General features: G+C 71.1%; 45 protein-coding genes and 1 pseudogene (1 of these 46 running past the window's edge). 34 read left to right on the plus strand and 12 right to left on the minus strand.

What is annotated here, in order from left to right; translation table 11 throughout:
• Positions 1-49: 49 nt before the first annotated feature.
• The 5 genes from PKF00_RS34280 to eccCa form a co-directional block, all read right to left on the minus strand.
• Entirely contained in the window at positions 50-2206 is a 2157-nt protein-coding gene (locus PKF00_RS34280) for an MMPL family transporter (RefSeq protein ID WP_271221866.1), read from the minus strand.
• Positions 2207-2382: 176 nt separating this feature from the next.
• Positions 2383-2937, minus strand: a complete 555-nt coding sequence (locus PKF00_RS34285) for a TetR/AcrR family transcriptional regulator (protein ID WP_271221867.1) — start codon at positions 2935-2937, stop codon at positions 2383-2385.
• Between the two features lie 452 nt (positions 2938-3389).
• Positions 3390-4838, minus strand: coding sequence for an ankyrin repeat domain-containing protein (locus PKF00_RS34290; protein ID WP_271221868.1), 1449 nt, complete (start codon positions 4836-4838; stop codon positions 3390-3392).
• Positions 4839-5218: 380 nt separating this feature from the next.
• Positions 5219-6196 (minus strand): intradiol ring-cleavage dioxygenase, encoded by a 978-nt coding sequence (locus PKF00_RS34295; protein WP_271221869.1) that lies wholly within the window; start codon positions 6194-6196, stop codon positions 5219-5221.
• A gap of 434 nt (positions 6197-6630) precedes the next feature.
• Complete coding sequence (eccCa, locus tag PKF00_RS34300) at positions 6631-10629, minus strand: type VII secretion protein EccCa (RefSeq protein ID WP_271221870.1); 3999 nt, start codon at positions 10627-10629, stop codon at positions 6631-6633.
• A gap of 168 nt (positions 10630-10797) precedes the next feature.
• Here eccCa and eccD point away from each other — a divergent pair, with 168 nt between their 5' ends.
• The 13 genes and pseudogenes from eccD (at position 10798) to PKF00_RS34365 (ending at position 20850) form a co-directional block, all read left to right on the plus strand.
• A complete protein-coding gene (gene eccD, locus PKF00_RS34305; protein ID WP_271221871.1) occupies positions 10798-12249 on the plus strand; it encodes a type VII secretion integral membrane protein EccD in 1452 nt (483 codons plus the stop codon).
• A 141-nt stretch (positions 12250-12390) separates the two neighbouring features.
• Complete coding sequence (locus tag PKF00_RS34310; RefSeq protein ID WP_271221872.1) at positions 12391-12759, plus strand: YbaB/EbfC family nucleoid-associated protein; 369 nt, start codon at positions 12391-12393, stop codon at positions 12757-12759.
• Positions 12760-13103: 344 nt separating this feature from the next.
• On the plus strand, positions 13104-13430 hold the full coding sequence (locus tag PKF00_RS34315) for a WXG100 family type VII secretion target (RefSeq protein ID WP_271221873.1): 327 nt from the start codon (positions 13104-13106) through the stop codon (positions 13428-13430).
• A 34-nt stretch (positions 13431-13464) separates the two neighbouring features.
• Positions 13465-13764 carry a WXG100 family type VII secretion target gene (locus tag PKF00_RS34320; protein ID WP_271221874.1) on the plus strand — a complete coding sequence of 100 codons (300 nt, stop codon included), beginning with the start codon at positions 13465-13467 and terminating at the stop codon, positions 13762-13764.
• Positions 13765-13878: 114 nt separating this feature from the next.
• On the plus strand, positions 13879-14286 hold the full coding sequence (locus PKF00_RS34325) for a hypothetical protein (protein WP_271221875.1): 408 nt from the start codon (positions 13879-13881) through the stop codon (positions 14284-14286).
• Between the two features lie 12 nt (positions 14287-14298).
• Positions 14299-15588 (plus strand): hypothetical protein, encoded by a 1290-nt coding sequence (locus tag PKF00_RS34330; protein WP_271221876.1) that lies wholly within the window; start codon positions 14299-14301, stop codon positions 15586-15588.
• Positions 15589-15615: 27 nt separating this feature from the next.
• The gene (locus tag PKF00_RS34335; protein ID WP_271221877.1) at positions 15616-16098 is read left to right on the plus strand and encodes a hypothetical protein; all 483 of its coding nucleotides are present in this window, start codon (positions 15616-15618) and stop codon (positions 16096-16098) included.
• A gap of 14 nt (positions 16099-16112) precedes the next feature.
• Entirely contained in the window at positions 16113-17399 is a 1287-nt protein-coding gene (locus tag PKF00_RS34340) for a hypothetical protein (protein ID WP_271221878.1), read from the plus strand.
• 65 nt (positions 17400-17464) lie between these two features.
• The gene (locus PKF00_RS34345; protein WP_271221879.1) at positions 17465-18535 is read left to right on the plus strand and encodes a hypothetical protein; all 1071 of its coding nucleotides are present in this window, start codon (positions 17465-17467) and stop codon (positions 18533-18535) included.
• A gap of 81 nt (positions 18536-18616) precedes the next feature.
• Positions 18617-19390 (plus strand): hypothetical protein, encoded by a 774-nt coding sequence (locus tag PKF00_RS34350; protein ID WP_271221880.1) that lies wholly within the window; start codon positions 18617-18619, stop codon positions 19388-19390.
• A gap of 414 nt (positions 19391-19804) precedes the next feature.
• A pseudogene (locus PKF00_RS34355) lies at positions 19805-20029 on the plus strand (transposase); the annotation flags it as partial.
• Between the two features lie 10 nt (positions 20030-20039).
• Positions 20040-20645, plus strand: a complete 606-nt coding sequence (locus PKF00_RS34360; protein WP_271221881.1) for a 3'-5' exonuclease — start codon at positions 20040-20042, stop codon at positions 20643-20645.
• Complete coding sequence (locus tag PKF00_RS34365) at positions 20623-20850, plus strand: hypothetical protein (RefSeq protein ID WP_271221882.1); 228 nt, start codon at positions 20623-20625, stop codon at positions 20848-20850. The genes PKF00_RS34360 and PKF00_RS34365 overlap by 23 nt, the downstream gene beginning before the upstream one ends.
• A gap of 102 nt (positions 20851-20952) precedes the next feature.
• Here the strand turns inward: PKF00_RS34365 and eccB are convergent, their stop codons facing one another.
• On the minus strand, positions 20953-22395 hold the full coding sequence (eccB, locus tag PKF00_RS34370; RefSeq protein ID WP_271221883.1) for a type VII secretion protein EccB: 1443 nt from the start codon (positions 22393-22395) through the stop codon (positions 20953-20955).
• 205 nt (positions 22396-22600) lie between these two features.
• Here eccB and PKF00_RS34375 point away from each other — a divergent pair, with 205 nt between their 5' ends.
• Genes PKF00_RS34375 through PKF00_RS34385 form a run of 3 tightly spaced genes read left to right on the plus strand, consistent with a single transcriptional unit; the run spans position 22601 to position 24151 of the window.
• A complete protein-coding gene (locus PKF00_RS34375) occupies positions 22601-22903 on the plus strand; it encodes a hypothetical protein (RefSeq protein WP_271221884.1) in 303 nt (100 codons plus the stop codon).
• A 16-nt stretch (positions 22904-22919) separates the two neighbouring features.
• Positions 22920-23732, plus strand: a complete 813-nt coding sequence (locus PKF00_RS34380; RefSeq protein WP_271221885.1) for a hypothetical protein — start codon at positions 22920-22922, stop codon at positions 23730-23732.
• Complete coding sequence (locus tag PKF00_RS34385) at positions 23732-24151, plus strand: YbaB/EbfC family nucleoid-associated protein (RefSeq protein WP_271221886.1); 420 nt, start codon at positions 23732-23734, stop codon at positions 24149-24151. Before PKF00_RS34380 ends, PKF00_RS34385 begins: the two co-directional genes overlap by 1 nt.
• Positions 24152-24256: 105 nt before the next feature.
• On the opposite strand, the gene PKF00_RS34390 is transcribed toward PKF00_RS34385, so the two are convergent.
• Together PKF00_RS34390 and PKF00_RS34395 are read right to left on the minus strand one after the other, a co-directional pair.
• On the minus strand, positions 24257-25045 hold the full coding sequence (locus PKF00_RS34390) for a hypothetical protein (RefSeq protein ID WP_271221887.1): 789 nt from the start codon (positions 25043-25045) through the stop codon (positions 24257-24259).
• A complete protein-coding gene (locus PKF00_RS34395) occupies positions 25042-25341 on the minus strand; it encodes a hypothetical protein (RefSeq protein WP_271221888.1) in 300 nt (99 codons plus the stop codon). Before PKF00_RS34395 ends, PKF00_RS34390 begins: the two co-directional genes overlap by 4 nt.
• 158 nt (positions 25342-25499) lie before the next feature.
• On the opposite strand from PKF00_RS34395, the gene PKF00_RS34400 reads away from it, so the two are divergent.
• On the plus strand, positions 25500-25901 hold the full coding sequence (locus PKF00_RS34400; protein WP_271221889.1) for a YbaB/EbfC family nucleoid-associated protein: 402 nt from the start codon (positions 25500-25502) through the stop codon (positions 25899-25901).
• A 221-nt stretch (positions 25902-26122) separates the two neighbouring features.
• Entirely contained in the window at positions 26123-26917 is a 795-nt protein-coding gene (locus tag PKF00_RS34405; protein WP_271221966.1) for an NmrA family NAD(P)-binding protein, read from the plus strand.
• A 199-nt stretch (positions 26918-27116) separates the two neighbouring features.
• Here PKF00_RS34405 and PKF00_RS34410 read toward each other — a convergent pair whose 3' ends face one another.
• Both PKF00_RS34410 and PKF00_RS34415 read right to left on the minus strand, forming a co-directional pair.
• Complete coding sequence (locus tag PKF00_RS34410) at positions 27117-29360, minus strand: protein kinase domain-containing protein (RefSeq protein ID WP_271221890.1); 2244 nt, start codon at positions 29358-29360, stop codon at positions 27117-27119.
• 102 nt (positions 29361-29462) lie between these two features.
• Entirely contained in the window at positions 29463-30719 is a 1257-nt protein-coding gene (locus PKF00_RS34415; RefSeq protein ID WP_271221891.1) for a S8 family serine peptidase, read from the minus strand.
• Between the two features lie 193 nt (positions 30720-30912).
• Here PKF00_RS34415 and PKF00_RS34420 point away from each other — a divergent pair, with 193 nt between their 5' ends.
• The 15 genes from PKF00_RS34420 (at position 30913) to ilvC (ending at position 53333) form a co-directional block, all read left to right on the plus strand.
• Positions 30913-31917 (plus strand): methionine synthase, encoded by a 1005-nt coding sequence (locus PKF00_RS34420; protein WP_271221892.1) that lies wholly within the window; start codon positions 30913-30915, stop codon positions 31915-31917.
• Between the two features lie 245 nt (positions 31918-32162).
• Positions 32163-34346 (plus strand): NAD-dependent DNA ligase LigA, encoded by a 2184-nt coding sequence (gene ligA, locus PKF00_RS34425; RefSeq protein WP_271221893.1) that lies wholly within the window; start codon positions 32163-32165, stop codon positions 34344-34346.
• A gap of 347 nt (positions 34347-34693) precedes the next feature.
• Positions 34694-36775 (plus strand): putative bifunctional diguanylate cyclase/phosphodiesterase, encoded by a 2082-nt coding sequence (locus tag PKF00_RS34430; RefSeq protein WP_271221894.1) that lies wholly within the window; start codon positions 34694-34696, stop codon positions 36773-36775.
• A gap of 597 nt (positions 36776-37372) precedes the next feature.
• The gene (gene gatC, locus PKF00_RS34435) at positions 37373-37672 is read left to right on the plus strand and encodes an Asp-tRNA(Asn)/Glu-tRNA(Gln) amidotransferase subunit GatC (RefSeq protein ID WP_271221895.1); all 300 of its coding nucleotides are present in this window, start codon (positions 37373-37375) and stop codon (positions 37670-37672) included.
• A complete protein-coding gene (gatA, locus tag PKF00_RS34440) occupies positions 37669-39159 on the plus strand; it encodes an Asp-tRNA(Asn)/Glu-tRNA(Gln) amidotransferase subunit GatA (protein WP_271221896.1) in 1491 nt (496 codons plus the stop codon). The genes gatC and gatA overlap by 4 nt, the downstream gene beginning before the upstream one ends.
• Before the next feature lie 49 nt (positions 39160-39208).
• Positions 39209-40297, plus strand: a complete 1089-nt coding sequence (locus PKF00_RS34445) for an AAA family ATPase (protein WP_271221897.1) — start codon at positions 39209-39211, stop codon at positions 40295-40297.
• The gene (locus tag PKF00_RS34450) at positions 40294-40860 is read left to right on the plus strand and encodes a hypothetical protein (RefSeq protein WP_271221898.1); all 567 of its coding nucleotides are present in this window, start codon (positions 40294-40296) and stop codon (positions 40858-40860) included. The genes PKF00_RS34445 and PKF00_RS34450 overlap by 4 nt, the downstream gene beginning before the upstream one ends.
• Positions 40861-41019: 159 nt before the next feature.
• Positions 41020-42525, plus strand: coding sequence for an Asp-tRNA(Asn)/Glu-tRNA(Gln) amidotransferase subunit GatB (gene gatB / locus PKF00_RS34455; protein ID WP_271221899.1), 1506 nt, complete (start codon positions 41020-41022; stop codon positions 42523-42525).
• Between the two features lie 268 nt (positions 42526-42793).
• Positions 42794-43192 (plus strand): SH3 domain-containing protein, encoded by a 399-nt coding sequence (locus PKF00_RS34460; RefSeq protein ID WP_271221900.1) that lies wholly within the window; start codon positions 42794-42796, stop codon positions 43190-43192.
• Between the two features lie 611 nt (positions 43193-43803).
• Entirely contained in the window at positions 43804-45555 is a 1752-nt protein-coding gene (locus PKF00_RS34465; RefSeq protein ID WP_271221901.1) for a VanW family protein, read from the plus strand.
• A 205-nt stretch (positions 45556-45760) separates the two neighbouring features.
• Entirely contained in the window at positions 45761-46669 is a 909-nt protein-coding gene (locus PKF00_RS34470) for a 2-hydroxyacid dehydrogenase (RefSeq protein ID WP_271221902.1), read from the plus strand.
• 265 nt (positions 46670-46934) lie between these two features.
• Entirely contained in the window at positions 46935-49613 is a 2679-nt protein-coding gene (locus PKF00_RS34475) for a putative bifunctional diguanylate cyclase/phosphodiesterase (protein ID WP_271221903.1), read from the plus strand.
• Positions 49614-49935: 322 nt separating this feature from the next.
• Entirely contained in the window at positions 49936-51699 is a 1764-nt protein-coding gene (locus PKF00_RS34480; protein WP_271221904.1) for an acetolactate synthase large subunit, read from the plus strand.
• 64 nt (positions 51700-51763) lie between these two features.
• Positions 51764-52288, plus strand: a complete 525-nt coding sequence (ilvN, locus tag PKF00_RS34485) for an acetolactate synthase small subunit (protein WP_271221905.1) — start codon at positions 51764-51766, stop codon at positions 52286-52288.
• Positions 52289-52352: 64 nt separating this feature from the next.
• Entirely contained in the window at positions 52353-53333 is a 981-nt protein-coding gene (gene ilvC, locus PKF00_RS34490) for a ketol-acid reductoisomerase (RefSeq protein ID WP_271221967.1), read from the plus strand.
• Positions 53334-53447: 114 nt separating this feature from the next.
• On the opposite strand, the gene PKF00_RS34495 is transcribed toward ilvC, so the two are convergent.
• The gene (locus tag PKF00_RS34495; protein ID WP_271221906.1) at positions 53448-54338 is read right to left on the minus strand and encodes a CAP domain-containing protein; all 891 of its coding nucleotides are present in this window, start codon (positions 54336-54338) and stop codon (positions 53448-53450) included.
• Between the two features lie 309 nt (positions 54339-54647).
• A complete protein-coding gene (dacB, locus tag PKF00_RS34500) occupies positions 54648-56204 on the minus strand; it encodes a D-alanyl-D-alanine carboxypeptidase/D-alanyl-D-alanine endopeptidase (protein WP_271221907.1) in 1557 nt (518 codons plus the stop codon).
• Positions 56205-56324: 120 nt separating this feature from the next.
• Between dacB and PKF00_RS34505 the strand changes: the two genes are divergently transcribed.
• A protein-coding gene (locus tag PKF00_RS34505; RefSeq protein ID WP_271221908.1) for an MFS transporter crosses the window boundary here: on the plus strand, positions 56325-57671 show its 5' portion. 21 nt of this gene lie beyond the right edge of the window; 1347 of the gene's 1368 nt are visible here — the first part of the coding sequence; it begins with the start codon at positions 56325-56327; its stop codon lies beyond the right edge, outside the window.

A 57671-nucleotide genomic window follows, 5' to 3' on the forward strand; every position in this document is an offset into this window, starting at 1 on the left:
GCCGTGGCGCGGGCGGCGTGCCCGCGCCACGGCGACGTCCCGGCCGGGGTCAGACCCTGACCGTCTCCGGGGAGTCCTCGTGCCGCCCCGCGGCCGGTTCGCCGTCGAGGCTCGCGCCTTCGACGTCGAGGTTGGGCAGGGCACGGTCGAGAGGACGGGGCAGCCACCAGGCGGCGCGGCCGAGCAGGGACATCACCGCGGGCACCAGCGTCATGCGGACGACGAAGGCGTCGACGAGCACGCCGACGGCCAGGGCGAAGCCCATGGACTTGATGATCGGGTCGTGCATGAACACGAAGCCGCCGAAGACGGCGGTCATGATCAGCGCGGCGGCGGTGACGACGCGGGCGTTGTGGCCCATGCCGTTCACGGTGGCCTGCTGGGCGGTGTCGCCGTGGACGAAGTCCTCACGCATGCGCGAGACCAGGAAGACCTCGTAGTCCATGGCCAGGCCGAACAGGATGCCGATGAGAAGGATCGGCAGGAAGCTGACCAGCGGCCCGGGCGTGTCGATGCCGAGCAGGTCGGCCAGGTGGCCCTGCTGGAAGATGGCCACGGTGATGCCGAACGTGGCGCCGATCGTGAGCAGGAAGCCCAGCGCAGCCTTCACCGGCACCAGCAGCGACCGGAACACCAGCAGGAGCAGCAGGATCGACAGCCCGACGACGAGCAGCAGGTACACGGGCATCGCGTCGGCGAGCTTGGCGGAGACGTCGATGCCGATCGCGGTCACACCCGACAGTGAGATGTCGGCGCCCTGGATGTCGCGCACCTTCTCACGGATGGCGTGCACGACGTTCTCGGTGGCGACGTCGGTGGGGCCGGTCCTGGGGATGATGGTCAGCAGCGCGGTGGTGCCCTGGGCGTTGGCCTGCGGCGGGCTGACGGCCAGCACCATGCTCTGGATGACGCCCATGGCCTGCTTGGCGGCGGCCGCGGTCGCCTGGGCGTCGTCGCCGGTGACGACGGCGATCAGCCGGCCGTTGAAACCGGGCCCGAACCCCTCGCTGATCAGGTCGTAGGCCTCACGGGCCGCCGAGCCGGTCGCGGCGGTGCCCGCGTCGGGCAGCGCCAGGCGCATGTCCTGGGCGGGCAGGGTCAGCGCGCCCAGCCCGAGGACGCCGGCCACCAGCACCGGGACGCGCAGGCGGGTGACGATCCTGCCCCAGCGGAAGCCGAATCCCTCACGCTGCTCCTGGGGAGCCTGCCCGGTGCGCTGCTTGCGGGGCAGCACGCGCGGACCGGCGAAGCCGAGGATGGCGGGCAGCAGGGTGAGCGCGACGAGCACGGCGACGGCCACCGTGGCGGCCGCGGCCAGGCCCATGACGCTCAGGAACGGGATGCCGACCACGGACAGGCCGGCCAGGGCGATCACGACGGTCGCGCCGGCGAAGACGACGGCCGAGCCAGCGGTGCCGGTCGCCCGACCGGCGGCCTCCTCGGCCTCCATGCCCTCGCTCAGGAACTGGCGGTAGCGGGAGGTGATGAACAGCGAGTAGTCGATCCCGACGGCCAGGCCCAGCATCAGCGCCAGGATGGGCGCGGTGCTGGTGAGCTCCATCACGCCGGAGAGGGCGAACAGCCCGGCCATTCCGGCCCCGACGCCGATCAGCGCGTTCAGCAGGGTCATGCCCGCCGCGACCAGGGAGCCGAAGGTGACGACGAGGACCACGGCGGCGATCAGGACGCCGAGCGCCTCGGTGGAGCCGATCTCCACCTGGGCCTTCATGACCTCGCCGCCGTGCTCGACCCGCAGGCCCTGCGCGGAGGCGCCGACCCGCTCGTAGGCCGAGCGCTGGGCGTCGGTGACCTCGTCGACGGGCGAGGCGAACTGGACCTGGACCAGCGCGTAGCGGCCGTCGCGGGAGACGGATCCGACCTGGAAGGGGTCCATGGCGGCGAGCACGCCGGGCACTGCGCCCGCCTCGCGCACGATCGGCGCGAGGGCGGCCGGGTCGAGCTTGCCCCCCTCGGGCGCGGCGACGACGATGGTGCCGGTGGTGCCGCCGGCCTGCGGGAACTGCCGCCGCAGGGAGTCCAGCGCCTGCTGGGACTCGGTGCCGGGCATGCTGAAGGTGTCGCTGGTGGAGCCGGCGAAGGCGGCAGCCGCCCCGCCGAGCAGGGCGAGCAGGAGCAGCCAGACGGCGAGCACGCGCCCGCGTCTGCGGAAGGAGAACCGGCCGAGCCGGTACAGCACAGAGGCCATGGGAAATGGGGGTCCGTTCAGCGGAGTGCGAGGTGGTTCGGGAATCGGCGGCCAGGGCGGCAGTCCGGAAGGGATGACTCGCGGCCTGGGCCGGAGGCGGTTCAGGGGTTCACGGGCCGGGTTCGGGAGGGGCAGGGGTTCACGAGCCGGGTCGGGATGGTCCAGGTTCGGGTGGTTCAGGGGTGATCGGGGGCACGGCCCAGGGTCCGCAACGCGCTGCGGATCATCTCGGCGCGCAGCACCTCGTCCGGCAGGTCGAGGTCGCCGAGGCCGGTGATGGGGACGGCGCCCAGGACCATGTAGGCGGCCACCGTGTCCGCGGGCTCGGTCGAGCCGCCGGCCAGCGCCGACAGCAGCCGCTCGACGACGGCGGGAACGGCGCCCAGCGCCGGATGGCTGGTCATCGCCAGGAGGTCCTCGAACAGGATCTTCAGCTCGCGCCGGAAGCGCATGGCCAGATCCACGTAACCGGTGACGGCCGTCCGCGCGGCCTGCTCGCCGTCCAGGCCGGTGAGCCGGGCGTCCAGCGCGGCCAGCCCCTCGCCGGCCGGGGTCAGCAGCTCGGTGAGGATCGCGTCCTTACTGGTGAAGTGGTACAGCAGCGCCGCCTTCGAGCACCCGGCCACCTGGGCGATGTCGTGCAGTGAGGTGCCCTTGTAACCGGTGACGGCGAACAGCCGCAGCGCCGACTGCAGGATGTGCTCGCGCAACGCGGAGGGAGGACGTGCCATGCCCCAATAATAACTGTCCGATCGGTCAGACCTGACCGATCGGACAGCAAAGAGGCATTTCTCCTGAGTTGGGGAGAGTGTACGGATGAGCACCACGCCGTCCCGCGAACGGCTGTGGGTGATCGCGTTCGTGACGACCTCGCCGGTCAGCGGCCTGACCGTGTCCAGGGCGTCGGCGTGGACGCCTGGCATGTCCGTGCCGAGCCGTACGGTCACCCATGCGCGGGCGGCGCCGGCCGATGAGGGGACGCCGTCCAGCAGGCGGGTGCCCAGCCGGCGGAGACCGCGCCGGCGGGGCGTCATGAGCAGCGACACGAGCACCTCCGCCTCGACCCCGCCCCTGAGGCCTTCGGCCGCCCGCGTCACCTCTTGTGAGAGGCGTGCTCCACGACGGGCTCACGGCCCTCGCGCGCCGTGCCGTGCCGCTCTGAAAGCCGGTCGGCAGGGGCCGGTCACCGCTCTGGATCCAGGCTTCGCAGGTACGCCGCCACGCGGTGCTTGCCGCCGTACTCGGCCCAGCCGAGCGGGGTCGAGTCGTGCTCGGTGTCCTTGATCGTTGGGTCGGCGCCGAGCTCGATCAGTGTCCTGGCGGTCTCGACGTCGTCGTTCCAGGCCGCCGCGTGCAGCGGGGTCGATCGGTGCAGGTGGTTCACGCCGAAGCCGAGACCGGCGAGCAGCCGCACCGCCGCGGGTTTGCGCTGCTCGGCCGCGATGCCGATCAACCCGGGGGATCGGGTGAGCGCTCGCGCCAGCGGTTCCGGGCCGAATCCGGCCACCGCGTCGGCGTCGGCGCGCATGCAGGCGGCGGTGAACGCCTCCGGCTCCTCCAGCACCGCCCGGGCGCCCGCCGCGGCGAGGATCTCCGCGACCTCGGTGTGCCCGTTCAGCAGGGCGAGCTCGTAGGGGGTGCGTCCGCCGTACGCCGGATGCCCGCCCAGGCCGTTGACCTCCGCGCCGTGTGCCAGGAGCAGCCGGGCCCGCCGCGGACCGCCCCGCAGCGCCGCGGTGGCCAGTTCGTCGCGCAGCATCTGCCGCGGGGACTGCAGCGTCGGCCCCAGCCGGGCATGCCACGGCCCGCCCTCGCCGCGGCCCAGGCCGAACTCCAGCAGCAGCCGGAGGTGGGCGGTGTCGTCGGAGCAGGAGCCGCCGAGCCCGAGGTTGTACAGGGTCTGGCCGTCGTTGGGGTCAGCTCCGGCCTCCAGCAGCAGCCTGGCCAGCGCCAGGCCCTGCGGATGCGGCGGCTGGTGGTTCTCCCCGCCGCCGAACGCGCCGGTGAGTAGGGTGAACGGCGAGGTCAGCCCGTCCCACAGGTATCCGGCGTTCGGATCGGCGCCGTGCTCGATGAGGAGCCGGGCCGCCGCCACATACCTGCCGGGAGCGGTGAGCCGCGCGTAGGCCAGGTACAGCAGTGGCTCCCACTCGAAGGGGCCGCCCTGAGCCTGGGCCAGCCCCGGATTTCCGGCCAGCGCGTCGGCGAGCGCGTCGGCCGAGCCGGTGGCCGCCATGGTGAAGACGTTCGCGGTGGACAGCCGTGGATGCCGGGCCAGCAGCAGGTCGGCCTCCCCGGGCCGGCCCGGGTGGTCCGTGCCGTAGGTGAGGCAGGCGAGCCGCAGGAACTCCTCCGGCAGCTCTTCGCTCGGCGCGACCCGGTGCGGCGACCGGGAGTACCGCTCGACGGTGCCGATGTGTTCTTTCAGCCTGGGCCAGCTCGCGAAGCCGTACATGCGGGCGGTGACGAGTTGCGCGTCGGACAGCTTGAGCGTCTCCGGCGGCCGGGGATGGAACTCGGTGACGAGCCCGAGCGCCTCGGGAACTTCTGCCCTCGCGTATCGAAGGAGTGCCTTGGCCTGCTTGCGGAGCCGTTCGATGCCGGGGTTGTCGGGCAGGCGGTGAACGGGCATGAGAGCCTCCTTTCCGTCTGGCCTGGTGTCCGCATGATCAGGCTGGAAAAGAGGTGGGGCCGGGTCGTTCGACGAGCGTCAGGTGGGCTTGACCCTTCCCGCGGACCGGTGGCGCCCTGAGCGCGCGTCACCCAGCCTACGCCGGCGACTGCGCGTCCGCCGAGGTTCCGGACCGCATCTGAAGATCCGACCTCGGAACAGGTCCTGGCCGCGCGGGCTGCCACCGCGGGGTCGAGGGGGTGGCCGATGCCAGGGGAGGCCTGTACGGCCAGCACGCCGCTGGTGGGATGCGGCGTGCTGGGGGAGGGACCTCCGGGTCGGGAAGCCGGCGTGGGGGACAGGCTTCTCTATGGAGTGGAGGCCGGGGGCTTACGTCTGCGTCAGGGAGCCGGCGAGGGGGACGGGCTTCCCGAGGGGAACGGCGGGAACGGGCCTCCCGGCCAGTCCTGGCCGTCGTGGACGGCGTCGGGGTCGACCCCGAGGGTGATCGAGGCCTGGATCCCGTGGGCCAGACGCCTCGGGTCGTACCTCAGGTCGAGCATGCCGTCGGCCGGGGTGTCGCCGGTGTAGAGCATGTCCTGGGCGTTGGTGGTGCGGGGCCTGGTGTTGGTGGAGTACGGCTTCGTCCGGGCGACGGCCTCGATGGCCTTCTCGGGGAAGTAGAGCTGGCCGGTGTGGCAGTCGTTGCCGCCGACGTAGGCGCCGCGCTTGAAGACGCCGTTGACGTGGACCTTGGTGTGGATGTGGATCGCGCGGCCGATGTACCAGCCGGGGAAGACGGTCCTGAAGGTGACCCAGCCGTGCCGGTCGGTCATCTGGAAGCCGCGGAAGTAGGTGGTGCTGCTGTCGGGCTCGGCGTGCATGCCGCCGCCGCCGGGTCCGCCGGTGGGGAAGGCCGTCGGGAAGCCGGTCGGGGCGCCGGTCGGCGGGGCGGTGGGGAAGGCGGTCGGGAAGCCGCCACCGTCGCCGGACGACTGCTTCTCGTAGCTGGAGTAGATGCCCAGGGCGTCGCAGTGCCAGATGTCGACGGCCACGTTGCGCAGCGGGCGGCAGTTCTCCGAGTCGACGACCCGGATGCGGAGCAGCACCGGGACGCCGGGCTTACGCTCCGTGATGTCCGAGCGGTACTTGTCGTAGTCGAGGTAGTAGGGGCCCTCGATGGTCTCCTTGGTGAGCCTCAGGCAGGCGTTGCCGGTCCCGGAGGGGGCGGGCGTGGGCGTCGGGGTGCCGCCGGTCGCCGTGCTGGCGGACGCCGAGGTCGCCAGGTAGCCGGTGCCTAAACCGGCGGCGGCGATGCCGACGCCACCTGCGATGAGGAGCTGCCGGCGGTTCGGCTTCGGTGTGGTGGTTTCTTCCATGCGGAGGAACATTAAGGGGGGTATGTGAAAGAAACCTAAGAAAAAGGAGGGGCCTCCGATACGCCGTAATGGAACTGTGACTCGTAATGGGAAAAGTGGCCACCGAGGGGCACTAAACGGATCAAGGGCTTAAATAAGGATGTTTCCGACATGCAGAGTCAACGCGTGTAAGTATGTGAGTTTGTGAAACAGGAGGTGAACGAAGAAAGACGCAGGTCCGGAGCATGGACGACCCGGGCCGGTCGCCGGAGCCCACCCGGGTCGCGCCCCGCCCATCGGTGCCGGTCGGCTCGCTGTCGCCGCTCGCCGTACCGGCGCCGTGGGTGGAGTGAGTGGGTGGGGGGCGGAGGTCGTTCGTCGGGGTGCGTGCCGGTCGGCGCTCGGTGTCGCCGCTCGCCGTACCGGCGCCGTGGGGGTGTGCGGCGGTCGTGGGGTCAGGGGGTCTCCGGAGGGGTGGGGGGCGGCAGGAAGGCGGTCTGGCCCAGGCGGGCGCCGTGCCTTCTGTCGACGAAGTAGCCCCGGCCCGGCGGGAGCGGGTGCGCGCGGACGTTGCCGAACAGGAAGCCCTCGTCCTTGTTGCCGGACAGGATCACGGCGGGGCTGGCCATGTCCTTCAGACGCTGGACGATCGGGTCGAACATCGCCCTGCCGATGCCGCCCATCGCGCGGGACATCACCAGGTGCAGTCCGATGTCCCGGGCCTGGGGGAGCAACTCGGCCAGGGGGAGCAGCGGGTTGGTCGAGGTCGCGACGAGGTCGTAGTCGTCGACGACGATGTACAGGTCGCAGCCCTGCCACCAGCTTCTCGCCCGCAACTGCTCGGGGGTGAGGTCCGCGGGAGGCAGCCGCTTGAGCAGTGCGTTGCGCGCGTCGTTGATCAGCTCGACGGCGGCGGCGCTGGAGGCGGCGTAGCCGATGCGGTGCTCGGTGGCGGCGGAGTCCAGCAGCGACCTGCGGTAGTCGATCACGATCATCATGGCCTGCTGAGGCGTCTGCCGGGCGACCAGGCCCTCGGTGACCAGGCGCAGCAGGTTGGACTTCCCGCTCTCGGTGTCGCCGACCACGATGAAGTGCGGGTCGGCCTCGAAGTCGAGCAGGACGGGTGACAGGGCGGCCTCGTCGATGCCGATCGGGATGCGGGTGTGTCCGGTCTGCTCGGGGCCGGGCAGCGTGTGGGCGGCGAGCACCGCGGGCAGCAGCCGTACGGCGGGAGCGGGCGGCCCCTGCCAGGCGTCCCTGATCGCGTGGACCAGGGCGCGCACGCCCGCGGCCAGGTCGTCGGCCTTCCTGACGCCGTCGATCCTGGGCAGCGCGGACAGAAAGTGCAGGCCCTCCTTGGTGAGCCCGCGCCCGGGGACGCCCTCGGGCACGGCCAGCGACGACTTGCGGTTGATCTCGGACTCGTAGGCGTCGCCGAGCTTGAGCTCGACCCGGGTGCCGAACAGGTCCCGGATGCCGGGACGGAACTCCGACCACTTGTTGGTCGCGGCCACGACGTGGATGCCGTATCCGAGGCCGCGGGCGGCCAGGTCGGTGATGACGGGTTCGAGCGACTCGAACTCCTGCCTGATCGTCAGCCAGCCGTCGACGACCAGGAAGACGTCGCCGTAGCCGTCTCCCTTGCCCCCTCCCTCCGCGAGCCGCTGGCGGTACACGGTGATCGAGTCGATGCCCTGCTCGGCGAAGTCGCGTTCCCGCCGCTGGAGCAGCGCGGCGATCTCGGCGACCGTGCGGCGCACCCGGTCGCCGTCGAGGCGGCTGGCCACCCCGCCCACGTGGGGCAGCGCCTCCAGCGAGGCGAGCGAGCCGCCGCCGAAGTCCAGGCAGTAGAACTGGACCTCGCGCGGGGTGTGGGTGAGAGCCATGCCGGTGACCAGGGTGCGCAGCACCGTGCTCTTGCCGCTCTGCGTCCCGCCCGCGACGCCGACGTGGCCCGCGGCTCCCGAGAGGTCCAGCCAGAACGGGTCGCTGCGCTGCTCGAACGGCTTGTCGATGACGCCGACGATGGCGTGCAGCCTGCCCCGCCCGGACCAGCCGGTCGTGCTCAGGCCGAGCTCCGGGGTGATCGACAGCGGCGGGAGCAGGTGGGCCAGGGTCGGGGGGTCTCCCAGCGGCGGCAGCCAGATCCGGTGGGCGGCGGGTCCCTGCCCGGCCAGCCTGCCGACCACCAGGTCGAGCAGGCTCACCGATCCCCGGTCGATGGGAATCTCGCCCGTCGTCAGCTCCTTCTGGGGCTCCTCGACGACGGGGACCGGAGCGAAACCGGGACCGTACTCCACGATCTGGCCTGCGCCCGCCCTGCCGCCCCGCGCCGCCGAGCCGAGGGGGTCGACCTGGTGGGCGCCGGAGACGTAGGCGGCCTTGAACCTGGTCATCCCGGTGGTGTCGAACTTCAGGTAGCCGTTGCCCGGCGCGGAGGGCAGCTCGTAGGCGTCGGCGACGCCGAGCACGACCCGGCTCTCCATCGCGGAGAAGGTGCGCAGGCCGATCCGGTAGGACAGGTGGGTGTCCAGGCCGCGCAGCCGTCCCTCCTCCAGACGCTGGGAGGCCAGCAGCAGGTGCACGCCCAGGGAGCGGCCGAGCCGTCCGACCATCACGAACAGCTCGATGAACTCGGGCTTGGCCGTGAGCAGCTCGCTGAACTCGTCGATGACGACGAACAGCGTGGGCATCGGCGTCAGGGCGGCTCCCTGCTCGCGGGCGCGCTCGTAGTCGCGCAGGGAGGCGTAGTTGCCCGCGGCGCGCAGCAGCTCCTGGCGGCGGATCATCTCGCCGTGCAGCGCGTCGTACATGCGGTCGACGAGGGGGAGCTCGTCCTCGAGGTTGGTGATGACCGCCGAGACGTGGGAGAGGGTGTCGAGGCCGAGGAAGGTCGCGCCGCCCTTGAAGTCGACGAGGACGAAGTTCAGGATCTCCGAGGAGTGGGTGATCGCCAGGCCGAGCACGAGCGTCCGCAGCAGTTCGCTCTTGCCCGATCCGGTCGCGCCGATGACCAGGCCGTGCGGCCCCATGCCGCCCTGCGCCGACTCCTTGATGTCCAGCTCGACCAGCCGCCCGTCGACGCCCAGGCCGATCGGCACCCGCAGCCGGTTGCGCCCCGCCCTGGGCCGCCACGTCACCGCGGGGTCCAGGAGGGCCGGGTCGCCGACCCCCAGCAGGTCGGTCAGCGAGGTGTTGACCGCCAGCATGTCCTGCGCCTCCCCGCTCTTGGCGGTCGAGGCGCGCAGCGGGGCGAGCTGCCTCGCCAGCCCCTCGGTCCGCAGGAAGTCCAGCTGGTCGGGGTCTCCGAGGCGGGTCGAGCTCTGCTTGCCCGCGTGGTCTATCTTGATCATGAAGAAGCCGTCGGCGCGGACGTCGAGGCGCAGGGTGTTCTTCTCCTCGATCGGCCCGGCCGAGCCGGACAGGTCGATCACGGTGACGCCCTGGATGGCGTCCATGCCGAGCTGGGAGTCGTGCGGCACGTGCCCGCCGTCGAGGATCAGCACGTGGTACGGCAGCGCGTCGGCGGACGCGCCCGGCCTGAAGCGGGCCCTGTCCTTCAGCGTCCCGCCGAGCAGTCGGTCGAGCTCGGCCAGGTTCTCGGCCATGAGCCGTACCGGGCCCGCGGCGTCGGTCTCCTCCGGGTGCAGCGCGTGGGGCAGCCATTTGACCCACTCCCACTGGGCCATCCACTCCTCGCCCGCGCACACCATGATCCGCATGTCGTCGGGGGAGTGGAAGACGGTCATCTGGGCGAGCATCGCCCGCACCATCTCCCGTACGGCCACCGGGTCGCCGGTCAGGTTGATCCGCGCGAAGGAGTGCAGGGCGACGGCGACCGGCAGCTCGGACACCGTCGAGTGGGCTCTGACGAACCTGCGCAGCGCGCCCGAGGACAGGGCGTCGAGGTCCTCGACCGGCTTGGAGTCCGGGGGGATCAGCTGGATGGCGAGCTTCTGCACGCCGGTGCCGAGCCGTACGGTGCCGAAGTCGTCGTCGCGGGCCCGCCGCTCCCACAGGCGCGGGCCGAGGGCGACCCACCACAGGGAGTCGGGGGCCGGGCTGCTCCACTCGAGGGCCTCGCGCTGTTGCGCGGCGGCCCGCCGCACCTTCCTGCGGACCTGGGCGAGGTAGCGGAAGTAGTCCCTGCGCAGACCGTTCAACCGTTGTTTCCGCTCCCCGGCCTGGCGGCCGAGCTGGCCCGCCGTCATGCCCATCATGGAGATCGCGAACAGGCCGCTCGCCACGTACATGATCGGGCTCGAGTTGCCGCCCGCGGTGAACATCAGGCCCATCGCGGCGGCCCCGGCGACCATCGGCAGGTAGGTGAGCATGCCGGTCAGCCCCTGCGGCTGGATCTCGGGAATCTCCGGAGGAGACTCGAGCAGAATCTCTCCCCGGGGAGGCTTGGGCGGGGGACGGCGCTCGGGGCGCCGTACGACGACGATGCTCACCCTGGAAGTGCCTTCCTGGTTAGTTCGTGCATCTTTGTGCCGGTTCTATGCCGGAAACGGTTAGCTGCGGTTGTCGCGCATGATCCCTACTCTCCCCGCTACCGTATCCGGCATATCGGTGATTTCTGTGATGCTTCGTGATGCTTGTGGTGTTAGGGAGAACGACTGATGAGGTCGCTGGCTCAACCGCCCGCTCAGGGGTCCGTCGTCGCCCAGGGGCTCCCTGCCCAGACCGCAGCACCGCTGCCTCCGCTGTGCCACGTCACGATCGTCGCACCCCGCAGGAAGGCCGACCTCGCGCTGCCCGCGGACATCCCGCTGCCCCATATCCTGCCCAACCTGCTGCGCGCGATGGGCGAGGTGGGAGGCGAGTCGGCGGCCGCGCCGGGCTGGGTGCTCCAGCGACCCGGCGGCGTCCCGCTCGACATCGGCCAGAGCCTGGGCGCTCTCGAGGTGCTCGACGGAGAGGTGCTCTACCTGCGGCCCCGTGAGGCCGTGCTGCCCCCGGCCATGTTCGACGACGTGGCCGACGTCGTCGCCACCGGCTTCAAGGATGGGCCCGCCAAGTGGGGCGCGGGGCACACCCGCGTGGTCGGGGTCTCCGCCGCGACCGGCCTCCTCGTCACGGGGGCGGTGATCCTGCTGCTCGCCGGGCCGCCGTGGCGGGTCGCCGCCGTGTTCGCCGGGGTGTTCGCCGTCCTGCTGACCGTCGCGGGCGGCGTGCTGTCCAGGGCGGTCGGCGACTCGTCGGCGGGCGCGCTGATCGGCTACGCGGCGCTGCCGTACGGCTTCCTCGCGGGACTCCTCGCGCCCGCGGGCGCCACGGGTCTGGGCGGTCTCGGCTCGGCGCACATGCTCGCCGCGTTCGCGACCACGGGACTGGTCGCCACCGTCTGCGCGCTGGCGGTCGCCGACGGCCTGCCCGCCTTCCTCGGCGTCGCCATCGCCTCCGCGTCCGGCGCGGTCGGCGCGGCCGCCGTGCTGCTCACCTCGGCCTCCCCCGCCGGGGTCGCCGCGGTCGTCGTCGCGGTCCTGCTGGCGTGCGGCCCGCTGTTCCCGATGCTGGCCTTCAGGTTCGCGGGCCTGCCGATGCCCACGATGCCCACGAACTCGGAGGAGCTGCGGGGCGACAACCAGCGGATCGACGGCCCGTCCATCCTGGAGCGCACCCGCCTCGCGCAGCGTTACGCGACCGGGTTCGTCGCGGGGGTCGGCCTGGTCGCGCTGGCGGCCCAGCTCTACCTCGCGTTCGACGCCGGCTGGGTCGCCACGGCCACCGCGCTGACGCTGTCGCTGACGCTCGCCCTGCGGGCCCGCGTCTTCCAGGGGACGGGCCAGCGGCTCTGGCTGCTGGTCTCCGCCCTCGTCGGGCTCGCCGTGCTGGCGATCTCGCGGACGCTGACCGCGGGCGGGGGCGGGGCGGCGCTCACGGTGGCGATGGGCCTGCTGTGCGTCGCGGTGGTCCCGGCGGGCATGGGCCTGTGGCTGCCGTCCGGCAGGCCGTCGCCGTTCTGGGGCCGGGCCGCCGACATCGTCGAGGTCATGCTGATCGTCGCGCTCTTCCCCCTCGCCCTCGGCGTGCTCGACGTCTACTCCTGGGTCAGAGGCCTGGCCGGTTAGCCCCGTCCGACGCCGACAGGCGCCCAAGCCCGCGACGCCGCCAGGCGTCGCAACAAACAGGGAGCGGTCATGGATTTCGGAGACTTCGCCAACATAGACATTGAAAAGCTGCTCAGCGGAAACAGTTCACAATTCATGAAAATGGAGGAGCTGCAGAAGGACCTCTCCACGCTGGTCGGGCGCGCCCAGGACGAGGACGGCCTGGTCGCCGTCGAGTACGCCGCGGAGGGGTTGCGCGAGCTCGACCTGCACCCCAAGGCGATGCGGCTGAGCTCGGGCGAGCTGGCGGAGAGGATCAAGCTGGTCGTCCACCAGGCGGCCGAGGATCTGCGGGAGCAGGTCGAGGCGGCCATGGGCAGGGCCTTCGGGGAGGAGAACAACCCGATGAAGCTGCTCGGCGACCCCGAGGCGGTCCTGGGGCGGGTCAGGGAGGCGGAGGTCACCTACAACCGCACGTTCGAGGACGTGATGGGCGAGCTCGACCGCATCCGCCGCCGCCTCGAACTGTGACCCCGCGGGAACGACGCGTGAGGGGCGCGCGGGAGGTGCGGCCGCCCCACCGTTTTCGGCCGGGTGTCACGCCGGCTTCCGTGCGTGACGATGAAGTCGGCCGGCCCTCCTGGCCTGCCTATTTATGCGCTAGATGCCAAATGTTTACTTTTCCGTAATATGAATACGTGTTATCTATGTGGCGCTTGATCGCTAGCATGCCGTCTGATGATGTTCGTCGGGGTAGTCCTTTCTGTCCGCCCATGTGGCTTCTCTGTTCGCCCATGTGGCACCGCGGCCGTACGGCCCGCACGGGGGTGCGACACCGCCACGGACAGGCAGTCCCTATGTCACGGAGGTGACCGGTGGCGGAGTTTTTCGGTGCGAGTCCCGCACAGATCAAGAAGGCGTCCGAGCTCGTCGTGGACACCGCGCAGTACGTCGAAGGCCTGCGCAAGAGCGTCGAGTCGAAGACCGTCGAGCTGACGGCCTCAGGCTGGCTGGGGGCCGCGTCCGCCAAGTTCCTGGCCGCGATGCGCAAGTGGGACGAGCAGATGATGATCGTCCGGGGCGACCTGGAGACGATCGCCCGCAACCTGGGTGACAGCTCCATCACCTACGACGCGGCCGACCAGGACGTGCAGGCCGGAATGGGGCGCGTCGACGCGCTCATCAACACCGGCGTGAAGTGACGTAACCCATCCCGCTGCAAGGACGGAGAACAAGGTGTCCGACTACACGAAGGTCAACTTCGTCGAGATGGAGAACGTCGAGCTCGGCCTTCTCCAGGTCGTCACGGCCATGGACAAGGCCACCGACGACCTCATCGTCAAGCTCCAGCAGGTGCTGGGCGAGCACTGGGCGGGCGACGCGGCGAACTTCTTCGAGGAGCACAGGAAGATCTGGGACGCCGCCGAACAGGAGATGGGACGCCAGCTCGGCGAGGCCGCCAAGGCCCTGGGCGTCGCCAACGAGAACTACAAGGCGGCGGAGGCCCGTAACAAGGCCATCTGGAGCAACCACTGACGTGGTCCACGCGTGACCAGGCGTCCCTCGGTCACCGCCGCGCGCGGTGGCCGAGCCGTTCGACCCGGGAGAGACCGAAGGACGCGTGGCTCGCAGTTCCCCCGGAGGAGAGACATGAGCGCGCCTGAGTGGCCGAGTCTGGACGACGTGGCGCACGTCACCGAGTTCGACACCTACCAGATGAGGAAGATCGCCAGTGAGCTCGAGGAGTGGGTCGCGGGCCTCACGGCTCCGGCGTTCTCCGAGGGGTACACGACGGGATCGCTGAAGAGCGTCGACACCAGCGGCAACCTGACCGAGGACCAGATCGGGACCTGGCCGACCGCGCACGGGTTCACCCGGACCGTCGGCGCGGCCTCGGGCGCGGCCGCCTCCCTGGACGGCAGGACCGCGGTCCTCGGGCGCGTCTACGGGGAGGTCGTCGCCCAGTACCTCGAGGTCATCAAGGCGATCAGGGCGAGCGCCGACGAGTACGACAAGGCCAACCACGCCAGCGGCGGCGGGGACGGCTCGGGCGGGTAAGGGGGCGTCGCAGTGGACAGCAAGGAACGGACCGTGTGGGTCCGCTCGGCCACGGTACCCGCCAACGGCGAGGTCACCGCCTCCTACGCCGAGATCGCCGCATGGCTCAAGGACACCTCGCCCGCCCAGATCGGGGACGCGGGCTTCGGCTTCAGCCACGGCGCGTCCATGCTCGAACTCATCGCGAGCAGCATGCTGACCAACGCCTCGAAGCTCGCGCACGTCTGGGGCGGGCCCGCCGCGGTGGACACCCAGCGGGCCCTGCGGATGCTGCACACCACGGGCACGGAGCTGGCCGCCGAGATGCGGAAGGTCTCCCAGGTCCTGCGGACGTACGGCGAGGTCCACCTCCCCGAGGCCCTGAAGAAGCTCGACAAGCTGGAGGCGTCGCGGCCCAAGGCGGGGGAGCCGGCGACGACGGCCTCGACCTCCCCGGACAGCGACGGCACGACGGAGGCCAGAGCGCTCCTGCGCACCCTGAACGGGCAGATCGTCGCCCTCTACCACCAAGTGCCGGAGAAGTTCACCTACACTCTGCCGGTCTCCGGGACCTCGGGGGAGAACCCGGGAGGCTACACCCCGACGGACTACTCCCCGGTCGGACAGTCCACGGGCGGCTCGCAGTGGAGCGGGCACTCCCGGCCCGGCGCCGCGGGGACCGGCTCCGGCGGCTCATCAGGCGGGTCAGGCGGCCCCGGCGGGTCGGACGGCCCCGGTGGGTCGGGCGGTCAGGGCGGTGGACAGGACGGTTCGGGGTCCGACGGCTCCGGTCCCGGCGGTTCCAACGGCGGTCAGGGCGGCCAGGGCGCGGACGGTTCGGGGACCGGCGGCACGGACGCCAAGGGGCAGACCTCCGCGAACGGGACAGGCCCCGGGCAGGGACCCGGCGGCGAGACCACGGTCCCCGCGGTGATCGGCGGGGACGGGACCACCCTCCAGGACGGCCTCCCCAAGGACGACTCCCGGACCACAGAGGTCGCGACCTTCACCCCGAGGAACCCGGTCGTGCCGCCCACGATCCAGCAGAACGCGGTCGTGCCCCTCGGCCCGACCACCACCACGCTCACGCCGCACACCCCGTCCGTGCTGGGCGGCCCCGGGTTCGGCGCGGGCGTCGCGTCGACGCCCGCGACCCTGGGCGGACGGAACGCGACCGGCGGCTCGCCGATGATGCCGTTCCTCCCGGGAGGCGGCGCCGGGGCCGGGGGAGAGAGCGAGGGCCAGGAGAGGTCCACCTGGCTCTCCGAGGATCACGACGTCTGGAACTCCCGCGGAGACGTCATCCCCCCGGTCATCACCTGACCCACCAAGATCTTCGGAAGGTACGGCATGGCGATCGAACTCGACCCTGACTGGCCCGGTCTGACCGTCAAGAACGACAGCAGCGGCAAGGGCGGCCCCGAGGTGAACCACACCGCGATCAGGGAGATCGCCCAGCAGCTCGAGGGCGCGCTCAGGAAACTGACGACCGCCACGAAGCCGCCGCCCACCGCGATGGCCTACGCGAAGGGGACGACCCCGCCGCCGCTGCCGGGGCCGCCCCCGGGAGCCGGGTCGCTGCCGGACCTCCAGCTCCAGTGCGCGATCGGCGACGCCCAGCTCGGCCAGTGGACCACCGCGCAGCAGTTCGCCATGGCGATCGGCACCGCCTACTCCGTCCTCATCGGGGAGCGGGGCCACAAGGGCAGCGGCCTGTACGCGCAGACGACCGAGCAGTACGGGGCCGTCATCCAGTCGCTCCACGAGATCGTCAAGGCGTACGACGGCGCCGACCAGGCGAACCAGGGCGCCAACCCCACGTCGAACGCCTGAGGAGAGAGACCACCATGGCGGACACGGGCTCGACCCCGCTCAAGTACTCCAACGGCGCCCCGCAGGAGATGCCGCTCCCGATCACCCTCTTCGACAGCGTCATGGACAAGGTCAGGGACTGGGTCGACAACACCAGCCCGGGCGCGGTGAAACGGGCGGGCGACTACTACGTCGCCGCGCACGACCTGCTCCAGGACGCCGCGGTGACCCTCAAGCAGAAAGCCGTCGAACTGGCCGCGCAGTACCAGGGCCCCGAGAGCGTGGCCGCGCAGAAGGAACTGCAGCGACTGCACGCCAGCATCCGCGAGCTCGCGGGCAAGATGAACGAGGTGGGCGTCCCGCTGCGGAAGTACGCCGAGACGCTCACCTGGGCCCAGCAGAACATCGTCACCAAACGAGGCGAGGACTCGCGCTCCGACCACGACACCGACTGGGCGGACAACATCCCGTTCTACGGCATGTACCGCGTCGAACGCAGGGCCAGGGACCGGTTCAACGAGATCAACGAGAAGATCGTCCAGCACTACCAGGAGCTTCCCTCGGAGGTGCAGCACTCGCTGCCGACCCCGATGCAGATCGAGATTCCCGACTACCGGAACGTGGACCTCCCCTCAGGGCCCGGCGGCCTGCCCGGTGGGACCGGCGGCGACGCTTTCACCCCCACGCGCCTGGACGTCAACGGCCCCGGAGCGAACGACCTGGGACTGAACGGCCTCGACCCGGACGGCTTCGACCCGAACGGCGCCGGACCGGGCGTCATCGGCGGCCTCCCGTCCGATCCGACGGGAACCGGCCAGAACGGCTCAGGCCAGGGCGGCTGGAACCCGAACGGCTCCGGAGCGAACGGCCTGCCCGGCGGCCTCGGCCCGAACAGCGTCGACGGCTCCCTGCCAGGCCTCGACGCCACCGCGCTGTCCGGCCCCGGCTCCGGCGAGACCGTCCTCGCGGGTCTGAACGACCACGGGCTGACCGGCCCGCAGAACGGCCTGGGCAACGGTCCCTCGTTCGGCAACACCCTGAACGGAAACCCGCTGAACGGCTCCGGCGTCGGGCCGCCGAACGGCACGGGCCAGGGCGGCCTCGGGCCGGTCTCCGGCGTCTTCGGCCCCGGCGGCGGCCCGGGCAAGGGGCTCGGCGCGGGCCAGGTCAGAGCGGGCGGCTCCCCGATGATGCCGTTCGTGCCGCCGGGCGGCGGGGCAGGCGCGAAGGAGAACCAGGACCGCGAGAACAGCACCTGGCTCATGGAGGACGACGAGGTCTGGGGCAACGGCGGCGACACGATCCCCCCGGTGATCGCCTGAACTCTCCCGTTCCCCGCGGATCATCGGTTGCGAATCGGTTTGCGAACCGGTTGTGAGGAGTGAGGATGGCCGAAACGCCCTTCAACGGGCTCACGCTCGGGGGGACCGGGCCCGCCAGGGTCGTCTCCTTCACGAAGGACAAGCTGGAACAGCTCGGCACCGACTTCGGCGGCCGCGCCAACGACGTCGACGCCCTCGTGCGCCACACGGGCTCGATCGGCATCGACCCGCCCGCCTTCGGCGTGCTCGGGATCGGGCTGAACTCGGCCCACGACCAGGCCCGTGACAACGCCGTGAACGCCCTCAAGGCGGGCAAGGCGGTGATCGAGTCGTGGAACAAGGCGCTCAAGGACGCGGACGCGAACTACCAGGCCGCGGAGGGGAAGAGCACGGACGACGGCGGTGGCGGCAACCCGTGGGACGGCGGCGGCCTGGGCGGTGGTCTGGGCGGCGGTGGTCTGGGCGGTGGCGGTCTGGGTGGCGGAGGCCTCGACCTGCCCAAGCCGGACGACCTGAACGGCTCCGACCTCTCAGGGGGGGACGACCTCGATCTCGACGGGACCGGGCCGAAGTACCCCGACCCGAACGACCTCGACGGGACCGGGCCGAAGTACCCCGACCCGAACGACCTCGACTCCGACGGGACCGGGCCGAAATTCCCCGACCCCAACGCGCTCGACCCCGGCGGGACCGGTTCGAACCTGACCGACCCGAAGTTGCCGGACCCGAACGCGCTCGACCCGAACAGCGTCGCGAACAACCTCGCCAAGACGGGCCTCGGCCTGGACGACCCCACGCGGACAGCCCTGTCGGGCTACGACCCGAACCAGGTGACGGCGCAGCCGAGGCTGCCCGACAGCACCACGTGGACGGGAGACTCGCAGGGGCCGGGCTCGACCCGGGGCGGGTTCTCCGGCGGAGTCAGCGGCGGCGGGGCCGTCCCGCTCGGCGGCCTGCGCGGCACGGGCGTCGGCGCGGGGGGAACGGGCGGCGTGCCGATGATGCCGATGATGCCCCCGGGCGGCGCGGGCGGCGACCAGGAGAAGGAACGCGAGAAGACCACCTGGATGTCGGAGGACGAGGGGGTCTGGGGCGGCGACGAGGACATCGCGCCCCCGGTGATCGGCCAGGACTGATGACCCCGCAGGAAAACGACGGGGCCTGCCGTCCGCGGGAGGCCCGCGCGGGACTCCGCGTCTGTGAGAAAGGTGTCCGTCATGGCCTATGAGGGAGACAGGGCGGGCTACGTGCAGATGCTCGCGGCGGCGACCGTCGCCGCGGGCATCCTCAGACGCCCCTCGGCCTTCGCCCTGGTCGCGTCACTCGGCGTGCTGATCTCCAACCCCGGTGACATGTCGAAGGCGGCGGGGGAGTGGCGTGATCCGAAGCTCTCCGGCGGGGCCGACCTCGACGCGATCAAAGAACAGCTGATCACCCTGAAGGGGCGGATCAAGAACGACGGGCACTGGGAGGGGGACGCCTACAACGTCTTCAGCACCGCCGTCGACGACTTCGCCGTCCAGTTGGACAACGCCAAGAGATACCGCCAGGGCGCGGGCGACACCCTCGACCAGACCGCGTCCCTCTACCACGCGACCTTCGAGGTCGTCCGGCTGATTGTCTACTGCATGGGGATCATCGCCGCGGTGTACATCGCGAGCAAGCTCTACCCCCCGTGGGGGGCGGCCGTCGAGCTGTGGGTCACCGGCGTCCTCGAGAAGCTCGACGGCATCGTCAAGGCGATCATCAGCAGGAAGCTGAAGGCCGTCGGGGCGGTCGGGATCCTGCTGTGGATGCTCAACGGGTTCCAGAAGGACCAGGAGAGGCTGTTCTGGGGCATGCAGGCCCTGCCGCAGCAGGAGACGGACTTCACCCAGGTCAGCCTGCAGTACGACAAGAACGGAGGGCTCGTCCAGAAACCCGACACCTCCGCTTTCAACGTCCCGAACATGAAAGGCAGCTCGTTCATACCGGGCATTCCTGGCCTCTGAGGCGCGTTTTTGGGGGTGCCTCCGGGCTGGGTTGTGCTGTGCTGGGGCTGTTCGCGTGGGTGTGGGGCTGTTCGCGCTGCCGCTTGGCGGGGGTTTGTCGTTGTTCGCGCTGCGGGTGGCTGGTGGTCCGGGCGGCTGAAGCGATCCGCCGAGGTTGAATCCCATGGCTGATTGCCGCAGCTGAAGCTGCTGTGCAGGAAGGAGCGCAGGGCTGAGATGGAAAACCCCCACCTGGGGAAGAGCCTCCCCACCCGTGGGGCGGCAGCTTCGCTGGGACGGCCGTTGCCCACCCGGGGTTGCGTCCACGGAGGTGGTGTATGAGTTTTCGCTGGTGACAGGTGTGGCGTCGTGAAATGAAGACGGCCATCGCGTGATCCTTCGAGTGCGAAGATCAAGTTCGAAGGAGAAGAAGCGATGGCCGCAGACAACAGTGTGACGTCCGCGCAGTGGCCGGCGAAGCAGATCGAGGCCGGCGACCCGGATCTGTTGCGATCCATGGTGAAGACCATGGCCGAGGCGTTGATGTCGGCCGAGGCCAACGGCCTGTGCGGCGCCGGCTACGGCGAACGGACCGACGAGCGCACCAACCGGCGCAACGGCTACCGCAGCCGCGACTGGGACACCCGCGCCCACCGCATAGGAGAGACCCGTGGATTTCGGCACTTGGCCGCCCCTGTTCGTTGTCGATGTCGAGGGCAATGGCGCCCAGCCGCCGGACCTGGTGGAAGTCGCCGCTGTTCGTATCGACGGCGGGCAGCCGGTGCCGCAGGCCGCGCTGTGCACTCTGATCCAGCCGCCGCGGCCGATCTCCCGCTTCGCCAGCCGCGTCCACCACATCACCAACCGGGACGTGACCGACGCCCCTACCTGGCAACACGTCGCCCCGACCGTCCAGGACACCCTTCAGGGCACGTGGATCGCGGCCCACAACGCGCACGTCGACTACACGGTGCTGCACCGCCACTTGCCCGGCTGGAAGCCCGCCGGTGTCATCGACACCCTGCGTCTGGCCCGCGCCGCCCTGCCAGAGGCACCCGGCCATGGCCTAGACGCCCTGCTGACCCACACCGGCATCGACACCGGCAACATCCCCGGCCGACGCCACCGCGCCGGATTCGACGCCCACGCCACCGCTCGGCTCCTGCTCACCCTCGCCGCCCGCTACCCCACCTGGGACGCCCTGACCGCCGTGGCCGTGCCCCCTGGCCTGCCCGGCGCCGCCACCCCCGACCATGAGGAACAAACCCTATGGTGACCTGCCCGACCACCGCGGCGAGCAGGCCGTTCCCGGTGACCTCACCCGGCTGACGGCCCGGATCGGCCTCCACGCCACCGGTCAGGCACTGGCCATGGGACCGTCCTGGACCAGGCAGCCCTGCTCACCGGCCCTGCGGGGTTTCCGGCGTACTCCGGCCGTCCCCCGCCAGGCCGAAGGCCTGATCCTGCCAGACCTTGACTGACGACGGCCGACCGGACCATCCGCCCTCCGCAGCGCGAACCGTCCCGCAGCCCGAAGTCGACCCGATGAACACGCCCTGGCCGTGCCCGCCCAGACAGCAGGGTCACTGCTGCTGCGGTCTGAGGGTCTGGCCGGTCTGGGCGGGCTTCCTGGCCGCCGCCGGGTCGAGCGCCGAGCCTTCGGGGATCAGGTGCACGAGGTGCGCGGGCAGCGGGGCGACGTCCTGCATGGTGTACCCCAGGCTCGACAGCGCCTCCTGGGAGGGGATGACGTGCCTGCGGCCCTGGTCGCCGACCAGGTAGAGCGACTGGAGCGCGTCCAGCCTGCCGTTGCCCGGCAGCAGCCCTATCAGAGCGCCCTTGCCGTACGGGAGCACGACCTGGTCGACCACGTCCTGGTTGAACCAGCCCTGCGGCGGTGCGGGGATCGCCACCGTGCTGCCGACCGTCAGCAGCGCCTTGGACGAGCCGCGCTCGGTTTCCGGGTAGACGGCGCAGACCGGGTGAGCGGGAGGCGGGGTGACGATCTGCGGCATGGTCTGCGGGAGGTCGCCGCCGCCCATGCGGGTCGCGGACCGCCTGGCTCCGGTGGCGGTCGCCGGGTCCAGTTCGACCGCTTTCACCGGGGATCGGCCGTACGCCTTCTTGGTCGCCGGGTTCTGCAGCAGCAGGGCGGCCTGTGCCGGGGTGAGGGGCGCCAGGCCGTCGGACAGCAGGACGTACCACTTCGCGGAGCCGCCGGCGACCGGCGGGACGGTGAACACCCTGCCGACCGTGGACTTCCCGCCGTCGGGCCCGCGCGTCTCACGGCCGAGGCCGGGAACCGAGGGGCCGCGGAAGTCGGGTCCGGCGGGCAGCGCGTTGAGCCAGGCCAGCGGGACCTGGCGGGGCCGTTCCTCCGTCAGCGCCCGCACCCCCTCCGCCGAGATCCGCATCCGCTGGTTCGACCAGAGCAGCCAGGCCTGCCCGTTCTCCTCGACGAGCATGGCCTTGTCCTGCCCGATCTGGCCGCCGCCGACGTTGAAGCCTCCGACCAGCGAGGTGTACGGCCTGCGCTCGCCGTTGGCGTCGACCCCCTCGACCACGCAGGCCGACCAGGGGGAGCGCACCAGACGGTCGGGGGCGGGCGGCGACTCGGGAGCGCCGGGGATGCCGACCAGCGTGCCCCGGGCGTACCGGGAGAGGGAGGCCGCGCTGACCACGCGCACCTTCACCTCCTGCTCTCCGACCAGCAGCCTGGCGGAGGCCATGTTGACGACCGGGATCATCTTGGCCTGAGGGGCGCTGTAGACGAAGGTCGCGCCCGTCTCCTCCTCCACGATCACGGTGCCCGGGTCGGTGAGGGCGGTGGCGTTGCCGGGGCGCAGCAGGCCGATCACGCCGAAGGTGGCCGCGACCAGCACCGCGACCAGCACCCCGCCGAACATCGCGATGTTGTGCCTGCGCATCGGCGACTCCGGCAGGTCCGGCTCGCCCTGGAGCAGGGCTGTGCCCAGACGCTGGGTCATCAGCTTGTAGGCCTGGTGGAGATCCCGCCGGGTCTGCATCACACCTCCGTCTCGCCGGATGCGCGGTCCTCGACAGCATAGAAGAACGATCTTGTGAATGGGGCTTTCGGGCCGGGGTGTGAACGGTGATCGTCCACGGTGTTTCCGATCGTCGAAAGGCCGCTGAACAAGGCGTTCCGGTCTGTGAGCGGAGGGTTGCGCGGTGGTAGGAGATACGGGAACGGTCGTTGATCAAGGAGGTCGCGTGACGCAGGACAGGTACGTCACGTCCACGGCGATTCAGTCGATCCGCACCGAGCTCGACGACGACGTCATCCCCAAGATCGGTGAGCTGCGCGGGCTGATCGACAGCACCGACGTGCCCTTCCCGGGGTGGGGCGGCGTCGGCGAGCTGGCGATCGGCCTGCGCTACCGCCAGGTGCAGGAGGACGCGAGGGAGAAGCTCAGCCAGGCCCTGGATGTCCTGGAGTCCTGGCAGGAGGCGCTGAACACCGCGGCGGTCAACTGGCGGACCGCCGAGTACAACAGCACCGTCGTCTACCAGTGATCTGAGAAGACCCGACATGCCGGTACCTCCGGGCAAGAAGCCCGTTCCCGCGACCGCCCTCAGGAGCGCCAGAGGCGTCGTCGTCAACTCCGCGAAGGTCATCAGCGGTCTGGAGAAGGGCGCGCGGCTCGCTCCGACCGCGTGGGCGGGGGTGGCGATCGCGGCCACCGCGGTCGCCAACGTGCCGGGGATGGGCGACGCCTACAACAACTGGGAGTCGCTCCACTCGCGCCTGGACACCGCGAACAAGAGCTATGTGGCGGCCCTGCTGAACAAGGGGAAGGAGGGGTGGATCGCCGAGGACCGCGACGCCTTCGACGACGCCGTCCAGCACTACCAGGAGGCGCTGGAGAGCCTGCGCGCCTACATCAAGACGATCGCCGGGATCGTGGACGAGCTCGGCGACGCCTACCGCGCCTACTGGATCGCCATCGCCAAGGTCGCCGCGACCCTGCTGGCCCTCGCGGCGATCGCCGCCGCCATGCTCGCGACGCCGTACGCGGGGTCGGCCGCGCTCAACCTGCGGATGCTCGGCACCATGGCCAGTAAGATCATCGCCGCTTCGACGGCCGCGCTGGGCAAGGTCGTCGCCGCGGGCGCGAGCAGCATGTCGGTCTACTTCTCCGGCAAGGCGTGGATGCAGTCGTTCAACCTCGCTCCGACCGACAAGGCGAAGATCGACTTCACCAAGGCCACGATCGTCACCAGGGGCCTGCCCGCCTTCCAGCAGCCCCCGCCCCAGCAGACCGGGCAGCCGCCCCAGCTCCCGCCGCACGCGGGCTTCCAGTGGCTGTCGCCGAAAAAGGACCTTCCGGAGCCGTACAAGTGATGAACCTCGACCCCGACCACCCGCGCGCGGACGACCCGGAGGAGCTCGCGGAGTTCGTACGGCGCAGCGACGAGACGCTGCGCAGGCTCGGCGACGCGTTCGGCGAGCTGAACGCCGTCACCGGCGAGGGCTTCGGCGCCGACGGCATGGCGCGGGCGGTGGTGGACTCCACGGGACGCATCCAGCAGATCACCTTCGATCCCCGTGTGGCGCGCCTGGACACCCGGACGATCGCCGAGGCCGCCACCGAGGCGGTCCGCGCCGCGCAGGACGACGCCAGGCGGCGGAGCGAGGCGCTGCTCGGCGAGGCGACGGGCGGCGAGCCGCTCACCCTGGACATGGACCGCGCCCGCCGCCAGTTCGAGGAGATCGGCGAGGATCTGGCCCGCACGCTGCGGGACCTGGCGGGCGGGCTCTGACGGGCGGCGGTCTCTGACGGGCGGCGGGGCTGACGGGTACGCCCGCCGCGGTCCCGGAGAGGGGAGCCTTTCCCCACCGGGTCCGGCGGCGGCCGAGCCCGCCTCCTACTTGTCGTAGGGGGCGGGGATCTCGCGCTTGGGGGCGATCCACGCCGAGGGCGGCCGCGTGGAGATCGTGACGCTCCTGAAGTCGATCTTCGTGCCCGCCGTCGGCATGATGTTGTTCATGTTGCCCATCGCCCCGATGAGGGAGACCAGGGCGGAGCCCGACAGGGCCAGGTAGCTGCCGAGCAGCATCGTCATCTTGGCGACGAGGCCGTTGGTGATGGCGCCGAGCCGGTGGAGCTGCAGCTGCGCCGCGGTGGCCGTCGCGGGGGAGGCGAGGCTCATGCGCCGGGCGGCCAGGGCGTAGAGCAGGACCGTCCCGGAAAGCGTCGCGATGCCCTTCCAGTAGTCGTAGTAGGCCTGCCGGACCGCGTCCAGCTTGCCCTCCATGGTGTAACAGACGCCGCTGAGCTTCTGCATCTCCCCGCCGAACAGGGCGGTCGCGTTCAGGAACTCCTCCCGGTCGTCGGCCTGCCAGTCCGCGCGGGACAGGAAGACGGCGTTGCCGATGACGGAGGGATAGGCGACCTCGAGGAGCTTGGCGAGGGCGTTCCAGCCTGCCTTGGCGTCGTTCATCCCCGGAGTGTTCGCCACGGCGGTGCCCGCGATGGCCACCGCGGTCAGCAGCCCGGGGATCAGTTTGGAACTGGCCTTGAGCGTGTCGAGGGCCTGCTTCGAGGCGGCCGTCAACTCGGCCCTGGCGGCGGCGGTCTTCGCCGCCTCGGCGGCTCTGGCCGCCTGCGCGGCCTGCCTGCGCGCGTGGACCAGGCTCACCGGTTTCGGCGTCATGAGTACTTGACCTTGCTCGCCTCTTCGGCGTCTCTCCAGTTCTTCTTGACGGTCTCCAGCGCGTCGACCCAGGCCGCGAGGGCGGCCACGGCGTCGTCGACGAGCTTCTTGACGTCGTCCTGGGTGCTCGAGTACTTGGCGGCGAAGGGCAGGCCGAGCGCGCCGAACCCGGGGAAGCCGACGTCGGTCGCGTCGACCTTCGTCTTGAGGTCCTTGAACTGAGGTATCGCCTGTTCGTTGAGGTTGCGCTGGATGTTGGCGATACAGGTGGAAGTGACGTACTTGTTCTGGGTCATGTGCCGACGTGCCCCCGTCCGGTACATCCGTCGTTCATTCATCGGTCCCCCGTAAGGGGAGCGGCGTTTATGTGATCTTTACAGTATCTTGTGTTTTTTCCTGTGTCAGGAGTGACTTGGGTTATCTGCGGTCACTCAATGTCAGAAGGGGGCGTGTGGTGTTCGACTCCACCGGCTTCGAGCTGGAAGACCTGGAACGCGTCGGCCGGGACGCCGAGAACGAGATACGGCGCCTCGCCGAGATAGAGGCCGAGCTCGGTGACGTGCGCGGCACGGGGACGGGGGCCGACGGGCTCATCACCGTGACCGTCGACGGCTCGGGCAGGGTGGAGGGGATCGACCTCAACCCCCGCGTCATGCGCCTGGACAGTCACACCCTGGCGGCCGAGCTCATGAAGGCGATCGGGAAGGCGGGGGAGGACGGGGAGCGCAGGGTCCGCGAGATCCTCGAAGACGCCGGGCTCTCCGCGGCCCCGCCGGACCTCGACGAGGCGCGGGAGCAGATGACGGTGGCCTACGAGTCCTTCGCCCGCGCCGTCGACGGCCTCTCCGGACGCTGAGGTCCGGGCGGAACGCGGCAGGTCCCTCTCCGGCGACGCGGGGAAGGGACTCGCCTCCTCATGGAGTTCGAGATCCGGTCCCCTCAGAGGCGACGGAAGCCGACCCGTGGGCGCACGCACGCGAGCGGCTCGACTTTGACCTCAAGTGCGGTTGAGTTTCTAGGCTCGCCGGTGACTGATCCAGGCAGGACGACCTAAGGAACTCGACTGTGACGACCTTGGTGACAGGCGCCACCGGGAACACCGGCCGGCACGTTGTGGCAGAGCTGGTTCGCCGAGGAGAGCGGGTGCGGGCACTGACGCGAGACCCGGCGGCGAACGCGGGAAGGTTTCCGGCCGAGGTGGAGCTGGTGGCCGGCACGCACACGGCGCCGGAGAGGTTGGACGCCGCACTCCACGGCGTCAGCCGGTTGCACGTCACGGTGACGGCGGGGCTTGCCGAGGTCGGGCCCGAACTGGTCCGGCGGGCGGTCGCCGCGGGCGTTCGACGCATCACCGTGCTGTGGGGCGGCTGGGTGGGCCCGGTCGAGCAGGCGGTGGCGGACTCGGGCGTGGAATGGACGCGTCTGGAAGCACAGGAGTTCATGTCCAACACGTTGACCTGGGCCGAGTCGATTCGAGCCGAGGGAGTGGTCCGAGAACCGTACGACTTTCCCAGCGCGCTGGTGCACGAGGCCGACATCGCGGCCGTGGCGGCCGTCGCGCTGCTCGATGACGGCCACGCAGGGCAGTCCTACAACCTCACCGGACCCGAACCGCTGACCCCGAGTGAGCGGATCGCGATCCTGTCCCGGACGCTCCGCCGCGACATCGCCTTCGAGCCGATAACGCACGAACAGGCGATCGACAGGCTGACGGCCACCGGAGTGTCCCAGGCGGACGCCGAGTATGTCGTCGGCTGGTACGCCGCGCCCAGTGACTCCTCCACGACCGTGGACGACACGGTCGCACGGGTGACCGGTCGTCCGGCACGTACGTTCGTACAGTGGGCGGACGAGCACGCGGACCGTTTCTAGGCTGGGAACGATCTCCATCGGCCGAACGCGCCCACGTCGGCCGATCTCCCTTTCGGGCTTCCTCCTCTTCGAGGCTCTCCGCTTTCCGAGGGCGGGCCGTCAGGGCCCGTACCCATGTGGGTACGGGCCCTTTCCGGGTGGGTTCCCGAACCCGGGATCCGCGGCTTTCAGGCCGCGTGCTCTCCCGGGTGCGACCGGGTCACCCGCAGTTGCCCCAGGCCGCCCCGGTGTTGCCCGAGGGGCCGCCGCCGGTGAAGCGCACGCACTTGCCCTTCGCGGACAGGAAGACCGGGCCGGCGTAGTACTCGTAGTTGCCCCGGTCGGTCTTGCTCTCGCCGTTCTGGACCTCCAGGGTCGCCCAGACGGAGGTGGCGGTCCCGACGTCGACGGTCTTCATGGTGACCACGCAGTTGGTGCCGCTGGAGGAGTTGTAGAGCTGGTAGGTGGTCCCTCCGTTGAAGGACGCCGAACGCTGCACGTAGAAGCCCGCTCCGCAGACCCTCTGCGGGGTGTACGGGTTGGCGCGCTGCGGCGGCGGCGTCGGCCTGCCGGTCGGCGGCTGGGTCGGCGCCTGGGTGGTCGGCCTGGCCGTCACCGGGGCGGCGGACACCTCGTTCGTCGGCTTGGCCGTGGGCCTGCTGGTCGGCGGCCAGGTCGGCGTTTCCCCGGTGGGCCGTACGGTCACGGTGGGAGTCGGCCGCGCGGTCCGGGTCGGGGCCGGGGTCGGCCTCGCGGCCTCGGTGGGCTTGGCCGACGCGGTGGGCTTGGCGGCCTCCGTGGGCTTCGGGGTCTCGGTCGGCTTGACGGCCGGCGAGGCGGCCGAGGTCGCCGTCGGGCTGGGCGTCGAGGAGGCGGGCGCCCTGGACTGGCTCGGGCTCGGGCTGTTGCCGGTGGAGGCGGTCGGCGACGCGCTCGGCGACGCGGTCGGCGTCACGGTGACGGTCACGGTCGGCGTCGGCGTGTGGGCCGGCGTCGGCTCGACCGTCGGGATCTGGGACGGCTTCCCGGTCGGCTTGCCCGTCGGCGTGTGCGACGCCTGGGCGCTGGCCTCCGGCGTCGGCACGGCGGTCGGGACCACGGGCGCGGCCGTCGGCGCGGGAACGGTCGGCACGACGGCGGGCGGGCTGGCGAAGGAGGTCAGGGTCGGGACCGGAGGCTCGACCGTCGGCCCGTCCGTGGCCAGCCTGAGCGGGCCGACGTCGGGGACCTGCGGGTCGGGGGTGGTGCCCCACGGCACGGTCACCTTGCCCTCCGGGTCCTGCGGGTCCTGTCCCGTCCCCTGGCCGCCGCCCTGCGTCGGGTCCTGGCCGCGCTCCTGGGACTGCTCGACCAGCTCCAGCGGCCTGTTGGCGGCGCCGTTCGCCGACGCCTGCTCGACGTTGTTGAGCGAGGTGTAGTTCCCCGCCGCCCACAGGCCGAGCCCGGCCAGCAGGCCGACCACGCCGACGGAGGCGGCCAGCATGACGGGGACGCCGCCGACTCTCCTCTTCTCGCCGGAGGCCGTCACCTGCAGCACGATGGGGGCCTGCGCCGAGGGCGCCGACTCCCGGGGAAGCGGCGGCGCGCCCCAGCCGGACGGCGCCGCCGGTTGCGGAACGGCGGCGTCTGGCTGCTGCGGCACGGCCTGCGGGAGGTTGTCGCCGGTGATCCTGATCGCGGGCTGGTCGCCGAGCAGCTGGAGCATGGCGGCCTTGGTGTCAGGTCGCCCCTGCGGCTGCTTGTCCAGGCAGGAGATCAGGAGGGAGGTGAGCGCGGGCGGCAGCCCCGACAGGTCGGGGGAGCCGTTGAGGACGGCCTGCGGGTCCCCCGAGAAGGGCGCGCGTCCCGTCGCGGCGTAGGCGATGGTCGCGGCCCAGGCGAACAGGTCGGCGGGCCTGCCCGGCCCGGGCCCCGCGCCGCCGGTGAGGTTCGCGTGGACCTGTTCGGGGGCGTGGTAGTCGGGTTCCCCGCCCGCGACGCCGAGAGCCGTGTCGCAGACGCGCGGCCCCTCGGCGCTCAGGAGCACGGTGTCGGGGTTCAGGGCGCCATGGGCCAGACCCGCCAGGTGGATGGCCGTGAGCGCGGTGAGGGTGCCGACCGCCAGGCGCTCCAGGGCGTCCGGGGCCAGCGGCCCCTCGGCCTCGACCGTCTCGCGCAGGGAACGGCCCTCGACGTGCTCGCGGACGACGTAGGGGGAGTCGTCGAACCAGCCGACCTCGATCAGCTTGGCGGTATGCGCTCCGGAGATCCGTCTCGCCGCGTGGAGCCGGTTGGTGATCTGCTCTCGTGTCTGAGGGTCGGCATGGGGGCAGGGAGGGAGGATCCGGATGACGCGCAGAGTCTCGTTGTCGGGGAGACGCCCCAGGTAGACGGCCTGGCCGGGGTCGTGGCTCAGCCGTCCGACAAGGAGGTAAACGCCTACGCGCTCCGGATCTTCAGGTAGTAATGGGTTGAAATCCCCCATTGCGATCCTTCCACCTCAACTTTTGATAAATCCTTCTATAAGTTGATCTAGGGACTATCAAAGCAAACTTGACCCGTGAAGTTCACTCGTTTCACATGTCTTTCACGGCTTGTTATCCGAAACGCCGGGCCGCCAGCCCCTGCGACGCCCCATCGGGACGGTGAACCTGCCGAGAACGACCAGGACGGCCGCGGCGAGACAGAGCAGGGCGACCCACAGCGCGATCGAGACGCTCAGGCCGTCGGCGACGGGCGTGTGCCGTATCGCGTCCCGGGGCAGCGGGACGGGCTCCTGCGGCGCGAGCGCCACCTCGTCGGAGGCCGTGATCGACGAGACCGCCATCAGGGGGTTGACCATGCCCGAGCCGGTCCCGGCCCCCGAACCGCCGTCCGCGGTCCGCGCGATGCGCCAGCGCACCTGGTCCTTGTTCAGCTCGGGGTGACGGGCGCGGACCAGCGCGGCGACCCCCGCCACGTACGCGGAGGAGAAGCTGGTGCCCTTCTCGTCCTCCACGTAGGTCCGCCCGGGCCAGGTGCTGGTGATGTCCTGGCCGGGAGCGAGCACCGTGACGGGGGTCGTGGTGTTCGAGTAGTCGGTCCTCGCCCCGTCGCGACCGGCGGCGCCGACCGAGATGACCCCGGGGTAGGCGGCCGGATACGCGGGCGCGGGAGTGCCGTCCTCCTTCTGCACGTTGCCCGCGGCGGCGACCACGACCACGTCCTTGGCCAGCGCGTAGGCGACCGCGTTCCGCAGGTCGGGCTGGTCGCTCGCCTGGACCGAGACGTTGATCACGTCGGCGCCGAGCTGGGCGGCCTTGACGATGCCCAGGGCCAGCCTGCCCAGGTCCCCTCTGCCGTCCGCGGTCTGCTTGATCGAGATCAGCCTGGCCTCGGGCGCGACCCCGGCGAAGGGCACCCCCTTGAGCCTGACTCCTCCGATGATGCCCGCGACCGCGGTGCCGTGGCCGACGCAGTCGGCGGTGCCGGTGTCGGTGAGGTCGATCGCGGTGACCCGGGTCAGCTGGGGGTGCGCGGTGTCCACGCCGCTGTCGACGATCGCGACGGTCACCCCCGCGCCCCTGGTCAGCCGCCACACCTCGGACAGGCTGAGCCGCCGCTGCGCCCACGGCTCCCCGATGCTCGTGGTGCCGCGCCCGGGGGAGCAGGGGACGGGCTCCCGCGCGCGTCCCTGGATCCGCGCGGCGGCGGGAACCGTCGCCGTGGTCGCCGCCGCGGCAGGGACGGAGGCCAGGACGGTGGCGGGGACGCTGACAGGGGCGCTGACAGGGGCGGTGGCGGGGAGCGGAGCCGTGACCGCCGCTAGCACTGACACCGCGGCGAGCGCTCGAACGATCACCATGCGTCCCCCAAGCCCGGTGAATATCGGGCAGAACCCTACTCAACCCGATCAAGCGCCGTCACGGTCTCGAAGGATTTCTCAGGTGGGAGGCGGCATCTCGCGGTCCTAAGCTGGCTGCGGTGAGCGAGCGAGGTGAGCGAGTCCGCCAGCGGGGCGACCGTTCGGGTCTCGAGGAGAGTGGCGGGGAGCGGACATGAGCGAATATCCGTGGGGCGAGGCGACCGCGACAGGGGTCGGGTCGCATCCGGGAGAGGACCACGCGGAGGCGGTCAGAGTCGTCTTCGGCGAGACGCCCGCGCTGCCGTACCTTCCCGAGCTGCCCGCCAGGGGCGTCGGCGCCGACATGATCGGGCGGGCCGCGTCGCTGCTGGTCGAGCTTCCCGTCGAGGTGCAGCCCTCGGGGTGGCGCTTCGCCGACCGCCCGGGGCGCGACTCGAAGCGGGCCCGTGACCACCTCGTGCGCGACCTCGACGGGCTCGAGGAGGCGGCCCAGGGCTACGAGGGCCCCTTCAAGATCCAGGTGGCGGGGCCGTGGACGCTGGCGGGGGCGATCGAGCTGCGTCACGGCGACAAGACGCTCGCCGACCCCGGCGCGGTGCGCGACCTGGTCGAGTCCTTCGCCGAGGGGCTCGCCGCGCACGTCGCGGACGTCAGGAAAAGGGTGCCGGGCGCGTCGGAGATCGTGCTCCAGCTCGACGAGCCGGGGCTGCCCGCCGTCCTGGCGGGCAGCGTGCCGACCGCCTCGGGCTTCGGGCGGCTGCCCGCGGTCGACGCCCAGGTCGTCGCGGACCGGCTCGGCTCCGTGCTGCCCGGGGGCGCGTTCGCGATCGCGCACTGCTGCGCTCGGGACGTGCCCTTCGGGGTCCTGCGCACGGCGGGCTTCAAGGGCGTCTCGCTGGACGCCTCCCTGCTCAGACGGCGGGACGAGGACGCGATCGGCGAGTCGATCGAGGCGGGGACCGCGCTGTTCCTCGGCGTCGTGCCCGGCCTCGACGCCCCCCTGCCCGACGTCGGGGTGGTCGCCAGGCCCGCCGTCGAGCTCTGGCGCCGTCTCGGCTTCCCCGCCTCGACCCTGGCCTCGCAGGTCGTCCTCACCCCCGCCTGCGGGCTGGCCGGGGCCTCGCCCGCCTACGCCAGGGCGGCCCTGACCAGGTGCGCGCAGGCGGCCCGGGTGCTGCGGGAGGACCCGGGCGAGTGACCCGCCCGTCCGCACCCCGTCCGCCCGCACCCCGCCTGCACCCCATCCGCCCGCACCCCCTCCTCGCCCGCACGCGCCCGCGCTCCGTCTCCGTCCCGGCCGCGTCCCGTCCTCGCCCCGTCTCCGTCCCGGCCGCGTCGCATGCCGGGGCGGGGGCTTGTCCATGTGCGGGTAAGGCCGCCGCGCGTTGTCGGTGGTCGGCGATAGCGTTTGCCTCGTTGGGGTTGACGAGGGGAGAGCTGGCGATGGGCGCTGAGGTCGAAGGTGTGCCGGTTGCGGCGTTGGAGCGGCACGCGGAGTTGACCGAGCTGGTCGAGGAGGCCAACTGGCGCTACCACGTGCTCGACTCGCCGACCGTGAGCGACGCGCAGTACGACATGTGGATGCGTGAGCTGCGCGAGCTCGAGGACGACAGCCCCAGCCTGCGCACCCCCGACTCCCCGACGCAGAAGGTCGGCGCGCCGATCTCCAGCGACTTCGCCGCGGTCGCCCACCTGCAGCGGATGGAGAGCCTGGACAACGCCTTCAACGCCGACGACCTCGTCTCGTGGCAGGCGAGGGCCGAGCGGCTGGTCGAGCGCGACCCCGCGCCCTACCTGTGCGAGCTGAAGATCGACGGCCTGGCGATCGCGCTGGTCTACGAGAAGGGCCGCCTGGTCCGCGCCGCGACCAGGGGCGACGGGCGGGTGGGCGACGACGTGACGGCCAACGTGCGCACGATCGCCGACGTCCCGCACCGGCTCGCCGGCGACGACGTGCCCGACCTCGTCGAGGTCAGGGGTGAGGTCTACATGCCCGTCGAGGGGTTCGCGAAGCTCAACGAGCAGCTGGTCGAGGCGGGCAGGCCGCCGTTCGCCAACCCGCGCAACTCCGCCGCGGGCTCGCTGCGCCAGAAGGACCCCAGGATCACCGCGCAGCGCCCGCTGCACATGATCGTCCACGGCGTCGGCAGGTGGGAGGGGGCCGTGGCCCTGCCCCCGACCCAGTCGCAGGTCTACGAGCGGCTCAGGGGGTTCGGCCTGCCGGTCAGCGACCTCTACAGGGTCGTCGACGACCTCGACGGCATCAACGACTTCATCGAGTTCTACCGCGAGCACCGCCACGACCCGGTCTACGAGATCGACGGCGTCGTGGTGAAGGCCGACCGCATCGAGATCCAGCGCAACCTGGGCTCGACCAGCAGGGCGCCCCGCTGGGCGATCGCCTACAAGTACCCCCCGGAGGAGGTCAACACCAAACTCCTGGACATCCAGGTGGGCGTCGGCCGCACCGGGCGGGTCACGCCGTACGGCGTCATGGAGCCGATCGTGGTCGCGGGCTCCACGGTCGAGCGCGCCACCCTGCACAACGGCTCCGAGGTCGCGCGCAAGGGCGTGCGCATCGGCGACACCGTGGTGCTGCGCAAGGCGGGCGACGTGATCCCCGAGATCGTCGGGCCCGTCGTCGACCTGCGCGACGGCACGGAGCGCGAGTTCACGATGCCGACGCACTGCCCCGAGTGCGGCACCGAGCTGGCCTACGAGAAGGAGGGCGACGCCGACCTGCGCTGCCCGAACACCAGGGCGTGCCCGGCCCAGCTCCGTGAGCGCATCTTCTTCGCCGCGGGGCGCAGGGCCTTCGACATCGAGGGGCTCGGTTACGTGGCGGCCACCGCGCTGACCCAGCCGCTGCCGCCGCAGGAGCCGCCGGTCCGCACCGAGGCCGACCTGTTCGACCTGACCATGGACCGGCTGCTGCCGATCAGGTCCGTGGTCCGCGACCCCGACACCGGGTTGCCGAAGACCGATCCGGAGACCGGCGAGCCCAAGGTCGTCTCCTTCTTCGCCAACCAGAGCGGCGAGCCGAGCAAGAACGCCGAGAAGGTGCTGGAGGAGCTGGAGAGGGCGAAGGACCAGCCGGTCTGGCGGGTGCTGGTCGCGCTCTCGATCCGGCACATCGGCCCGCCGACCGCGCAGGCCATCGCCGCCGAGTTCCGGTCGATCGACGCCGTCGCCGAGGCCTCGGAGGAGGAGCTCGCCGCGGTCGAGGGCGTCGGCCCGCGCGTGGCCGCCGCGATCCGCGACTGGTTCGAGGTCGACTGGCACCGGGAGATCGTGAGCCGCTGGAAGGCGGCGGGGGTCCGGATGGAGGACGAGCCGCCCACGGACCAGCTGCCGCAGACCCTGGCGGGTCTCACCTTCGTGGTGACCGGCACGCTGGCCGACTTCACCCGCGACGAGGCGGGCGAGGCCCTTGTCGCCAGGGGCGGCAAGGTGGCCGGCTCGGTGTCGAAGAAGACCTCCTTCGTGGTGGTCGGCGAGAACGCCGGGTCCAAGTTCGACAAGGCGGTCAAACTGGGGGTTCCGGTCCTCGACGAGGAGGGCCTCCGGGTCCTGCTCGCCGAGGGCCCCAAGGCGGCGGCCGCGATGGCGGTGACGCCGGAGGAGTGACCGCGGGACGACAGTCCGACCAGAGCTGTTCTGTGGATCTTCGCCCACAGTGGGGAGCGGCCGGAGGGGCGCTCCGCGAGGCGGGGAAGGAGCTCATGAAGGAGTCACGGGCGACCCGGCTCCTTCAGGGCGGACGCGGCGCCCGCGGAGCGTTTTCGCGGGCCGGGAGGCCGACGGGGCGATCGCGGCGGGCGTGAGGAACCACAGAACGGACCCAGGCAGGCGGGAGGCGGCCGTGCCGTGGCGGTTGTTTCAAATGACCGGTAACGGAACGTGCGCAATCGGTTTCGCGAAGTGGCCCAAAGGCCGTACTCTCCCATAGTGAACTAATGGGGGTTTTGTTACTCATGGCCGACCCAAACGACACCCGCGACACAGGGCCGCGTGTGGGCTCACCCCTGTGGGCCTATCTCACCGCCGTCACCACGGTCGGGCTTCTCGTCCTCGCGGCGGCCCAGTGGCTGAACGGTCCGGCGCAGCTGGTCGACCTCGCGCGCAGCCCGCTGTTCTGGATGCTGGCGGTCCTGATCGTGGTGGGGGAGCTGCGTCCGGTGCTGCTGTCGTCGTCGATGACGGTCGGGGGCACCTACCCGTCGACGATGTTCACCTTCGCCGCCCTGCTCCATTACGGGCTGCCGGTCGCCGTGCTGACCCAGGCGGTCGGCATCGTCGTCAACAGGGCCGTCACCCGCAAGGCGTGGCACCGGGTCGCGTTCAACATCGCGCAGGCGACGCTGGCCTGCACCGCGGCGGGGGCGGTGCTCGCGGCCTTCGGCGGCCACGCGATCCCGGCGATCTCCTGGGTGCCCAGGGGCCCTGACATGCTAGCGATCGGGCTGGCGGGGCTGGCCTACTTCGTGGTCAGGGCGCTGCTGGTCTCCGGCGCCGTCGCGCTGCACGAACGGCGCTCCATCCACCGGGTGATCAGGAGCACGATCGGCCACCAGAGCCTCGTCTACGCCGGGCTGCTCGGCCTGGCCCCGCTGGTCGTGGTCGTGATGAACCACTCCCCGGCGCTGGTGCCGCTGTTCCTCGCGCCGATGGTCGCCGTCTACTTCACCGCGACCCTGTCGGTCCGTCGCGACCACCAGGCGACGCACGACGCGCTCACCGGCCTGCCCAACCGCAAGATGCTCGTGGTCAGCACGGAGGAGGCGCTCGCCGAGGCGCGGGCGGACGACAGGGTCGGTCTGTTCCTGCTCGACCTCGACCGGTTCAAGGAGGTCAACGACACCCTCGGGCACCCGGTCGGCGACCGGCTGCTGCAGATCGTGGCGCACCGGCTCATCCACAGCGTACGGCCGGGCGACGTGGTCGCCAGGCTCGGCGGCGACGAGTTCGCGGTGCTGCTGCCCTCGATCAGGGACGCCGCCGCGGCCAGGGAGGTGGCCGCACGGCTGCGGGTCGCCCTCACCGAGCCGGTCAGGCTCGAAGGGATGACCTTCGACCTGGACGCCTCGGTCGGCATCGCGCTCTACCCCGACCACGCGCCGGACTTCGAGATGCTGATGCAGCGCTCCGACGTGGCGATGTACCTCGCCAAGGAGGCGCGCACCGGCGTCGAGATCTACGTCGCGGACAAGGACAGGAACAGCCCCGAACGGCTCAACCTCCTCGGCGACCTGCGTAGAGCCATCGACCGTTCCGAGCTCAGGCTCTACTACCAGCCGAAGCTCGACCTGGCCAGCGGCCAGGTGCGTGGCGTCGAGGCGCTGCTGCGCTGGCGTCACCCCGAGCGAGGGATGATCTCCCCGGGGGAGTTCGTGCCGATGGCGGAGCAGTCGTACCTGATGCGGCACCTGACCCAGTACGTCATCGACGCGGCGCTGGAGCAGACCGCCCACTGGTGGCACACCGGCCTGCACGAGCAGGTCTCCGTCAACGTCTCCGCCCGGGACCTGCTCGACTCCGCCCTCCCCGAACGACTCGGGGCGGGCCTGGCGCAGTACCGCCTGCCGCCGAAGGCGATCCAGCTTGAGGTCACCGAGCGTGTCCTGATGACCGACCAGGCCTACACCGCCGACGCGGTCCGCGCCCTGGCCTCCCTCGGTGTGCCGCTCGCCCTCGACGACTTCGGCACCGGTTACTCCTCCCTGGTCCGCCTGCAGCGGCTCCCGGTCGCCGAGGTGAAGATCGACGCCTCGTTCGTCCGCAGGATCGGCGAGTCGAAGGACGACGAGCGGATCGTCCGCTCCATCGTCGACCTGGTCCGCTCGCTGGGGCTGCGCTCGGTCGCGGAGGGCGTCGAGTCGGCCGACGTGGCGGCCCGCCTGGTCGACATGGGCTGCGAGCTCGCCCAGGGCTGGCTGTTCGCCGAACCCATGTCCGCGGCCGACGCGACCGTCTGGCTCCGCGAGCGCCGGGACCGGGCGGAGCCGGACCTCGGCTTCCTGCGTCCCGCCGAGGTTCTCGACCCCCAGACGGCATAGCGCCCCGACCGGACTCGACCCTCAGACCGCGTAGCGCCCCGACCGGACTCGACCCTCAGACCGCGTAGCGCCCCGACCGGACTCGACCTCCAGACCGCGTAGCGCCCTGACCGGAGACATTCACCGGCCAGGTCGCCGCTCATCGGCGCCGGGCAGGTCCGCCCTGCCGCTCGCCGTACCGGCGCCCAGGAGGACAGCCGGTGCGACGGGAGTGGGCGAGGCTCGGTTCGGTGGGCGGCCGGGCGGAAGGGGGCGACAGGGCGGCACGAAAGGGGTGGTCGACGGGAGTGGGTGAGGCTCGGTTCGGTGGGGGGCCGGCATGCGGCCGGGTGGAAGGGGGGCGACAGGGCGGCACGGAAGCATGGAAGGGGTGGTCGACGGGGCCGGTCGACGGGGGTGGGTGGGCGATGGGGCCGGGTGAGAGGGGTGGGTGGCGAGGGCTGTCCGTTTGGTTCCGTTGCCTGTCTCCCGCCCCTGTGAGCGCGTCTCAGACGTCCCTCGCGGGCCGTCGGGGGGCTAATGAGTCGGGCACGTTAGGTCACGAGCCCTAGGATGACAGTGTCCAATTGCCATTCCACGAAACGGGTTCAACGACTCATGTCCGCCATAACCCGCGACGAGGTCGCTCACCTCGCCCGGCTGTCCCGGCTGGCGCTGGCCGACGAGGAACTCGACCACTTCGCCGCGCAGCTCGATGTGATCATCGGTGCGGTCGCCCGCGTCGCCGAGGTGGCGGCCGACGACATCCCGCCGTCCTCGCACGCGCTTCCGCTCACCAACGTCTACCGTCCCGACGAGGTGCGGCCTGGCCTGGCGCCCGAACAGGCGCTCGCCGCCGCCCCGGCCGTCGAGGACGACCGCTTCCGTGTTCCGCGCATCCTCGGGGAGGAAGCATGAGCCTCGTCCACACGTCCGCAGCCGAGCTCGGCGCGCTGATCGCGAGCGGCGAGGTCTCGGCCGTCGAGGTCGCCCAGGCGCACCTCGCCCGGATCTCCGCGGTCGAACCGCAGGTCAACGCCTTCCTGCACGTCGACGCCGAGGCGACGCTCGCCCAGGCCCGCGCCGTCGACGCGCGCAGGGCCGCGGGGGAGGCCCTCGGTCCGCTCGCGGGTGTGCCGATCGCGCACAAGGACGTCTTCACCACCACGGACATGCCGACCACGGCCGGATCGAAGATCCTCGAGGGGTACCGCCCGCCGTACGACGCGACCGTGACCCGGCGCCTGCGCGAGGCGGGCCTGGTGATCCTCGGCAAGACCAACCTCGACGAGTTCGCGATGGGCTCCTCGACGGAGAACTCCGCCTACGGTCCCACCCGTAACCCGTGGGACCTGACCCGGATCCCCGGCGGCTCCTCCGGCGGCTCCTCGGCCGCGGTCGCCGCCTACGAGGCCCCGCTGTCCACCGGCACCGACACCGGCGGCTCGATCCGTCAGCCCGCCGCCGTCACCGGCATCGTCGGCATGAAGCCGACCTACGGCGGCTCGTCCCGCTACGGCCTGATCGCCTTCGCCAGCTCCCTGGACACCCCCGGGCCCTTCGCCCGCAACGTGCTGGACGCCGCGCTGCTGCACGAGGCCTTCTCCGGGCACGACCCGATGGACTCCACCTCGGTCGACGCCCCGGTGCCCTCGGTCGTCGAGGCGGCGCGTCACGGCGACGTGGCGGGGCTGCGCGTCGGCGTGGTCAAGGAGTTCGGCGGCGACGGCTACCAGCCGGGGGTGCTGGCCCGCTTCCACGAGAGCGTGGAGCTGCTGGAGTCCCTCGGCGCCAAGGTCGTCGAGGTGTCCTGCCCCTCGTTCAGCACGGCCCTGCCTGCGTACTACCTGATCGCCCCGTCCGAGGCCTCCTCCAACCTGGCCCGCTTCGACGCCATGCGGTACGGCCTGCGCGTCGGCGACGACGGTACGCGCAGCGCCGAGGAGGTCATGGCGCTGACCAGGGCGGCCGGGTTCGGTCCCGAGGTCAAGCGGCGCATCATCCTCGGCACCTACGCCCTCTCCAGCGGCTACTACGACGCCTACTACGGCCAGGCGCAGAAGGTCCGCACGCTCATCGCGCGTGACTTCGAGGCGGCCTTCCACCAGGTGGACGTGCTCGTCTCGCCGACCACGCCGACCACGGCGTTCCCGATCGGCGAGCGCGCGGACGACCCCATGGCGATGTACCTCGCCGACCTGTGCACGATCCCGACCAACCTGGCGGGCAACGCGGCCATCTCGGTGCCGTGCGGCCTGGCCGACGAGGACGGCCTGCCGGTCGGTCTGCAGATCATGGCCCCGGTGCTCGGCGACGACCGCTGCTACCGGGTCGCCGCCGCCGTGGAGAAGGCCCTCGAGCAGCGCTGGGGCGGCAGCCTGCTGTCCAAGGCCCCGGCGCTGTAGGGCCTTTCCGGACGACAGGGCGAAGCGGGGAACAGGGGGAGACGGCGGCATGATCACTCGGATCGAGATAGACGGGTTCAAGTCCTTCTTGAACTTCGTCCTCGACGTGCCGCCCTTCCTGGTGCTGGTCGGTCCGAACGCCAGCGGCAAGTCGAACCTGTTCGACGCCGTCGGCTTCGTCGCCGACGAGATCGCCGGTCAGGGCGGGCTGCTCTCCGCGGCCAGGGGGCTGCCCGGCGAGCAGTTCCACCGGGTCGTGAAAGGGACGCCGCTGCCCGGGTTCGTCGTCTCCGTCGAGGCCCTGGTCGCCCCCGAGCCGGGGGCGCTGCTGCCGATGCGGTTCGACGTGGGCGCGGAGATGGTGCTCAAGATCCCCAGGTCCAGCGGGGCGGTCGTCAGCCACGTGGCCCACCACCTGCCCGAGGAGCTCCTGGAGCTCATGGTGGAGGATCCCGAGCCCGAGGTCACGCCGCGCCGTACGGTCTCCTCGTGGCGTCGCTACGTCCCCTCGCCGCAGGCGATGCGCAGGCGATGGTCCCCGGCCGACCGGGGCCCGCTCGCCGCGGACGGCCGCAACCTCGCCGCGGTGCTCGGGCGGATGGCGGGCTCCGAGGCGTTCGCCGACCTCACGGTCGACCTCGCCGGCGTCGTGCCCGACGCGGTCGCGCTGCTGCCCCGCACCGAGCGGGACGAGTGCTCCTTCGAGCTGCTGGTCGACGGCCAGGGGGCGGTGCCCGCCCCGCTGCTGTCGGACGGGACGCTGCGCGTCCTCGGCCTTCTCGCCGCCCTGCACGATCCCGACCACCCGAGCACCCTGCTGGTCGAGGAGCTCGAGAGCGGCGTGCACCCCGGGCGCCTCGGCGAGCTGCTGAGGAGGATCAGGCGGCGGGTCGCGGAGCCCGGGGGCGTGACGCCGTTCCGGCAGGTGATCCTCACCAGCCACTCCCCGGTCGTGGTCGCCGAGACCTACCGGGCCGACCCGGACGCGCTGGTCTTCCTGGACACCGTGGTCCGCGTCGACCCCGACAGGGACCGCGTGTCGCGGGTGACCGTGGCCAAGCCCGTCCAGCCGTACGGCGAGCCGGGCACCTTCGTCTCGCCCCGGCAGGTCCGCAAGTACCTGGGAGCGGCCGCGTGAGCCGTCCCCTGGTGCCCGGCCTCGTCGCGGGGGGAGAGACCGACGAGGGCTTCCTCGGGATCGTGATCTCCCGCCAGCTGCGCGAGCTCACCTGGATGTCGCCGCACACGGTCGACATCGAGGCGACGGAGGTCGTCACGTGCGACCGGGAGCACATGGTCACGGCCCTCGAGGAGCTGGCGGCCGACTGCCACCTGCTCTTCACCCACGGAGACGAGCGGGAGCGCGGCAAGGCCGAGGGCGTCCGCTACCACTCGCACTACCTGGTGCCCGTCATCGGCCTGGCCGAGACCGGGACCTGGCTGCTGGCCGACCGCGGGGTGTGGGCCGGCGTCGAGGGCAGCGACCTCGGCCTGCTGCCCTCCCGTCCGCGTGACGTCGAGAAGATCACGGACCCGGGCGCGGTCCTGGCCGCCACCGTTCCCCGGCGAGGCAGACCGGTGAGCGACTACTTCGAGTACGTGGGACGCAACATCGATCTCGCCGTGCTGGCCCAGGTCCCGGGATACGCCGACTGGGTCGCCGAGACGAGGAACGCACTGAAAGGACTCGGTTACCTGTGAGCGCCGCGACGGGCGGGGCGGCGCGCGAGGTGCGGGCGGTCCATGGAGTGAACGAGGAGGGCGATCGGCCGATGAGCGCGCGAGAGCCCCACGCAGCGAGCGGAGTGGCGCGTGAGACACGAGCGCTCCGCGCAGTCAACGAGGATTGGTGAACGACCGATGAGCACGGAAACGCTGATGCCGTACGACGAGGCGCTTGAGCGCTTCGAGCCGGTGCTGGGCCTGGAGACGCACGTCGAGCTGGGCACGGCGTCGAAGATGTTCTGCGGTTGCCCGACCACGTTCGGCGCCGCGCCCAACACCCAGGTGTGCCCGGTCTGCCTGGCCCTGCCGGGGGCGCTGCCGACGGCCAACGCCGCCGCGATCGAGTCGACGATCCGCATCGGCCTGGCGCTCAACTGCTCCATCGCCGAGTGGTGCCGCTTCGCCCGGAAGAACTACTTCTATCCGGACATGCCGAAGAACTATCAGATCAGCCAGTACGACGAGCCGCTCTGCTTCGATGGCTACCTCGACGTCGAGGTGGACGGCAAGACCGTGCGGATCGAGATCGAGCGGGTCCACCTGGAGGAGGACACCGGCAAGTCCACCCACGTGGGCGGCGCGACCGGGCGCATCCACGGAGCCGACTACTCGATCGTCGACTACAACCGGGCGGGCATCCCGCTGGTGGAGATCGTCACCAAGCCCATCCCCGGCACCGACAGGCTCGCCCCCGAGGTCGCCCGCGCGTACGCCACCGAGCTGCGCGAGGTCATGCGCGCGCTGGGCGTCTCCGACGTGCGCATGGAGGAGGGCTCCATGCGGTGCGACGTGAACGTCTCCCTCATGCCGCGCGGGGCCTCCGAGTGGGGCACCAGGACCGAGACCAAGAACGTCAACTCGCTGCGCAGCGTCGAGCGCGCGGTCCGCAGCGAGATCGAACGTCAGGCCGGGATCCTGGCGGACGGCGGAAAGATCATCCAGGAGACCCGCCACTTCCACGAGAACACCGGCACCACCACCTCGGGCCGGTCCAAGGAGGAGGCGCAGGACTACCGCTACTTCCCCGAGCCCGACCTCGTGCCGATCGCGCCGGACACGGCGTGGGTCGCCACGCTGAAGGCCGCGCTGCCCGAGCTGCCGCGCCTGCGGCGCAAGCGGCTCCAGCAGGAGTGGGGCGTGTCCGACCTGGACATGGAGTCCATGCACAACATCGACGCCATCGAACTGGTCGAGGCGACCGTGGCCGCCGGGGCCCCGCCCGCGGACGCCCGCAAGTGGTGGATGGGCGAGCTCGCCCGCCGGGCCAACGAGGCGGCGGTGCCGCTCGGCGAGCTGCGGATCACCCCCGACCAGATCGCCAGGGTGTGCGCGATGGTCGCCGGGGGAGCGCTGAACGACAAGCTGGCCCGCCAGGTGCTCGAGGGCGTGCTGAACGGCGAGGGCTCCCCCGACGAGGTGGTCGCCGCCCGCGGCCTGCAGATCGTGAACGACGAGGGCGAGCTGTCGGCGATCATCGACCAGGTCCTGGCCGACAACGCCGCCACGGCGGACAAGGTCCGCGGAGGCAAGATCGCCGCCGTCGGCGCCCTCGTCGGCGGTGTCATGAAGGCCAGCAGGGGCAAGGCGGACGCCGCCCGCGCCCGCGAGCTCCTGCTGGAGAAGCTCGGCGTCTCCGAGTAGTCCCCAACGGAGCCTCGAAGCCGCAGGCTCCGTGACCCTGAGCTCCACCGGCTCCCTGATCGACCAGGGAGCCGGTCGGCGCAGCCCCGGCTCGTGATTCATGGAAAGGCCTCGTCGGTCATGCGATCGGCGGGGTCTTTTTTATGTGGTAATTCGGATTTTTCATATTGATCATGTATTGACTCAATTGTTGACTCCTTGCACAGTAATCACATTCATCTCCCCCTTCTCTCTGGTGCCCGCACAGCCCTGAGATCGGAGAACCTCCATGAAAAGCCATTTGGCGCTCCTGGTCGCGGCCTCGGCCGTCGTCGCCGGAACGCTGACCGCCGTCGGCCCAGCTCAGGCCGCCGTTTCCGCAGCCTTGCCCTCGTCCCCGCTCACGTCGACATCGGCGTTCGCATACCCGACCGACGCGGTCGTCACCGGGGAGGGACTTCGGCTGAGGTCGGCCCCCGGCGGCGGCTGGATTATCGGTTATCTCTACCCCGGGGATTACGGTCAGATCCTGAACACGTATTCGTCGGCATGGTGCAGGTTCCGGCTCGGCGGCAGATCGGCCTCCGGGCTGCCCGCGGGCACCACCGGATGGGCGTCCTGTTCCTATCTCGCCACCGAGGACGGCCTCCGCGTGTCGAACACGGACGTCGACCCCCTGGGGCCCTGACCGAACGCTCCAGGGCTCTGGCGTGGCCGTGGAGAGAGCCGTGGAGGGACGTGGGGAAGCGTCCTGACACGGCATGAGGAAGAAGGGGTCCGCCGTGCCTCGCGGTACGGCGGCCCCTCCTCGCCGACGGGCTGACCTCCCATACGGAGGTGATTTGTTACCGCCCTTCGAGGGCTCCGGCTGACGGTTGTGGTTTAGGGTTGCGGGAGGTAGAAGCTGCGAGGCAAGAGGAGCCGGAGGCCGTGCGGAACGCCGGAGCGTCGACAGACCCGCCGACAGATCCGCCCACTGATCCGTTCGCCGCTGTGCCGCTGCCCTCGCATCCCGTTCCTCCGGGCGCCCGCGATCCCGGGCGGCCGCCGGGCGGCGGTCCCAGGGCGGGTTCCAACCTCCCCCGCGGGGTCTCGCCCCTTCCGCGCGGATTCTCACCCGACGTCTTCGGTCCCTCCGGCGCGCCCGGGCAGGCCAGGCCGGCCGGACCCGCCGGACCCGCGGGTCAGGGGCCCGCGTCGCCCGGACTGCCGCCGCCCGCCCCCAGGCCCGAGCCCTGGCGGGTGGCCGCCCCGCAGGAAAAGGCCTCCCGGCAGAGGTCGCCGCGCGAGGAGCCCTCCGTGACGCCCGGCGGTGAGGCGGGCCCCCCGTCGGGGGGATCGTCCCGCTACGAGGAGACGTCCCCGCGCCGCCGAGGGCGCGGGATCCTCGTGGGCCTCGTGCTCCTGCTGGTGATCGCCGCTCTCGCCTACACGGTGCCCGCGATCGTCATGTCCGGAAAGATACTGCCGGGAACCCGCGTCCGGGGTGTCGACATCGGCGGGCTGACCGCGACCGAGGCCGCCGACCGGCTCAGGGACCGGCTCGCCGACGACGCGGCCAGAGCGCTGATCCTGCGGGCCGCGGGCAGGAAGTTCACCCTCGACCCGGAGAAGGCCGGGCTCGCCTTCGACGTCGTCGCCACGATCGACCAGGCGCCCAGCGACTTCCCCGCGCCCGCGGAGGTCTGGCGGGCCCTCACCGGAACCAACGACCTGAGCCCCAGGATCTCCGTCGACTCCGGGCTGATGAGGAAGGCCGTCAAGGGCCTGGCGAAAAAGATCGACCGCGGGGTCCGCGAGGGCGCGATCACCTTCAAGGACGCCAAACCGGTGGCCGTGACGCCCAGGGACGGTCGCGAGCTGGAGCAGGAGGCCGCGGCGGGCGTCATCGCGAAGGCCTACCTCGGCCCTCCCGGCGAGGTGGAGCTGCCCGTCTCGGTGATCAAGCCCAAGGTCACGGTCGACGTGGTGGAGAAGGCCGCCGCGGGGGCGGGCAAGGCGCTGTCAGGCCCGGTGACCCTGACCCACGAGGGCAGGCAGGTCCAGCTCGCGGTCGAGACGCTCGCCGCCCACCTCTCCTACGCGCCTGACGACGCCGGAGGCATGCGTCCGCTCTTCGACGCCAAGAACGCGGTCGCGGGGGTGGAGAAGAACCTCGTCGACGCGGCCCGCGCCCCGAAGGAGCCCACCTTCGAGATCGTGGGCGGCAAGCCGAAGCTGGTCCCCGGGCGCAGGGGCGAGGGCGTCGACCACGACAAGCTCGCCGAGGACGTGGCACGTCTGGTCGCCGAGGGCGGGAAGCGGACGATCCCGGTCGCGTTCGCCACCGTGGCTCCGAGGCTGTCGGACGCCGAGGCCCGCGGGCTCGGCGTCAAGGAGAAGATCAGCGAGTTCACCACGCCGTACGTCTGCTGCCCGCCCCGGGTGACCAACATCCGCACGCTCGCCAAGATCATGGACGGTCACCTCGTCAAACCCGGTGAGACCTTCTCGCTCAACGGCCTCATCGGCGAGCGTGACAGAGCCAGGGGATTCGTCCCCGCCCCCATGATCCAGGGGGGCAGACTGGTCGACTCGGTCGGTGGCGGCATCTCCCAGTTCGTCACCACCATGTACAACGCGGTGTTCTTCGGCGGGCTCGAGGACGTCCAGCACATGGCGCACGAGTTCTACATCTCGCGCTACCCGGCGGGCCGCGAGTCCACGGTCTCCTGGCCCGAACCCGACTTCCGCTGGAGGAACGACTCCAAGTACGGCGTGCTGGTGAAGACCTCCTACACCGACTCCGGGGTCACCGTCGCCTTCTGGAGCACCAAGCGCTACGACATCGAGTCGATCTCCTCGGAACGTTACAACGTCACCCCCTTCAAGAGCGTGACCGAAAGCGGCCCGAACTGCATCCCGATGGACGGCCAGCAGGGCTTCACGATCGACGTCTGGCGCGTCTTCAAACAGGACGGCAAGGAGATCAGGCGCGACAAGAAGACCACGGTCTACCGCCCCGAGCTCGACCTAAAGTGCGTCACGGGCGGCACCCCCGAGACCGAGTGATCCCGCGACGCCGCAGGCGTCGCCATTCGACAGGTGTCCATGGCCGTTCCAGGGCTGAGTTTTTGGTTTTGGCCTGGGCGCGCCGGTGATCTGGACTGAGGAACGCAGGAGCGAAGCGACGGAGTGACGAGGGAAGACACCGGCTCGAAGGCGCCCAGGCCCGCGACGCCGCCAGGCGTCGCAAATAAACACAGATAATGCACCCATGAAAATCTGGGTCCCCTCCGAGGCCGCTGTCGACGTTCTGTGTGATCTTCCCGATGTGGAGTGTGCCGTCTACGACGGCACGGGGCCGGTGCCCGGCGGGGTCGAGGAGGTCGAGGTCTGGGTCCCGCCGTTGATCCCGATGACACGGATTCCCGAGCTGCTCGGTGAGATGCGCGGGTTGCGGCTGCTGCAGACCGTCACGGCGGGTGTGGACGCCTACCGGCCGCATCTGCCGGAGGGCGTCGTGCTGTGCAACGCGCGAGGCGTGCACGACGCGGGCACCGCGGAGTGGGTGGTCGGAGCCATGATCGCGGTTTTGCGGGAGTTTCCCGGCTTCGCCGTCGCCCAGCGGCGGGGGGAGTGGACCTACCACCACACCGGCGTGCTGGCCGACTCGACCGTGCTGATCGTCGGTCACGGCTCGATCGGGCAGGCGCTCGAACGGCGCCTGGAGGGGTTCGAGGTGGACGTGGTGCGGGTGGCGCGGACCGCGAGAGGAGACGTCCACGGCCAGGACGAGCTGCCCGAGCTGCTGCCGACGGCGGACGTGGTGGTGCTGCTGGTGCCCTCGACCCCCGCGACCGCCGGGCTGGTCGACGCGGGCTTCCTGGCGGCGATGAAGGACGGCGCGGTGCTGGTGAACGCCGCCAGGGGCGGGGTGGTCGACACCGCCGCGCTCCTCGCGGAGCTGGAGCGGGGGCGGCTGCTGGCCGCGCTGGACGTGACCGACCCCGAGCCGCTGCCCCCCGGTCATCCGCTCTGGACGGCGCCGGGGGTGTTCATCACCCCGCACGTCGCGGGGAGCAGTCCCGCCTCGGGGCGGCGCCTGCTGAAACTGCTCCGTTCGCAGCTTCTGCGCTATCTGGCGGGCGAGCCGCTTAAAAACGTGATCACCGGTTCGTACTGACCGGGAAAGGATTCCCGACCGTGGCTGCCTCGTGACCTGGGCTGCGTACGGTGAATTACTGCGAGTCCGAATCACTCGCACGGTTATCGGATCGGTGACGACTCCGGCGTTGTCACCACCCGCGTCGGCCGGAGAGCACACACTGACCGTGTGCCGTTGCGGACGCGAAGGACGAAGGACGACGTGCTCGCGACGGCAACGCGAGCGCAGCGAGCAGAGGACCGCTGCGAGAGCGAGACGAATCGACACTGATGGGCAGACGACATTGATCCGCTGGCGTGACCCCCGGGTAGCGCTGACCGCCGCCGCCGTGACGGCCGTGGTGGGGCTCGTTGCCGCCCTTCTCAGCGGTGCCTCCGCTGTGATCGTCGGTGCGGTCGCAGGGGTCACCGCCGCGGCTGCCGCCGCGGTCTCGCTGTTCGCCGCGGCCCGCAGGCCCTCGGAACGCGACAGCGCGCTCGCCTGGCGCTGGCTCGCAGGCGGCTCGGCCACCTGGCTGGTGGGGATCGGCGTGCGACCGCTGGCGGACGGGACGCCCTTCGTGGTGACCTTCGCCGATCTCGTGCTGCTCGCCGGCACCGTGATGCTCGCCGTGGGCACCGGGTTGTGCGCGGTCAGGCCCGCGCAGGGCCAGGCGCTGCTGCGGGACCTCGCCGACGCCTACGTCTGCGCCGCCTCGATCTTCGTCGTCGGCTGGGTCCTGTTACTCGGGCCCGCCTACCGCGACGCCGGTGACGCGGGCACCTTCGCCGTCACCTTCGCCTCCCCGCTGCTCTGCCTGGTCCTCACCTGCGCGGTCGGGCCCGCCGTGGTGCCGGCCCGGCGGTCCGCCTGGCCCGTGGGGGTGGCGGCGCTGGTCGTGCTGGCGGCCGTCACCGCGTCGGAGACCGTGACGTCGCTGGCCAGGCTGACCGGAGACGCGCCGCCGCTGAGCGGGGTGTGGCTGGCTCCCGCGGCCTTCCTGCTGCTCGCCGCGGTCGCGTGGAGCGACCGTGCGGCCCACGCCGGGGTCTCCGCGCGGCCGGAGGAGGCGGAAGAGGCGGAGGAGGAGCCGCTGGTAGGCCAGGCGGCCTCCTCCCTGATGGCGGCGGCGCCGCTGATCCTGGTCGTGCTGGCCGCCGTGGTCGTGCTCCTGCGGGTGCTCGGCGGCGGGGTCGAGGGGCCGGTCACCGTCCTGGCCCTCGTCTCGGTCTCGGTCGTCGTCGTGCTGGTGATGCGCCTTTTCGTGGTGCTGATGGAGAGCGGCAGGATGCGGCGCCTGGTCGACCTGGGCGAGCGGCAGCTGCACGACCTGGCGGAGAGCACCGGCGACGTGGTCCTGCTGTGCGACTACGAGGGCGTGGTGCGCGAGATCGGCGAGGGCGTCGAGACCACGTACGGCTACCGCCCCGACGCGCTGATCGGCGGCAGGATCTTCGACTACATCCATCCTGAGGACGTGCCCGCCATCCAGGTGGCGCTGCGCGCGATGAGCCTGGAGGAGGGGCAGGGCGAGGGAGCGGGCACCTGCATGGTCGCCTGCCGCGTCAGGGCGGCGGACGGCACCTGGCGGCCGACGGAGTCGGTCGCGACCCGGCAGGTGCGCGGCGAGGAGCTGCTGCTGGTGACCACCAGGGACGTCAGCGACCAGGAGGCCCTGCGCAACCAGGTCGCCCACCTGACCTTCCACGACGGCGTCACGGGCCTGCCCAACCGGGCCTACTTCGAGGAGCGCACCCGGGAGGTGCTCGCCCGTCCCGGCGCGAGCAGCGCCGCCGTGGTCTTCCTGGACCTGGACGGCTTCACGGCGGTCAACGACTCGGTCGGCCACGCCAGCGGCGACTACCTGCTCGGCCAGGCCGCGCGCAGGCTCCGCGCCGCCGTCCGGGCGGACGACACCCTGGCGCGCTGGGGAGGCGACGAGTTCGCGGTGCTGCTGGAGGCGGCGGCGGACGCCCAGACGGCGGTCGACCTGGCCGAACGTCTGGTCCGCACGGTCTCGTCCGAGCCGTTCAGGGTGGCCGACCGCGATGTCGCGCTGACCGCCAGCGTGGGGGTGGCCTTCGCCGACGAGGACGTCTCCTCCGCCGACCTGATCCGCAACGCGGACGTGGCGATGGCCCGCGCCAAGGAGCTGGGGGGGCGCAGGGTCGAGGTGTTCGCCGCGCACATGCACACCGACGTGGTGCGACGCCTCGAGCTGGCCGCGGACCTGCAGCGGGCGCTGCTGGAGAACCAGTTCGCGATCGAGTACCAGCCGGTGGTCGACCTGGCCACCTCGCGTGTCACTGCCGTCGAGGCGCTGGTGCGCTGGTGGCGGGGGAGCACGTTCGTGCCGCCCGAGCAGTTCCTCGGCCCGGCCGAGGACACCGGGCTCATCGTGCCGCTGAGCGAGTGGATCCTGCGCGAGGCCTGCCGGGAGGTGGCCGCCTGGCGCGCCTCCTCGTGGGAGATCGGCCTGTCGCTGAACCTCTCGGCCCGGCAGATCATGGCGCCGCGCTTCGTGGAGAGCGTCGAGTCGGCGCTCGCCGAGAGCGGCCTGCCGCCCAGCGCGCTGACCCTGGAGGTCATCGAGGAGATGCTGGTCGAGGACGCGGAGGAGACCGTCACCCGGCTGTCCGAGCTGCGCGAGCTCGGGGTTCGCCTGGCCATCGACGACTTCGGCACCGGCTACGCCTCGCTGGCCTTCCTGCGTCAGCTCCCGGTGGACATGATCAAGATCGATCCGTCGTTCGTCTCAGGTCTCGGCCGTGACGAGACGCTGACGCTGCTGACCCGCACGATCGTACGGCTGGGCCACGACCTGGGCCTGATCGTGGTCGCCGAGGGCATCGAGCGTCCCGAGCAGCTGGAGCTGCTGCGTGAGATGGGCTGCACCCGGGGCCAGGGCTTCCTGGTCGCGCGGCCGATGGCCGCGCGTGGGGTCGACTCTCTCATGCGCACCAGCATGCCCAGCGGCGTCTGACGGGCAAGCGCCGCGCGAGCGGCGGTGTCGTGCCTGGTCAGCGCCGTTTCACAGAGGTGCTCTCCGCAGGCCCCGGTGGTCGCGCGCTGTCCACGTTCCCGTGTTTTCTGTCTCGAATCATGAGACGCCCGTCCCATGAATTTGACGCGGGCACTGTCCGTCGGCCAAGGTGGATCCATGCATCACCGTGGGATCCTCGTAGTACTTCGCCGGCGCGCAGGCCGATAGCGAAGCACTTCGACCTGCGCGCCGCCCCAGCTCCGCCATCCCAGGCGGGATGGGGCATTTTTTATGCCGTTAAACACGCTCAGCCACATCAAACATGCTCAGCCACACAAGGAACGAGCCGATGACCGAACAGATGACAGGAGCCCAGGCCCTCGTGAGGGCGCTGGAGCACGTCGGAGTCGACACCGTGTTCGGGATCCCGGGCGGCGCGATTCTTCCCGCCTACGATCCTCTCTACGACTCGGTCAAGGTCCGGCACGTGCTTGTACGGCACGAGCAGGGCGCCGGGCACGCGGCCCAGGGCTACGCGCAGGCCACCGGCAAGGTCGGGGTGTGCATGGCCACCAGCGGCCCCGGTGCGACCAACCTGGTCACCCCCATCGCCGACGCCTACATGGACTCGGTCCCGATGGTCGCGATCACCGGCCAGGTGACCAGTGAGGCCATCGGCACCGACGCGTTCCAGGAAGCCGACATCTCCGGCATCACCATGCCGATCACCAAGCACAACTTCCTGGTGACCGACCCGGCCGACATCGCCAGGACCATCGCGGAGGCCTTCCACATCGCGGGGACGGGGCGGCCGGGGCCCGTGCTGGTCGACATCTCCAAGGACGCCCTCACCAACAAGACGGTCTTCCACTGGCCGCCGGTGATGCAGCTGCCCGGCTACCGTCCGGTCACCAGGCCGCACTCCAAGCAGATCCGCGAGGCGGCCAAGCTGATCGTCGAGGCCAAGCGCCCGGTGCTCTACGTGGGCGGCGGCGTGCACAAGGCGCGGGCGGCGGCGGAGCTGCTGGAGTTCGCCGAGCTGACCGGCATCCCCGTCGTCACCACGCTGATGGCGCGCGGCACCTTCCCCGACAGCCACCGCCAGCACCTGGGCATGCCCGGCATGCACGGCTCGGTGCCCGCCGTCGGCGCGCTGCAGCGCGCCGACCTGCTCATCGGGCTCGGCGTCCGGTTCGACGACCGCGTCACCGGCCACCTGCCCAGCTTCGCCCCGCACGCCAAGGTCGTCCACGCCGACATCGACCCGGCGGAGATCTCCAAGAACCGGCACGCGGACGTCCCGATCGTCGGCGACTGCAAGGAGGTCATCTCCGAGCTGATCGCCGCGGTGCGCAACGAGGAGCGCAAGGGCGACTACGGCGACTGGTGGAGGCAGCTCGACGCCTACCGGGAGACCTACCCCCTGGGCTACACCGAGTTCGAGGACGGCTCCATCGCCCCGCAGTACGTCATGCAGCGGCTGAGCGCGATCGTCGGCCCGGACGCCATCTACACCGCGGGCGTCGGCCAGCACCAGATGTGGGCCGCCCAGTTCATCGGCTACGAGAACCCCGGCTCCTTCATCAACTCCGGCGGCGCGGGCACGATGGGCTTCGCGCTCCCCGCGGCGATGGGCGCCAAGATGGGCAGGCCGGACGCCACGGTCTGGGCCGTCGACGGCGACGGATGCTTCCAGATGACCAACCAGGAGCTCGCCACCTGCGCCATCGAGGGCGTGCCGATCAAGGTCGCGGTCATCAACAACGGCAACCTCGGCATGGTCAGGCAGTGGCAGACGCTGTTCTACAACCAGCGCTACTCCAACACCAACCTGCAGACGGTCCGCCGCATCCCCGACTTCGTGAAGCTGGCGGAGGCGTACGGTTGTGTCGGCCTGCGGTGCGAGCGTCCCGAGGACGTGGACGCGATCATCGAGAAGGCGATGGAGATCAACGACGTCCCGGTCGTGATCGACTTCGTCGTCCACGAGGACGCCATGGTCTGGCCGATGGTCGCGGCGGGGACCAGCAACGACGACATCAAGTTCGCCCGCGACATGGCGCCGGTCTGGGACAGCGAGGACTAGCGATGAGCGAGCGGACCGACAGGCACAGCGGCGCCCCTGCGGGCAGCAGGGCGAAGGGACAGTCATGAGCAGGCACACGCTCTCCGTGCTGGTCGAGAACAAGCCCGGCGTGCTCGCGCGCGTCGCGTCGCTGTTCAGCCGTCGCGGATTCAACATAGACTCGCTGGCGGTCGGGCCGACCGAGCACGAGGACATCTCACGGATGACCATCGTGGTCAACGTCGAGGACCTCCCGCTCGAGCAGGTCACCAAGCAGCTCAACAAGCTGATCAACGTGCTCAAGATCGTGGAGCTCGACCCGGCTCAGGCCGTGCACCGCGAACTCACCCTGATCAAGGTGCGGGCCGACGCCGACAACCGTTCGAGCGTGCTGGAACTTGTGAACCTCTTCCGGGCGCGCTGCGTCGACGTCGCTCCGGACGCCGTGACGATCGAGGTCACCGGCACACCGGACAAGCTGCAGGCGTTCATCAAACTCCTGGAGCCGTTCGGCATCAAGGAGCTCGTCCAGTCGGGCATGGTGGCCATCGGCCGCGGCGCCCGTTCCATCACCGACCGTTCCCTCCGGGCCCTGGACCGGACCGCATAAGCCGTACGAGCCGGACCGCACGAGCCGTACGAGAAAACCCCGAAAGGTTAAGCGAGTGACTGAGATCTTCTACGACGACCAGGCCGATCTGTCGATCATCCAGGGCCGGCACGTGGCCGTCCTGGGCTACGGCAGCCAGGGCCACGCCCACGCGCTCTCCCTGCGCGACTCCGGCGTGGACGTCCGGGTCGGCCTGCCCGAGGGCTCCAAGAGCCGGGAGAAGGCGGAGGCCGACGGCCTGCGCGTCCTCTCTCCGTCGGAGGCCGTCGAAGAGGCCGACCTGACCATGATCCTCGCGCCGGACCACATCCAGCGTCACCTCTACGCCGAGCACGTGGCTCCGAACCTCGTGGAGGGCGACGCCCTCTTCTTCGGGCACGGCCTCAACATCCGCTACGGCCTCATCGAGCCCCCGCAGGGCGTCGACGTGGCCATGGTCGCCCCCAAGGGCCCGGGCCACCTCGTCCGCCGCCAGTACACCGCGGGCCGCGGCGTCCCCTGCCTCGTCGCCGTCGAGAAGGACGCCAGCGGCAACGCCTGGGACCTCGCCCTGTCCTACGCCAAGGGCATCGGCGGCACCCGCGCGGGCGCGCTGAAGACCACCTTCACCGAGGAGACCGAGACCGACCTGTTCGGTGAGCAGGCCGTCCTCTGCGGTGGCGTGTCCGAGCTGATCAAGGCCGGGTTCGAGACCCTGATCGAGGCCGGTTACCAGCCCGAGGTCGCCTACTTCGAGTGCCTTCACGAGATGAAGCTGATCGTCGACCTGATGTACGAGGGCGGCATCCACAAGATGTACTGGTCGGTCTCCGACACCGCCGAGTACGGCGGCTACTCCCGCGGCCCGCGCGTCGTGACGCAGGAGACCAAGAAGGAGATGCAGCGCATCCTCGCCGAGATCCAGTCGGGTGAGTTCGCCAAGGAGCTCGTCGAGGAGTTCGACAGCGGCCAGAAGAAGTTCACCGCCTACCGCGAGGAGCTGGCCGAGCACCCGATCGAGAAGACCGGCGCCAAGCTGCGTCCGATGATGAGCTGGCTGAAGTAGCGGCACCCTTTTTCCGCGGGAGAAGCCCGCGCCCCCGCGACGGTCGACGTCATGGGGGCGCGGGCTTCTTCCTGCGGCCTTCCAGGAGGGTTCGCGCTCTCCTCCCGGCCCGGGTCAGTGCTTGGCGAAGTCCTGGGTCCAGTACGGCCCGCGTGAGCTGTCGGCCATGCCGACCCCGATGTGGGTGTAGGCGCAGTTCATGATGTTGCGCCGGTGGCCCTCGCTGTTCATCCACGCCTTGACCACGGCGGCCGGGGTCCGCTGACCCCAGGCGATGTTCTCCGCCCAGGCCGACATCGGGCGGAAGCCGGACGCCTTGATCCGGTCCGTCATGGTCCGGCCGTCCTGGGAGGTGTGGCTGAAGTAGTTCTTCGCCGCCATGTCGTCGGAGTGGCCCTGGGCGGCCGAGCGCAGCTGCGGGTCGTGCTTGAGCGGGGCGCAGCCTCCGGCCTGCCGTTCGACGTTGGTCAGCCGCACCACCTCGTCCTGGGCGGACGAGCCCTGGGAGGCGGTGGGGGTCGGCGTCGCGGCCGGCGGGAGGGTGGGGGCGGCGGTGGGTGCGACTGTGGGGGTGACGGGGGGCGTCGTCGGGGCCGGTGACGGCGTGCCCGTGGCGGAGCACGAGAGGCGGACCGCCTTCGACCGGCCCGTGTTCCCCCGGTAGTCGGTGACGACGGAGTAGTAGACGCCGGGAGCGCACCGCAGCGCGACGGTGACCCGCCCGTTGCCTCCCCTTCTGGCCGCGCTCTTGACGACGGGGTCCGTACCGGTCACGGCACGCTTGATCCGGATGCGGACCAGGGCGGTGTCGGAGCAGCCCAGCCGGGCGGCGGAGGCCTGGATCCGCCCCGCGGGGGTGACGTAGGGGCTGGCCGCGTACACCCGGCACTCGGCCGGTTCCGCCCGTCCGGCCTGCGGGGCCGCCGCTGCCTGAGCCACGGCCGTCGGCGCGCCGAGCGCGGCCAGACTGCCGATGCACGCAAGCACTCCTAGCGGTCTACGCATGTCGGTTCCTCCAGATTGTTGGGCGCTGGATGGATTCCGCATTCTGTCGGGGTTACATCGCCCCTGTCACTAAATTCCGGACAATAACTTTGAGTTCCAGGTAAACCAGAGTGATCCAAGAGACGTCTGTGGTGTCCGGATCAACGGGCCGCAGCCCCGGTGTCCTGCGGGCTGGGCGGCGCTTTGAGGCAGCGCTTCGACGGCGCTTCGAGGCGGCGCTTCGACGGCGCTTCGAGGCGGTGGCCCGCGGGTTTCGGACCCGGCGCCGGACGGCTCCCGGCCGACCGGCGCCGGAGAGGTCTCACCCGGTCAGCACTGGACGGGCTTCAGCCAGGAGCACTCCAGATCGGAGGACCGCGGCGTCGACTGGCGGAGCCGGACGTCGGCCACGTCCGCCGGAGCGGTCCGGCTGAACTGGGCGAGGCGGACAGCGATCTTGTCTTCGATGTCCTTGGGAGAGCCGGACAGGAACTGGTTGAGCATCACCGAGAAGACCAGGAGCTCGCGGTCCGCGCTGGTCACGTAGCCCGACAGGGCCGTGACGCCGGTCATCGACCCCGTCTTGCCGTGGAGGTTCCCCGCGGCGGGGGTGCCGGCCATCCGGCTGCGCAGCGTGCCGCCGACCAGCCGGTCCTGAACTCCGGCGATCGGCAGCGCGTCGTACCAGGTGGTGAACCAGGGCTTGGACCGCAGCGCGACCAGCAGGCTCGTGACGCCGTCCGGGGTGAGCCCGTCCGCCCTGGACAGTCCCGAGCCGTCCCGCAGGCGCAGCGTCGGCATGCCGTTCGCCCTGGCGAAGGAGGCGACGGCCGCGAGCCCGGCCTCCCACGTTCCCGCGCCGGAGACCTTGCGCCCGATGGACTTGGTCAGGATCTCGGCGTGCATGTTGTTGCTGAGCTTCAGGAACGGCACGAGCAGCTCGCTCAGCGGCATCGACCGGTGGGAGGCCACGACGGCGGCGTCCCCGGGAGTCGCCTGGCGGAGCGGCTGCCGCCGTACCCGCACACCGTGCCTGGCCAGCGCCCTGCCGAAGAGCGAGAGGGCGTGGCCGGTCGGGTCGTCCACGGTGACCAGCGTGTTGTGGGGGCCCGCGACGGTCCCGGTGACGAGCACGGTGTCGCTCCCGTGCGGCCTGCGGACCGACACCTCGGTCCTGGAGCCCGTCGTCGCCTGGTTGACGATTCTCAGGTGGCCGGTCTCGGGGGTGGTCGACACCTTGGCGGGTCTGCCCTCGGCGTCTCCGGGGGCGAGCGAGACGATGACGGAGCCGGCGTCGTAGTCGGTGTCGGGGGAGGCGGTCAGCGCGGAGATCTGTCCCGCGTAGTAGTACGGCTCGTCGTCCCAGGTCCAGTCGGTGCCGAGCCGTACCGCGTCGAACCAGGTGTCGTCGGCGACCAGGCCGCCGCGGACCACCCTGATCCCCGCGTCGGCCACGCGGGCGGCCAGCGCGTCGTAGTCGGCGGCGAGCATGGTCGGGTCGCCGGTCCCCCTGAGGTACAGGTTCCCGGTGAGCGTCGAGCCCTTCCTGTCGCCGGTGGACAGCACGTCGGTGGTGAAACGGAAGTCCAGGCCGAGGGTGTCGACCGCGGCCGCCGAGGTCACCAGCTTGGCGTTCGAGGCGGGGGTGAGGATCTTGCCGGGGTCCAGGGCGTAGAGCTGCTCGCCCGTGGCGGCGCTCCTGACCGCCACCCCCGCCCGCGCCGGGGTCAGCCGCGCGTCGGAGAGGATCCGGTCGAGGTCTTCGACCAGGTCGGCGACCCCCGGGGCGGGGCCGAGGGCGCTCGCCGGGGCCCCGGAGGGGAAGGGGGCCCAGGCGAGCGTGGCGAGCAGGAGGACGCAGATCGTGGCGCGTCGTGATGGCCGCAAGGGTTCTCCACTGCGTAGACGTCTTTACGATCATGGATTTTCACAGGGCGGGCGCGGGCGCACAGGGATACGGAGATTTTCCTTCTTTCTGGGCGGTCGTCGGTGGGCTTGAATGTGGCCATGGTCAAACCGGGGTCCGTTCCCCCCGCCTCCGCCCAGACCGTGTCCCGCTCCGTGCGCGTCGGCTACGGTGTCGGCTCGGTCTGCACCGCGACCTTCTCCACGGTCCCCGGGCTGCTGCTGTTGTTCTACATGACCAACGTGCTGGCGGTCCCCGCCTGGATCGCGGGCCTGGTGGTCTTCCTGCCCAAGCTCTGGGACATGTTCGTCAACCCCTGGGTCGGCCGGCGTTCGGACCGCACGGTCTCCCGCTTCGGCGCGCGCCGCCCCTGGATGCTCCTGGGCGTGCTGACCCTGCCGGTGACGTTCGCGCTGACGTTCGCGGGGCCGCCGCTCACCGGCGTGCCCGCCGCGCTGTACGTCGCGTTCTTCTACTTCCTCACCGCGACCGCGTACGCCTTCTACGAGGTGCCCTACAAGGCGATGCCCGCCGAGATGACCGACGACTACCACGAGCGCTCCTCGCTGCTGCAGTGGAAGATGTTCTTCGTCGGCGTCGCGATCCTGCTGTCCGGCGCGGTCGCGCCCGCGATCGCGGGCACGGAGGCCTCCGGCTACCGGCTCATGGGCCTGGCCGTCGGGGCGGTGCTGCTGGTGTCGATGCTCGTCTCCTTCCTCGGCACGGCCGCCGCCCCGACGGTGGCCAGGGCCGAGGCCGAGCCGTCGATCAGGGCGCAGTTCGCCGCGGCCCGCTCCAGCGGGACGTTCACGGTGCTGCTCGCGCTGAGCTGCGCGCAGATGTTCGCCGCGGGAGCGCTGCTGGCGGGCGCGCCGTACTTCGCCACCTACGTCCTGGGCGACCCGGGGACGACCACCACGCTCTTCCTGTGCGTCGTCGGCCCGCTGCTGGTCACGATGCCGTTGTGGGTCCGTCTTTCCCGGCGTTACGACAAGCGGGGGGCGATGAACCTGGGGTCCGCGCTGTTCGCGGCAGGAGCGGTCGGGATGGCGTTCGCGGGGGAGTTCGGCGCCGTGTACGCCCACCTGTGCGTGCTCGTCGTCGGCGTCGGCTACGCGGGGCTCCAGCTGCTGCAGTTCTCGATGCTGTCCGACGTGATCGCCCACGACGCCCTGGTCACCGGCAGGCGTCGCGCGGGGGTGTTCACCGGGCTCTGGACGGCCTGCGAGACCGTGGTCTTCGCTTTCGGCGCGCTCGTGCTCGGCTGGCTGCTCGCGGTGACCGGGTTCGTGGAGTCCGCCCCGGGGACGCGGGTCGCGCAGCCGGAGGCGGCGGTGACGGCCGCGCTGTACGGCGGGACGCTGCTTCCCGCGCTCTTCGCCGTGATCGGACTGCTGCTGACGACGCGCTACACCCTCACCGCGGAGACGCTCGGGGCCGCGGAGACG

The sequence above is a fragment of the Streptosporangium carneum genome (assembly GCF_027922005.1).
Classification (GTDB): domain Bacteria; phylum Actinomycetota; class Actinomycetes; order Streptosporangiales; family Streptosporangiaceae; genus Streptosporangium; species Streptosporangium carneum.

Excerpts from the sequence above, each read along its gene's own strand:
- PKF00_RS34280 (WP_271221866.1), bottom strand. The coding sequence starts at position 2,206 with ATGGCCTCTGTGCTGTACCGGCTCGGCCGGTTCTCCTTCCGCAGACGC.
- PKF00_RS34285 (WP_271221867.1), bottom strand. The coding sequence starts at position 2,937 with ATGGCACGTCCTCCCTCCGCGTTGCGCGAGCACATCCTGCAGTCGGCG.
- PKF00_RS34290 (WP_271221868.1), bottom strand. The coding sequence starts at position 4,838 with ATGCCCGTTCACCGCCTGCCCGACAACCCCGGCATCGAACGGCTCCGC.
- PKF00_RS34295 (WP_271221869.1), bottom strand. The coding sequence starts at position 6,196 with ATGGAAGAAACCACCACACCGAAGCCGAACCGCCGGCAGCTCCTCATC.
- eccD (WP_271221871.1), top strand. The coding sequence starts at position 10,798 with ATGAGGTCGCTGGCTCAACCGCCCGCTCAGGGGTCCGTCGTCGCCCAG.
- PKF00_RS34310 (WP_271221872.1), top strand. The coding sequence starts at position 12,391 with ATGGAGGAGCTGCAGAAGGACCTCTCCACGCTGGTCGGGCGCGCCCAG.
- PKF00_RS34325 (WP_271221875.1), top strand. The coding sequence starts at position 13,879 with ATGAGCGCGCCTGAGTGGCCGAGTCTGGACGACGTGGCGCACGTCACC.
- PKF00_RS34335 (WP_271221877.1), top strand. The coding sequence starts at position 15,616 with ATGGCGATCGAACTCGACCCTGACTGGCCCGGTCTGACCGTCAAGAAC.
- PKF00_RS34340 (WP_271221878.1), top strand. The coding sequence starts at position 16,113 with ATGGCGGACACGGGCTCGACCCCGCTCAAGTACTCCAACGGCGCCCCG.
- PKF00_RS34345 (WP_271221879.1), top strand. The coding sequence starts at position 17,465 with ATGGCCGAAACGCCCTTCAACGGGCTCACGCTCGGGGGGACCGGGCCC.
- PKF00_RS34350 (WP_271221880.1), top strand. The coding sequence starts at position 18,617 with ATGGCCTATGAGGGAGACAGGGCGGGCTACGTGCAGATGCTCGCGGCG.
- PKF00_RS34365 (WP_271221882.1), top strand. The coding sequence starts at position 20,623 with ATGAGGAACAAACCCTATGGTGACCTGCCCGACCACCGCGGCGAGCAG.
- eccB (WP_271221883.1), bottom strand. The coding sequence starts at position 22,395 with ATGCAGACCCGGCGGGATCTCCACCAGGCCTACAAGCTGATGACCCAG.
- PKF00_RS34380 (WP_271221885.1), top strand. The coding sequence starts at position 22,920 with ATGCCGGTACCTCCGGGCAAGAAGCCCGTTCCCGCGACCGCCCTCAGG.
- PKF00_RS34385 (WP_271221886.1), top strand. The coding sequence starts at position 23,732 with ATGAACCTCGACCCCGACCACCCGCGCGCGGACGACCCGGAGGAGCTC.
- PKF00_RS34390 (WP_271221887.1), bottom strand. The coding sequence starts at position 25,045 with ATGACGCCGAAACCGGTGAGCCTGGTCCACGCGCGCAGGCAGGCCGCG.
- PKF00_RS34395 (WP_271221888.1), bottom strand. The coding sequence starts at position 25,341 with ATGACCCAGAACAAGTACGTCACTTCCACCTGTATCGCCAACATCCAG.
- PKF00_RS34410 (WP_271221890.1), bottom strand. The coding sequence starts at position 29,360 with ATGGGGGATTTCAACCCATTACTACCTGAAGATCCGGAGCGCGTAGGC.
- PKF00_RS34415 (WP_271221891.1), bottom strand. The coding sequence starts at position 30,719 with ATGGTGATCGTTCGAGCGCTCGCCGCGGTGTCAGTGCTAGCGGCGGTC.
- PKF00_RS34420 (WP_271221892.1), top strand. The coding sequence starts at position 30,913 with ATGAGCGAATATCCGTGGGGCGAGGCGACCGCGACAGGGGTCGGGTCG.
- ligA (WP_271221893.1), top strand. The coding sequence starts at position 32,163 with ATGGGCGCTGAGGTCGAAGGTGTGCCGGTTGCGGCGTTGGAGCGGCAC.
- PKF00_RS34430 (WP_271221894.1), top strand. The coding sequence starts at position 34,694 with ATGGCCGACCCAAACGACACCCGCGACACAGGGCCGCGTGTGGGCTCA.
- gatC (WP_271221895.1), top strand. The coding sequence starts at position 37,373 with ATGTCCGCCATAACCCGCGACGAGGTCGCTCACCTCGCCCGGCTGTCC.
- gatA (WP_271221896.1), top strand. The coding sequence starts at position 37,669 with ATGAGCCTCGTCCACACGTCCGCAGCCGAGCTCGGCGCGCTGATCGCG.
- PKF00_RS34445 (WP_271221897.1), top strand. The coding sequence starts at position 39,209 with ATGATCACTCGGATCGAGATAGACGGGTTCAAGTCCTTCTTGAACTTC.
- gatB (WP_271221899.1), top strand. The coding sequence starts at position 41,020 with ATGAGCACGGAAACGCTGATGCCGTACGACGAGGCGCTTGAGCGCTTC.
- PKF00_RS34460 (WP_271221900.1), top strand. The coding sequence starts at position 42,794 with ATGAAAAGCCATTTGGCGCTCCTGGTCGCGGCCTCGGCCGTCGTCGCC.
- PKF00_RS34470 (WP_271221902.1), top strand. The coding sequence starts at position 45,761 with ATGAAAATCTGGGTCCCCTCCGAGGCCGCTGTCGACGTTCTGTGTGAT.
- PKF00_RS34480 (WP_271221904.1), top strand. The coding sequence starts at position 49,936 with ATGCTCAGCCACACAAGGAACGAGCCGATGACCGAACAGATGACAGGA.
- ilvN (WP_271221905.1), top strand. The coding sequence starts at position 51,764 with ATGAGCAGGCACACGCTCTCCGTGCTGGTCGAGAACAAGCCCGGCGTG.
- PKF00_RS34495 (WP_271221906.1), bottom strand. The coding sequence starts at position 54,338 with ATGCGTAGACCGCTAGGAGTGCTTGCGTGCATCGGCAGTCTGGCCGCG.